At 57.8% G+C, this 56,729-nt stretch carries 59 protein-coding genes, 1 tRNA gene and 1 riboswitch; of the genes, 20 read left to right on the top strand and 40 right to left on the bottom strand.

The window, feature by feature from the left end; translation table 11 throughout:
- Positions 1-648: 648 nt before the first annotated feature.
- The 17 genes from IE102_RS17460 to IE102_RS17385 form a co-directional block, all read right to left on the bottom strand.
- On the bottom strand, positions 649-2,088 hold the full coding sequence (locus IE102_RS17460; protein WP_308429944.1) for an ATP-binding protein: 1,440 nt from the start codon (positions 2,086-2,088) through the stop codon (positions 649-651).
- A complete protein-coding gene (locus tag IE102_RS17455; RefSeq protein ID WP_189489161.1) occupies positions 2,081-2,764 on the bottom strand; it encodes a response regulator transcription factor in 684 nt (227 codons plus the stop codon). Before IE102_RS17455 ends, IE102_RS17460 begins: the two co-directional genes overlap by 8 nt.
- The gene (locus IE102_RS17450; RefSeq protein ID WP_189489159.1) at positions 2,765-3,121 is read right to left on the bottom strand and encodes a hypothetical protein; all 357 of its coding nucleotides are present in this window, start codon (positions 3,119-3,121) and stop codon (positions 2,765-2,767) included.
- A gap of 59 nt (positions 3,122-3,180) precedes the next feature.
- A complete protein-coding gene (locus IE102_RS17445; RefSeq protein WP_189489158.1) occupies positions 3,181-4,137 on the bottom strand; it encodes a DnaJ C-terminal domain-containing protein in 957 nt (318 codons plus the stop codon).
- Positions 4,138-4,240: 103 nt separating this feature from the next.
- Positions 4,241-7,975 carry a baseplate multidomain protein megatron gene (locus IE102_RS17440; RefSeq protein ID WP_189489156.1) on the bottom strand — a complete coding sequence of 1,245 codons (3,735 nt, stop codon included), beginning with the start codon at positions 7,973-7,975 and terminating at the stop codon, positions 4,241-4,243.
- A 143-nt stretch (positions 7,976-8,118) separates the two neighbouring features.
- Positions 8,119-8,544 carry an NlpC/P60 family protein gene (locus IE102_RS17435; RefSeq protein WP_189489154.1) on the bottom strand — a complete coding sequence of 142 codons (426 nt, stop codon included), beginning with the start codon at positions 8,542-8,544 and terminating at the stop codon, positions 8,119-8,121.
- Positions 8,541-9,212, bottom strand: coding sequence for a phage/gene transfer agent baseplate hub protein (locus IE102_RS17430; RefSeq protein WP_189489152.1), 672 nt, complete (start codon positions 9,210-9,212; stop codon positions 8,541-8,543). The genes IE102_RS17435 and IE102_RS17430 overlap by 4 nt, the downstream gene beginning before the upstream one ends.
- Before the next feature lie 3 nt (positions 9,213-9,215).
- On the bottom strand, positions 9,216-9,824 hold the full coding sequence (locus IE102_RS17425) for a DUF2460 domain-containing protein (RefSeq protein WP_189489150.1): 609 nt from the start codon (positions 9,822-9,824) through the stop codon (positions 9,216-9,218).
- A gap of 138 nt (positions 9,825-9,962) precedes the next feature.
- The gene (locus IE102_RS17420) at positions 9,963-10,295 is read right to left on the bottom strand and encodes a hypothetical protein (RefSeq protein WP_308429943.1); all 333 of its coding nucleotides are present in this window, start codon (positions 10,293-10,295) and stop codon (positions 9,963-9,965) included.
- Positions 10,271-10,450 (bottom strand): hypothetical protein, encoded by a 180-nt coding sequence (locus IE102_RS18045; protein WP_308429942.1) that lies wholly within the window; start codon positions 10,448-10,450, stop codon positions 10,271-10,273. Before IE102_RS18045 ends, IE102_RS17420 begins: the two co-directional genes overlap by 25 nt.
- On the bottom strand, positions 10,447-10,629 hold the full coding sequence (locus IE102_RS17415) for a phage tail assembly chaperone (protein WP_189489148.1): 183 nt from the start codon (positions 10,627-10,629) through the stop codon (positions 10,447-10,449). The genes IE102_RS18045 and IE102_RS17415 overlap by 4 nt, the downstream gene beginning before the upstream one ends.
- Positions 10,626-10,898: a GTA-gp10 family protein gene (locus IE102_RS17410; protein WP_189489146.1), complete on the bottom strand. Its 273-nt coding sequence runs from the start codon at positions 10,896-10,898 to the stop codon at positions 10,626-10,628. Before IE102_RS17410 ends, IE102_RS17415 begins: the two co-directional genes overlap by 4 nt.
- Positions 10,885-11,292 (bottom strand): phage major tail protein, TP901-1 family, encoded by a 408-nt coding sequence (locus tag IE102_RS17405; RefSeq protein ID WP_189489144.1) that lies wholly within the window; start codon positions 11,290-11,292, stop codon positions 10,885-10,887. The genes IE102_RS17410 and IE102_RS17405 overlap by 14 nt, the downstream gene beginning before the upstream one ends.
- Before the next feature lie 74 nt (positions 11,293-11,366).
- A complete protein-coding gene (locus IE102_RS17400; protein ID WP_189489142.1) occupies positions 11,367-11,777 on the bottom strand; it encodes a DUF3168 domain-containing protein in 411 nt (136 codons plus the stop codon).
- A gap of 2 nt (positions 11,778-11,779) precedes the next feature.
- Positions 11,780-12,109 carry a hypothetical protein gene (locus IE102_RS17395; protein WP_189489140.1) on the bottom strand — a complete coding sequence of 110 codons (330 nt, stop codon included), beginning with the start codon at positions 12,107-12,109 and terminating at the stop codon, positions 11,780-11,782.
- Positions 12,106-12,369 carry a head-tail connector protein gene (locus tag IE102_RS17390; protein ID WP_189489138.1) on the bottom strand — a complete coding sequence of 88 codons (264 nt, stop codon included), beginning with the start codon at positions 12,367-12,369 and terminating at the stop codon, positions 12,106-12,108. Before IE102_RS17390 ends, IE102_RS17395 begins: the two co-directional genes overlap by 4 nt.
- A 150-nt stretch (positions 12,370-12,519) precedes the next feature.
- Positions 12,520-13,737 (bottom strand): phage major capsid protein, encoded by a 1,218-nt coding sequence (locus IE102_RS17385; RefSeq protein WP_189489136.1) that lies wholly within the window; start codon positions 13,735-13,737, stop codon positions 12,520-12,522.
- Between the two features lie 303 nt (positions 13,738-14,040).
- On the opposite strand from IE102_RS17385, the gene IE102_RS17380 reads away from it, so the two are divergent.
- A complete protein-coding gene (locus IE102_RS17380) occupies positions 14,041-14,445 on the top strand; it encodes a hypothetical protein (RefSeq protein WP_189489134.1) in 405 nt (134 codons plus the stop codon).
- Here the strand turns inward: IE102_RS17380 and IE102_RS17375 are convergent.
- The 6 genes from IE102_RS17375 to IE102_RS17355 form a co-directional block, all read right to left on the bottom strand.
- Positions 14,399-14,836, bottom strand: a complete 438-nt coding sequence (locus IE102_RS17375) for an HK97 family phage prohead protease (RefSeq protein ID WP_189489132.1) — start codon at positions 14,834-14,836, stop codon at positions 14,399-14,401. The two genes, IE102_RS17380 and IE102_RS17375, sit on opposite strands and share 47 nt — an antisense overlap.
- A complete protein-coding gene (locus tag IE102_RS17370) occupies positions 14,833-15,063 on the bottom strand; it encodes a hypothetical protein (protein ID WP_189489130.1) in 231 nt (76 codons plus the stop codon). Before IE102_RS17370 ends, IE102_RS17375 begins: the two co-directional genes overlap by 4 nt.
- Entirely contained in the window at positions 15,056-16,228 is a 1,173-nt protein-coding gene (locus tag IE102_RS17365; protein ID WP_189489128.1) for a phage portal protein, read from the bottom strand. Before IE102_RS17365 ends, IE102_RS17370 begins: the two co-directional genes overlap by 8 nt.
- A gap of 117 nt (positions 16,229-16,345) precedes the next feature.
- Positions 16,346-17,632 (bottom strand): DNA-packaging protein, encoded by a 1,287-nt coding sequence (locus IE102_RS17360; RefSeq protein ID WP_229807856.1) that lies wholly within the window; start codon positions 17,630-17,632, stop codon positions 16,346-16,348.
- Positions 17,541-17,939 carry a hypothetical protein gene (locus IE102_RS17945; RefSeq protein ID WP_229807855.1) on the bottom strand — a complete coding sequence of 133 codons (399 nt, stop codon included), beginning with the start codon at positions 17,937-17,939 and terminating at the stop codon, positions 17,541-17,543. Before IE102_RS17945 ends, IE102_RS17360 begins: the two co-directional genes overlap by 92 nt.
- Positions 17,940-18,025: 86 nt before the next feature.
- Positions 18,026-18,508, bottom strand: a complete 483-nt coding sequence (locus IE102_RS17355; RefSeq protein WP_189489194.1) for a YcgN family cysteine cluster protein — start codon at positions 18,506-18,508, stop codon at positions 18,026-18,028.
- 74 nt (positions 18,509-18,582) lie between these two features.
- Here IE102_RS17355 and IE102_RS17350 point away from each other — a divergent pair, with 74 nt between their 5' ends.
- From IE102_RS17350 to IE102_RS17335, 4 genes are all read left to right on the top strand, one after another.
- Complete coding sequence (locus IE102_RS17350) at positions 18,583-20,415, top strand: ABC-F family ATP-binding cassette domain-containing protein (protein ID WP_189489126.1); 1,833 nt, start codon at positions 18,583-18,585, stop codon at positions 20,413-20,415.
- Between the two features lie 121 nt (positions 20,416-20,536).
- Positions 20,537-20,971, top strand: coding sequence for a DUF1493 family protein (locus tag IE102_RS17345; RefSeq protein WP_189489117.1), 435 nt, complete (start codon positions 20,537-20,539; stop codon positions 20,969-20,971).
- Positions 20,972-21,061: 90 nt separating this feature from the next.
- Positions 21,062-21,985 carry a hypothetical protein gene (locus IE102_RS17340; RefSeq protein WP_189489115.1) on the top strand — a complete coding sequence of 308 codons (924 nt, stop codon included), beginning with the start codon at positions 21,062-21,064 and terminating at the stop codon, positions 21,983-21,985.
- A gap of 47 nt (positions 21,986-22,032) precedes the next feature.
- A complete protein-coding gene (locus IE102_RS17335) occupies positions 22,033-23,118 on the top strand; it encodes a DUF2336 domain-containing protein (RefSeq protein WP_189489113.1) in 1,086 nt (361 codons plus the stop codon).
- A 96-nt stretch (positions 23,119-23,214) separates the two neighbouring features.
- Here the strand turns inward: IE102_RS17335 and IE102_RS17330 are convergent, their stop codons facing one another.
- Positions 23,215-24,234: an alpha/beta hydrolase gene (locus tag IE102_RS17330; protein WP_189489111.1), complete on the bottom strand. Its 1,020-nt coding sequence runs from the start codon at positions 24,232-24,234 to the stop codon at positions 23,215-23,217.
- 167 nt (positions 24,235-24,401) lie between these two features.
- On the opposite strand from IE102_RS17330, the gene IE102_RS17325 reads away from it, so the two are divergent.
- The 3 genes from IE102_RS17325 to IE102_RS17315 all read left to right on the top strand — a co-directional run bounded on the left by IE102_RS17325 (position 24,402) and on the right by IE102_RS17315 (position 27,295).
- The gene (locus IE102_RS17325) at positions 24,402-25,391 is read left to right on the top strand and encodes a glycoside hydrolase family 43 protein (RefSeq protein ID WP_189489109.1); all 990 of its coding nucleotides are present in this window, start codon (positions 24,402-24,404) and stop codon (positions 25,389-25,391) included.
- A gap of 252 nt (positions 25,392-25,643) precedes the next feature.
- Positions 25,644-25,856, top strand: coding sequence for a hypothetical protein (locus tag IE102_RS17320; protein ID WP_189489107.1), 213 nt, complete (start codon positions 25,644-25,646; stop codon positions 25,854-25,856).
- A 50-nt stretch (positions 25,857-25,906) separates the two neighbouring features.
- Positions 25,907-27,295: a hypothetical protein gene (locus IE102_RS17315; protein WP_189489105.1), complete on the top strand. Its 1,389-nt coding sequence runs from the start codon at positions 25,907-25,909 to the stop codon at positions 27,293-27,295.
- Here IE102_RS17315 and IE102_RS17310 read toward each other — a convergent pair.
- Positions 27,292-28,182, bottom strand: a complete 891-nt coding sequence (locus IE102_RS17310) for a dienelactone hydrolase family protein (protein ID WP_189489103.1) — start codon at positions 28,180-28,182, stop codon at positions 27,292-27,294. The genes IE102_RS17315 and IE102_RS17310 overlap by 4 nt on opposite strands.
- Positions 28,183-28,357: 175 nt before the next feature.
- Between IE102_RS17310 and IE102_RS17305 the strand changes: the two genes are divergently transcribed.
- Genes IE102_RS17305 through IE102_RS17300 form a run of 3 tightly spaced genes read left to right on the top strand, consistent with a single transcriptional unit; the run spans position 28,358 to position 30,083 of the window.
- Positions 28,358-29,605, top strand: coding sequence for an ImmA/IrrE family metallo-endopeptidase (locus IE102_RS17305; RefSeq protein ID WP_189489101.1), 1,248 nt, complete (start codon positions 28,358-28,360; stop codon positions 29,603-29,605).
- Positions 29,602-29,826, top strand: a complete 225-nt coding sequence (locus tag IE102_RS18125; RefSeq protein WP_373295620.1) for a DUF4411 family protein — start codon at positions 29,602-29,604, stop codon at positions 29,824-29,826. The genes IE102_RS17305 and IE102_RS18125 overlap by 4 nt, the downstream gene beginning before the upstream one ends.
- The gene (locus IE102_RS17300) at positions 29,721-30,083 is read left to right on the top strand and encodes a DUF4411 family protein (protein WP_308429946.1); all 363 of its coding nucleotides are present in this window, start codon (positions 29,721-29,723) and stop codon (positions 30,081-30,083) included. Before IE102_RS18125 ends, IE102_RS17300 begins: the two co-directional genes overlap by 106 nt.
- Positions 30,084-30,111: 28 nt before the next feature.
- Here the strand turns inward: IE102_RS17300 and IE102_RS17295 are convergent, their stop codons facing one another.
- From IE102_RS17295 to IE102_RS17280, 4 genes are all read right to left on the bottom strand, one after another.
- Positions 30,112-30,879 carry a ThuA domain-containing protein gene (locus tag IE102_RS17295; RefSeq protein WP_189489099.1) on the bottom strand — a complete coding sequence of 256 codons (768 nt, stop codon included), beginning with the start codon at positions 30,877-30,879 and terminating at the stop codon, positions 30,112-30,114.
- Positions 30,880-30,955: 76 nt separating this feature from the next.
- Positions 30,956-32,302 (bottom strand): hypothetical protein, encoded by a 1,347-nt coding sequence (locus tag IE102_RS17290; RefSeq protein ID WP_189489097.1) that lies wholly within the window; start codon positions 32,300-32,302, stop codon positions 30,956-30,958.
- 170 nt (positions 32,303-32,472) lie between these two features.
- Positions 32,473-32,886 carry a hypothetical protein gene (locus IE102_RS17285; RefSeq protein WP_189489095.1) on the bottom strand — a complete coding sequence of 138 codons (414 nt, stop codon included), beginning with the start codon at positions 32,884-32,886 and terminating at the stop codon, positions 32,473-32,475.
- A gap of 169 nt (positions 32,887-33,055) precedes the next feature.
- Positions 33,056-34,264: a glycosyl hydrolase 53 family protein gene (locus tag IE102_RS17280; RefSeq protein ID WP_229807854.1), complete on the bottom strand. Its 1,209-nt coding sequence runs from the start codon at positions 34,262-34,264 to the stop codon at positions 33,056-33,058.
- A gap of 126 nt (positions 34,265-34,390) precedes the next feature.
- Here IE102_RS17280 and IE102_RS17275 point away from each other — a divergent pair, with 126 nt between their 5' ends.
- Positions 34,391-34,573 carry a hypothetical protein gene (locus tag IE102_RS17275; protein WP_189489093.1) on the top strand — a complete coding sequence of 61 codons (183 nt, stop codon included), beginning with the start codon at positions 34,391-34,393 and terminating at the stop codon, positions 34,571-34,573.
- 77 nt (positions 34,574-34,650) lie between these two features.
- Here the strand turns inward: IE102_RS17275 and IE102_RS17270 are convergent, their stop codons facing one another.
- Positions 34,651-35,442: a SapC family protein gene (locus IE102_RS17270; protein ID WP_189489091.1), complete on the bottom strand. Its 792-nt coding sequence runs from the start codon at positions 35,440-35,442 to the stop codon at positions 34,651-34,653.
- 183 nt (positions 35,443-35,625) lie between these two features.
- A complete protein-coding gene (locus tag IE102_RS17265) occupies positions 35,626-37,680 on the bottom strand; it encodes a TonB-dependent receptor (RefSeq protein ID WP_189489089.1) in 2,055 nt (684 codons plus the stop codon).
- Between the two features lie 133 nt (positions 37,681-37,813).
- Here IE102_RS17265 and IE102_RS17260 point away from each other — a divergent pair, with 133 nt between their 5' ends.
- The 3 genes from IE102_RS17260 (at position 37,814) to IE102_RS17250 (ending at position 40,863) form a co-directional block, all read left to right on the top strand.
- The gene (locus tag IE102_RS17260) at positions 37,814-38,302 is read left to right on the top strand and encodes a transcriptional repressor (RefSeq protein WP_189489088.1); all 489 of its coding nucleotides are present in this window, start codon (positions 37,814-37,816) and stop codon (positions 38,300-38,302) included.
- A 123-nt stretch (positions 38,303-38,425) separates the two neighbouring features.
- Positions 38,426-39,628 carry a pentapeptide repeat-containing protein gene (locus IE102_RS17255; protein ID WP_189489087.1) on the top strand — a complete coding sequence of 401 codons (1,203 nt, stop codon included), beginning with the start codon at positions 38,426-38,428 and terminating at the stop codon, positions 39,626-39,628.
- A 49-nt stretch (positions 39,629-39,677) separates the two neighbouring features.
- A riboswitch (SAM-I-IV-variant riboswitch) is annotated at positions 39,678-39,785 on the top strand.
- A 46-nt stretch (positions 39,786-39,831) separates the two neighbouring features.
- Positions 39,832-40,863 carry a threonine aldolase family protein gene (locus IE102_RS17250; RefSeq protein ID WP_189489086.1) on the top strand — a complete coding sequence of 344 codons (1,032 nt, stop codon included), beginning with the start codon at positions 39,832-39,834 and terminating at the stop codon, positions 40,861-40,863.
- Positions 40,864-40,956: 93 nt separating this feature from the next.
- Here IE102_RS17250 and IE102_RS17245 read toward each other — a convergent pair whose 3' ends face one another.
- From IE102_RS17245 to IE102_RS17220, 6 genes are all read right to left on the bottom strand, one after another.
- Positions 40,957-42,042: a magnesium transporter CorA family protein gene (locus IE102_RS17245; protein ID WP_229807853.1), complete on the bottom strand. Its 1,086-nt coding sequence runs from the start codon at positions 42,040-42,042 to the stop codon at positions 40,957-40,959.
- A gap of 64 nt (positions 42,043-42,106) precedes the next feature.
- A complete protein-coding gene (locus IE102_RS17240; RefSeq protein WP_229807852.1) occupies positions 42,107-42,979 on the bottom strand; it encodes a CHAP domain-containing protein in 873 nt (290 codons plus the stop codon).
- A 261-nt stretch (positions 42,980-43,240) separates the two neighbouring features.
- Positions 43,241-44,341 carry an acyltransferase family protein gene (locus IE102_RS17235; RefSeq protein ID WP_189489084.1) on the bottom strand — a complete coding sequence of 367 codons (1,101 nt, stop codon included), beginning with the start codon at positions 44,339-44,341 and terminating at the stop codon, positions 43,241-43,243.
- Positions 44,342-44,447: 106 nt separating this feature from the next.
- A complete protein-coding gene (locus IE102_RS17230) occupies positions 44,448-44,834 on the bottom strand; it encodes a YdbL family probable chaperone protein (RefSeq protein ID WP_229807851.1) in 387 nt (128 codons plus the stop codon).
- Between the two features lie 28 nt (positions 44,835-44,862).
- On the bottom strand, positions 44,863-45,051 hold the full coding sequence (locus IE102_RS17225; RefSeq protein WP_189489082.1) for a YnbE family lipoprotein: 189 nt from the start codon (positions 45,049-45,051) through the stop codon (positions 44,863-44,865).
- A gap of 148 nt (positions 45,052-45,199) precedes the next feature.
- Complete coding sequence (locus IE102_RS17220; RefSeq protein WP_189489079.1) at positions 45,200-48,742, bottom strand: intermembrane phospholipid transport protein YdbH family protein; 3,543 nt, start codon at positions 48,740-48,742, stop codon at positions 45,200-45,202.
- A gap of 614 nt (positions 48,743-49,356) precedes the next feature.
- Between IE102_RS17220 and IE102_RS17215 the strand changes: the two genes are divergently transcribed.
- Together IE102_RS17215 and IE102_RS17210 are read left to right on the top strand one after the other, a co-directional pair.
- Positions 49,357-50,823, top strand: a complete 1,467-nt coding sequence (locus tag IE102_RS17215) for a M23 family metallopeptidase (RefSeq protein WP_229807850.1) — start codon at positions 49,357-49,359, stop codon at positions 50,821-50,823.
- A gap of 94 nt (positions 50,824-50,917) precedes the next feature.
- Positions 50,918-51,418, top strand: coding sequence for a hypothetical protein (locus IE102_RS17210; RefSeq protein ID WP_189489077.1), 501 nt, complete (start codon positions 50,918-50,920; stop codon positions 51,416-51,418).
- Positions 51,419-51,537: 119 nt separating this feature from the next.
- Here the strand turns inward: IE102_RS17210 and IE102_RS17205 are convergent, their stop codons facing one another.
- Entirely contained in the window at positions 51,538-52,554 is a 1,017-nt protein-coding gene (locus IE102_RS17205) for a 2'-deoxycytidine 5'-triphosphate deaminase (protein WP_189489075.1), read from the bottom strand.
- A gap of 122 nt (positions 52,555-52,676) precedes the next feature.
- Between IE102_RS17205 and apaG the strand changes: the two genes are divergently transcribed.
- Positions 52,677-53,087 carry a Co2+/Mg2+ efflux facilitator ApaG/CorD gene (gene apaG / locus IE102_RS17200; RefSeq protein WP_189489073.1) on the top strand — a complete coding sequence of 137 codons (411 nt, stop codon included), beginning with the start codon at positions 52,677-52,679 and terminating at the stop codon, positions 53,085-53,087.
- 184 nt (positions 53,088-53,271) lie between these two features.
- Here the strand turns inward: apaG and gcrA are convergent, their stop codons facing one another.
- On the bottom strand, positions 53,272-53,796 hold the full coding sequence (gene gcrA / locus IE102_RS17195) for a cell cycle sigma 70 cofactor GcrA (protein WP_189489063.1): 525 nt from the start codon (positions 53,794-53,796) through the stop codon (positions 53,272-53,274).
- A gap of 531 nt (positions 53,797-54,327) precedes the next feature.
- Between gcrA and IE102_RS17190 the strand changes: the two genes are divergently transcribed.
- Positions 54,328-55,035: a BglII/BstYI family type II restriction endonuclease gene (locus IE102_RS17190; protein ID WP_189489062.1), complete on the top strand. Its 708-nt coding sequence runs from the start codon at positions 54,328-54,330 to the stop codon at positions 55,033-55,035.
- Here IE102_RS17190 and IE102_RS17185 read toward each other — a convergent pair.
- Complete coding sequence (locus tag IE102_RS17185; protein WP_189489060.1) at positions 55,025-55,957, bottom strand: DNA-methyltransferase; 933 nt, start codon at positions 55,955-55,957, stop codon at positions 55,025-55,027. The genes IE102_RS17190 and IE102_RS17185 overlap by 11 nt on opposite strands.
- Positions 55,958-56,456: 499 nt before the next feature.
- On the opposite strand from IE102_RS17185, the gene IE102_RS17180 reads away from it, so the two are divergent.
- Positions 56,457-56,530: transfer RNA gene (locus IE102_RS17180), tRNA-Gly, on the top strand.
- Positions 56,531-56,729: the final 199 nt, after the last annotated feature.

Genomic DNA, 56,729 nt, shown 5'->3' with positions numbered 1-56,729 from the left:
GCTGTAAACTAATAAACAACCTAATTTACCGCTAAACTAAAGTGATCGCTAACATTAAGGGTCAAACCGGTTCATGTTAAAATTGGTATGCGCATCATGCGGTTCAGATTTGACCACTCCGGTTAAAGTGGCACCATTCACACAATATGGCCCCTATTGTCAGGACACTGAGTCACCCGTGCCTGAAGGCTTCATTGTTCAATGGGAAACCGAGGACTCAGTGCCTGTATATTACCCCGATGGGAATACAATCCGGCGACATATTTCTCCTGCCGGAGCTATTTCTGCACACCCGAAAGATGTAATCAGAGACCAGATACATAGCTTCGGAAATGACTATGGCTGCTGTGGCTCGGATGGCAATGACGGCAATAATCGTGCGTGCTCATGCGGCACTATAGTCGGTACGGAATGGAGTGACTGCTGGACGCAAGCTGAAGTCCGCTTCTTACCTGAGTCCGCTAGTATTATCCAAATCTCAGATTGATACGCCAATACTTTACCTCCCCAACTTGTTGGGGAGGGGGACCACACGAAATCGCACAGCGATGAGATGTGGTGGTGGGGGCCAACGGCGGAGCAATGCCCCCCTCCGTCTGCTCGCTGTGCTCACAGCCACCTCCCCCGGCACGCCGGGGGAGTATAAATCTACACGCGCGCCCCCGGCAGTTTCAGCGTCACCTTAAGCCCGCCGATCGTGGCGCGGTCAAACGTCAATTCCCCGCCATACGCCCGCACCAGTTCATCGACAATACTCAACCCCAAACCCGATCCCGGCGCGCTTTCATCCAGCCGCGCCCCGCGTTTCAGCACTTCGTCGTAGCGTTCCTCCGGCATACCGGGGCCATCGTCTTCGACCGTCACGGTCATAAACGGCACATCGGCCTCAGCCACCGCCGTCACGCGGATATTTTTGCGGCACCAGATGCAGGCGTTTTCAATCAGGTTGCCGATAATCTCCTGAAAATCCTGTTTTTCGCCGCGAAATGCCAGATCTTCCGGTGCGCGCCAGTCGATAACCACGTCCTTACTCCGAAACACCTGCTCCAAAGTGACCGCCAACTCGTCCAGAACCGGCTCAACCGGCGTCCGCTCACCCATGGTCTGAGACCGTGCCGCCGCCCGCGCCCGGCGCAGGTGGTGATCGACCTGACCGCGCATGGTCTCGGTCTGACGGCGGACGATATCGGGCAGATTTTCATCCGCGTCCTGCGACGAACTCAGCAGCACCGACAGTGGTGTTTTTAGCGCGTGGGCCAGATTGCCGACATGGGTGCGCTGACGCTCCAGCACTTCCTGATTGCTATCCAAAAACCCGTTGATCTGATTAGCCACCGGCATGATTTCGGTCGGATAACGGCCATCGAGGCGCACCTTGCGCCCTTCGCGCACATCATGGATTTCGCCGGTTAACTTAAACAGTGGCCGCAAGCCGATCCGCACCTGAAGGAAGATCGCCGCCAACGACCCCAGCGCCAGAATGACCATGGCGATAGCGATCAAAAACCCGAACCGGCGCACCCCGGCATCCATCATCGTGCGGTCTTCGGCCGCGACAAACACAAAGGCCCGCCCCTTGATAAGAGTATAGATGGCCGCCGCCCGCAGCGGTGCCCCTTGCGGCCCCGTCACATCATAAAACGAGGCCCGGCCCGGCGTCGCGCGAATATCGGCAAGCACATCAGCCGGCACAGGCACATCATCATTCCACAATGACCGTGAGCGCGACTGAACCGTCACCTCACCGTTTGCGCCCACTTCGCTGACCTGCCAGTACAGGCCGGAATAAACGCGCTGGGTGCGGGTATCGAAAAAGCTCGGCGGAACGATCTTACCGTCCATATCGAGGTCGGTATCGGAATAGAGATTATCGGCCAGTTGCCCGACATTTTGTTGAAAGCGCTCAAGCTGGGCCTGATGGAAAAAGCCGGTCAGGGTCACGGATGTGACCACCAGCGCCAGAATAAACCATACGCTGGCCAGCCGGATCAGATGCCCGACCAATGAACCGGGTTGCGAGCTTCTGTCCGCCCAAAACACCTTGCGCTTAAGCCATGACGCCAGCCATCCGGTGGGTTTCTCAGGCAAGATCAGACACTTCGTCGGCCAGCGGCTTCAAGCGATAGCCTAACCCCCGCACGGTCTCGATCCGGTCGGTGCCGATCTTTTTGCGCAGGCGACCCATGAACACTTCGATCGTGTTGGAATCTCGGTCGAAATCCTGATCATAGAGGTGCTCAACCAGTTCGGTGCGCGAAATCACCCGGTTCTGGTGCATCATCAAATAGTGCAGCAGACGGTACTCCAGCGAGGTCAGCCTCAGCGGCTCGCCATTGACCGACGCCCGCGCCGCCCGTGGGTCTAATCTCACGCCCCCACAGACCAGCAGCGGCTGGGCATGACCGGCGGCGCGGCGCACTAACGCCCGTAATCGCGCCAGCAATTCTTCGGTATGAAACGGCTTAGTCAGGTAATCATCGGCACCGGCATCAAAGCCCGACACCTTGTCCGACCAGGCGCCGCGCGCCGTCAGGATCAGTACCGGCGTGGTCTTGCCGTCGCGGCGCCATTTCTCCAGGACCGATACGCCGTCAATCTTGGGCAAGCCCAGATCGAGGATCACGCAGTCATAGGGTTCAGTATCGCCCAGAAAATGCGCTTCTTCGCCATCAGGGGCATGATCGACCACATAGCCCGCGTCCTGCAATGAGGTTTTAAGCTGACGTGACAGGTCGGGATCGTCTTCGGCCAGAAGTATGCGCATCTATCGTTCACCCACTATACGGCCGGAATTGGTATCGACCAGAAAATCCACACGGCCCCGTTCGGTCGCCACCCGCACCCAGAATATGGCACCCTTTTCAGGCCCGGCATCGAGCACACGCCCGCGAGACTGGGCGATGGCGATGGCGCGATTAAGGCGGTCATCGCGGCGCGGTTCATTATCCTTATTGTCGCTACGGCGCTCATCACGGGGTCGGTCACGATCCCGACGATCCGAGTTCTGAGCCAGCAACATCGGCGCACTCACGCTGACATCCAGCCGCAAAGCCTGCGCCTGCCCCACTGAGGGCAGACTCATCGCCAGAAGCGCACAGAAAATGGTAATTGCCTGTTTCATAGCGTCATTGATACCCCCGAACACCTGAACCTTAGCTGAACAATATACAGGGAGTAAGTTTATTTTCGTTTGAATGCGGTAACCGACGGCACATAGCCGCCGTCCTTGCGCCAGTCTTCGCAGAACTTAATCAGTTCATCATCCATGTCATCCGGCAGGGCCACGACGATATGGGCAAACAGGTCGCCGCGGTTTCCGGTTTTGGCATCAATCCCGCCCCGGCCTTTGAGCCGCAGCACGCCACCTGAATTGGTACCCTTAGCCAAAGTCACATTGACCGGCCCATCAGGGGTATTGGCCTGCACCTTACCGCCCAACACCGCATCGGGAATGGACACAAACAAATCCATATGCAGGTCAGAGCCCTCCATGCGGAAAATCTGATGCGGATTGACGCGGATTTCAACCAGCGCATCACCCGAAGGCCCGCGCCCCATGGGTGACGGCGCGCCCTGTCCTTTCAGGCGCAGGGTTGCCCCGTCCTTGGTGCCCTTGGGGATGTTGACATCGACCGTGCGGCCATCGGAAAACAGCACGCGGCGGGTATTGCCGATGATGGTGTCCATCAGATCGACATCGAGTTTGACCTTAAGATCAGCGCCTTTGCTGGGTTGCGGTTGACCGCCGCCAAACCCGCCAAAACCTGCGCCTGCACCGCCGCCACGGCTGCCACCGCCGAACATGTCAAAAATATCGTTGAGGTCAACGCCGTCAAAGCTGCCGCGCGCCCCACCCGGCCCATAAGCCCCCGCAGCGCCGCCGGTCCCCGGCCCGGCGCGGCGATAGATTTCGCGGCCGTCAGCATCAATTTCACCGCGGTCGAATTTCTTGCGCTTTTCCGGGTCTTTCAGGAAATCAAAGGCCCCACTGACGCGCTTAAAGCGCTCCTCGGCGACCTTGTTGCCAGGATTGCGGTCAGGGTGCAGTTCCTTAGCCAGCTTGCGAAATGCCTTCTGGATATCATCGGCACTGGCGTCACGCTTAACGCCCAATTCAGAATAAGGATCTGTGGCCACACCGCCTCCGGATACTGGAACATTTGAGCGCATTCCGAAAAGTGTGAAGCGGTTTTCGGACTCAAATGCGCGACAAAACTGGGGGTGTGCTAGGCGCTTTACCTCACAAGGTCAATCTAAGCGGCAAACCCCATCCATAGATTTGTGATTTTTGCGCGATGTCAAGATTGCTGTCCGTATCAAATCCGCTCGGATAATCGACATCGCGCCATGCCGCCGGATAGGTGAAATTTTCCACCCCCACCTCGATTTCACGCCGTAAATCATCGCCCTGATAGAAACTGACGCGGTATAATTCAACCTCTTCACACAGGGGCGGCTCGCCCTCCCAGCCGTCCCCGCCAAAGCGCGCACAGCGATGCCAGATGATCAGCCTATCCCCGCCCGATGTGCGCACCCGGCCATGTACCGGCGCGCGCGGACGAAGACTTAACCCCTGCCACGTCGCCGTGACATCAACGGCCCCCAAAGCTACCCCGCCAAAGCCTATCGCGCCCGCCCGCCACAGACGCGGCAGACCGATCTCATCAACGCTTATATCGGCGCGGATAATCTCATCGGGCAAGACGATAACTTCCGCCCCATTCGCAACACCAGCGTCCAAGGCCTTCAGCGTCCCAAACTGCCCGCGCATCAACCCGCTCAGGCGATAGGTACGAGCCGACAGCAGAGTGGCCGTACGGTACTGGATGATCTCCCATTCGCCGTTCATCGCCCGCACACTTAAGCGATTTCGTCCTGTCAAAAGCTCAGACTCCGACACACTGACGGGCGCATCGCCTTCCAGATAGATATCAAGAAACGCCCCGTCATGCAGGCAGTGCGCCCGTTGCGGGGACAGTGGCATCAGCGTGTAACCGACCCCGCCGGTCACCTGCACCCGCCCGCGCAAACGTAAACTGCCTGTATCCGCACCCGCATAGATATCCGCCCCCTGCCACGGTGCGGCGGACGGGATCAGCACCGGTGTCGCCCTGTGTTCAGCCGCAAACGGCGGTACATCTATCAGCCGCAAACCCGTGATGATCGGCTGGGTGATTGTGCCTCCGGTCGCCACATCCGGCTCAGCATCCGGCCATGTCCGCACCACAGGCGCATGCACAAGGGTCGCCGTCGGTTGCTCGCCCGCCTCTATAGCGGTGATGCGGTAGCTGCGCGTATCGCCCTCAAGCACAAGCCCATCTCCGACCTCCAGCCGCAATAGATCAAGCGGGTCGATATCCAACGTCACCGTATGGCGTACCCGCTGCATGGCCGACAACAGGTAGGCGGCATGATCCGCCGCCTGACCCGCCGTTAATGACAGCGGCAGTTCTACACTCACCCGATCCGCACCCGCCACCTCATCATGGCGCATTGTCACGGCCTGAAGCTGATAGTCGCGGTCCAGGTCATAGGCCCGCAAGGTCAGCAGCCCCGACACCTCGATCAGATCGCGCCGCGCCATGACCGGGTTACGATCCTGATAGGCCAGCTCAGTACGCAGCATATTGCGGTCCACTCCATGCCGCGAGGACAGCAGCGCCACCCCACTGCCGCGCTCGGCAATCTCCAGCCCCAGATAGGACAATACCGGCGACAGGGCCTCAAATGCCGACATCGGCTGCTCGATCACATAGCCGTCGATGCTGCCCTCCACCTCGGTCAGATCAAGGTCGGTGACGCCCGATTGCTGCGCAATATCAGCAATCAGATTGCGCACCTCACCGGCCCCGACACGACCATTCAGCCAGTGTCCGGTGCGCCAGTTTGCGGCATCGCCCCACAGATCGGCCTTCTGCGGGAAATACGGATATGGCCGTGCGTCCCAACACCACACCTCCATGCCTGCGATCATCGGGCCGCCGTAGACCGGACTGACCGGATTATTGGCGGCATCGCCATAATATGACGCCAACGCCATCAGATAGGCCCGTTGTGCCCGATCGTCACGTTCACCGGTCGAGAACGGCGGCACATGACTTTCCGAGCTTTTTGGATCAAGAAACAGGTTGGGCGCGTTCGGGCCCTTATCAATCGCGCCGCAGCCATATTCGATAAATCGCACTGGCTTGGACTGCGGCATCCACGCGGTGGGGGTTGCGGAACGGACGCCACCGACACGATCATGGTGCGCGTTCGACCACCAGCTTAAGACATCCTTGGGCCGGTAAACCCACGGCTCACCATAGGCCCCGTCAGTGATCGGCGTGCGCGTTTGTGTGGCCCTATCCGCGTCTGAGGCATAGTACCAGTCAAAGCCTTCTCCACCGCGCACACGACTTTTGAGGTAGGTCTGATCATAGATATCTGACGCCTCATCCCCATCCAGATGTTCACCGTCTCGCCAGTCGGTCAGGGGCGCATACCAGTCGATGCCGACAAAATCGATATTATCGTCCGCCCACAGAGGATCGAGGTGAAAGACGACGTCACCGCCCGCCTGATGACCGAAATATTCGCTCCAGTCGGCCCCGTAGGATATCTGCGTAACCGGGTCGACGATGCCGCGCACTTCCGCTGCCAAGGCACGCAAGTGACCGACCGCCGGATAGACACCCGCAGCACTGCGCAAGGTCGTCACCCCGCGCATTTCCGACCCCAGCACAATCGCATCAACCCCACCGGCCTGCACACCAAGATCAGCCACATGGCGCAAAAAGCGCTTAAAACCCCACACGCCGTCAAAAAACTGATCGACCTGCGCGGTGACTGCCGCCGTGCCATCCTCAACTGACGTGATCCGCCCGCGCCACGGAAACGCCGCCTGTCGCGCAGCTCCATAAGGATCGGGCAGGTCATTATCCGCCGGTACATCCATCAGCACAAACGGGATCAGCGTGACCTCATAACCTTCGGCTTTAAGCGCCTCAATCGCCGTCACCACCGTCTGATCCGACGGCGTGCCGCCATAGACCGGACGGCCGTCAATGGTACCAATCAGATAAGCGTCTTCACGCGATACTCCGTCTACGGACCATGTCATAGGCGTGGTGAGTTTCACCGCCTGCTCGACACCCGGCTTGATCTGGCACTCACCCACCCGCAGGTCATCGCCAAACCAGCTTATGACCAGATTGACCCGCTTGACGTTCGGCAAATGTGTCTTCAACTGCGCCAGCGACACCATAAAATCGGTGCGGCCATCCTGCGTATTCTGGGTCTCAAAGCGTGCACCGGTCAGGCCTTCACGCACAGCATTGGGCTGGGTCGCATAGATAAATTCCCCCGCCCCAGGGATCAGGCACACCCCGTCGATCAGGCTTTCCAGATCGTCATACTCACCCTTCGGACGGCGAAACACTTCCACAGAAATATTGGGCGGACGGTTGCCAAATTCGGTCAGCGTAAGATCTTCAACCACGATGTAGGCTAAGCCCCGATAGGCCGGCGCATGGCCCTCAATGGCCTCGATCACCGCATCGGGCATCTGGTCGTCGTCACCCAAATACAGGCGGTATACGTACTTCGCCTGATCCAGCAATTGGCCGTCGGCCCAGATACGCCCGATGCCGTCGATCGGCCCTTCGCACAGGCCCACCGCCATCGACAGGCTATAGGTAAAACTCTCGGTCTTGGGCGAGGATTTGCTGGCGCGGGTCGTTGAGCGGTTTTCTTTCAAGCCCGCCGCCCAGATGATCGTACCCGCCACCCGCGCCCGGCCAAAGACCTGTTTTACCGGCTCACCCTGCGCACTTGCGTTGAGGCGCACACCACTAAGGCGCGCCCCAACCGTGCGCGTTGGTGACAGAGAATTGACGATGGTTTTGTCGATGGCCGACCCGATCTGCGCGCCGATAAATCCGCCGACCGGCCCGCCCAGATAGGTGCCAACTGTGCTTAAAATAACCTGTGCCATTGGGAGTCCTTTCTCTCCTCCCCATGACATGGGGAGGTGGATTTTGTGGGCGAAGCTCACGAAAGACGGAGGGGTACAGAGGACGGCTCAGCACCCCTCCGCCTCGCAAGCTCGGCACCTCCCCACTGCGTAGGGAGGAGGTTTTATGGAAAACGAAACGCCGCCACCGCCTGCTTTTGCCAAAACGGCCTAAGCCAGGACGCCACCACCGCATGGCCCCAATAGGCATGGATGATCTGCGCACGGGGATCGCCAAAATCGTGCAGCAAAATCGCCGCATGTTTGGCCACAGCACCGGGCTTCATACGAAACACCACCACATCGCCCGCGCTAGCCTTAGTCAGAGGTATCGGCTCGAAATGCTGCGCCAAACCGTCGATCAGAATTTCACGTCCACCCACCTCAGCCCAGTCCGGGCTATAGGCAGGCAGGGCCATTGGCTCTTCGCAATACATCTCGCGCCACACCCCGCAGATCAGGCCCACGCAATCACAGCCGATGCCTTTCAGGCTGGCCTGATGCTGATAAGGAGTCCCGATCCAGGTTTTAGCCAGTTCGCAAGGGCTCACCGCCCGCTGCCCTGCCGACGTGACGCCCCATCCAGCGCATCGCCCGCACGCGGATACAAGGTCAGGAAATCCTCGCCCGGCAAGTCAGGAAAGCCTCTGAAATTGTGCGTATTCGCGTAAACCTCGCGGCAGGTGCGGTAGCGCTTATCGCACACACCTGATGGCGCGCTCAGGCCGCAACGGGTATCACCGAGGCCTGCGTCACACAGGTGCGTGAACCTGCGCCCAATGACGCGATTAAGTTTCGCCGCGGGGCCTTCGACATGAGCCACAAACGATGCTCCGTCGCCTACCCCGCCGCGCGCTTCAATCCGGCCGAGCGTGCCGGACGACATCAGCACAAACTGATCTGGTGATGTCCAGTCAATCACATATTCGCGGATCGCCGTTTCGTCATAAAGTCCGACCTCGATATCCGCAGGCGTGATGCGGCCATCGCTCAAAATGCCCGACACCGCGCCGGAGCCTTCCGTACCCAGTGTCTGCTGCGCCGCCCCTTTGGTCAGGCCGGTGGCGGCGATGCACAGCACACCCTGAAACGTCAAATCCGCGTCATGATCGGTGAACCCAAGCACCACGCCATCGCGCCGCGTGATCAGCCAGACATGGCATAGCTTCGCCGCCCCGGCTTCCAGCGCCGAGGTCATCAATACGGGTAAGTTGCGCATATTTTATCCCCTGATCTCGATCAACGCCACCGCCGCCACGCGACCGGCCTCAAAGCTTTCCAGCGTCATTTCGATGCGATCGGAATTAAAGCGCACCGGCACATCGAACTCGAACCCCGCCGAAATAGTAGTCCCCACTGCTGGGGCCGCGCTGAACGTCACGACGCCGGTCGAATGATCGACCGAGACGATGGACTCAGTGCCGTTCACCGCCACCATCACCGTGCCCTCTACGGGTTTGGTAATCGGGCGCACAACGGCACCATAGGCCTTGGTCAGTTGAAAGACGGTGCGCACCCCATCGCCGGTGCCAATCACCTGATCGGTGGACGATGGCGCGGCGTTGAGCGCGCCGCTTTTGAAGTCGGCAAAGTCCTTGAACCGAAAGCCATACAGCCGACCTTCGCGCGCTTCATAAAAGGTCAGCAGTTCCGCCGCATCGGTCAGTGACCGCACCCCCGCCCCGATCAGATAGTGCCTGCGGCCTTGCGCCCACGGGCTGATGCGGCGCTCATGTCCTGACGCCAGAGACGTAATTTCCGTCTTGCGCTCAATCGACACCCCCGACCCAAAGGCCAGCCGCGCCGGAAAACGAATATTGTGAAAAGTCATTATAAGCCCTTCTCCTCCCTACGCAGTGGGGAGGTGGATTTTGCGTTAGCAAAAGACGGAGGGGGATTGCGCTGACGAAGGCACCCCTCCATCGCTTCGCAGGCTCAGCGCCACCTCCCCACTGCGTAGGGAGGAAAGTTACCGCAACCCCAATCTGGCGGCGCGATTAAGCGTGCTGGCGATCTGGGCTTCTGAGCGGATTAGCCCTTCTCCGCCACCACTGACATTGAGCGTGATATTGACCTGCTGGCCGCCAGCCCCTGTCTCAATCGAGCCAGACGTGGCTGGTCGAAACAGCTCAGGCCCACGTTCCCCGACAAGGTAAGCCCCGCCGCGTGTCACCGGCCCACCATCCGCCCGAGCACCGGAAAAGATGCCGCCGATCCCCGACAACACATCGCCTAAGCCGCCGCCAGATGACCGCGCTGCCGCGTTAACCGCATTGATCACCGCACTCGCCAATTCGGCCATGGAAATGCCCGTCCCAGCGACCGCGCCAGAGATTCCCCGGCTTTTGAGAAGGCCTGATCAATCGCATCAGCACTTTCCTGAGCGGGGCCTTCCAACCCTTTCAGCGCGACAGCGGCGGCATTGACCTGCTGCGTAAAATTATCGAAACCATTCATTTCTTATTATCCGGAAATAATGACATCAGGGTGTGCAGATCATCACGCGGAAGATTTGGCGCGGCGGGCGGCGTAATCAGCGCCAGCCATTCACTCAGCGATAGCGCCCAGAAATCCGCAGGCTTTAGCCCGATATCCACGACCGCCTGCCGCAAACGCCCCGCCCAGTCTTCGTTCATCGCAAAGCTCCAAAAGCAGCCACAACGGCGTCGAGCGCTTCCTGAAACCCGATATCGAGGGAGGCGATATCTTCCAAACTTAGCGCCGTCAGCACCACCGACAGATCAGCCGCGCTTAAACTTTTCAGCCGCGCCCCCAACGCCTCCAGCCCCGTCACACCAAAATGATGCTCCAGCATGGCCAGCGCCCGCAGGGTGACGCACAACCGCACCTCACGCCCGCCGAGCGTTGCTATGACCTCACCGCGAGTGGGATTAAATGGCGACAAAACTGATCTCTCCCGCCGAGGCCAGTGTCATGGCAAAGGTCGCTTCGCCATCATGATCACCAGCGTAATCCAGCGACGCGATCAGGAACGCCCCCTCGAACCGGCCAAAATCCGGTACGATCAGTTGCCACGTCTTTTGGCTTTGCGCGAAGAATGCCTCGCGCATCAGAGCATCGGACGCCGCATCGCGGAACACGCCCGAACCCGACACAGACAGGGCCTTAACACCCGCACCGGACAGCAGCTCACGCCATCCGCCGGCGCTCTCGGAATCGGTCACATCGACCGTGCGGGCATTGAGCGAAATGGTGCGCGCCCGCAATCCGGCGACCGTTACAAACGCTGCGCCATCGGCAATTTTCAGCAACATATCGCGGCCTTTTTGCAGGGCCATGTGGTTGTCCTTTCTGTTTTTCTCCTCCCCATTCCATGGGGAGGTGGCAGCAAAGCTGACGGAGGGGTATCTTGTTAAGCCACCGCCTCCGTCACCGCCCGTACGCGCACCACGCCGTAAATTGTGCGCTGATCGGTGCCGCGAAACACGTCGACATAACTGACCCTAAGGTTCGCCAGCCGGTTGCCCTCCAGCGTCAGTTGGGCCTGATCAAGTATGACCCGCAGTTCCGCCGCCACAGCCTTGGCTTCTTCGGTGCCGTAAAAGCGCGACACGCAAGATAGCGTCACGATCTGCTCGGTAATCTCATCGCCGTTTCCAGCCAGAGGCCGGGCCTCAACCCGGTCAAGCGTGACATAGGGGTGAATGATTTCTTCGGGCAGTTCGTCATAGACGCGGACGGTATTGCCCAGCCACAGTTTCAAACTATCCTGAGCGCGCAGGTGGGTAATCAGCGCCTGTTGCAGCGCGTTAAGCGGATTCATGATCAAACGGTTCTTTCGATGCGGAGACGAAAATTCTGATCCGCCCTCTCATCAATCGATCGGATAATCCAATAGGCGCCCTTGAGATGAAGCTCATCGTTTGGCGCCATTCCGGCCCGTGTACGGACGAATAAGGTAGCGGTCTGCACAACATAACCGCGGCCATCGGTGCCGGTGACAAAGGCGGGGGTATCCGGCTGAAAATCGCCCCAGATCGTGCCGGTCAGGGTGCGGGTTTTCAGCCGCCCGCCTTGCGCCGTCTCGGTCGAAGTGACGCTATAACAGCGCGCCGGGGTTTGCAGATCGCGCGCCTTGAGGGGGGATAGAGTCATAACCGCACCTGACGATACGGTGATATCCAGGGCTCAACAGAATCAAGCGTCATCTCCCCGCGGGACTGGTAGCCCTCAGCCACCAGATTAAGCACGGCCAGCCGTAACGGTGCCGGTGACGCCTCATCGAGCACAAGCCCAAGCGCCGCATTGAGCCGCGCACTTGCTGCCGCGATCAGGGTGGCAATCAGCGCGTCCTCTTCATCGTGAGACACACGCAGGAACAGCTTCGCCTCTATGAGCGAAACAGGATCGGACATGGTGGGATTCCTTCTTCTCCTCCCTACGCAGTGGGGAGGTGGATCGGCGCTTTAGCGACGAGACGGAGGGGTATTTTAATGGCTACGCAGTACCCCTCCACCATCTACGCTTACGCTTGATGGTCCCCTCCCCATAAATGGGGCGGAGAATTAGCTCACCGCAAATTTCATGACTTTGATCGCATCAAAATTCTGCACGCCACCACCTACACGCTTGGTCGTATAAAACAGCACATAGGGCTTGGCCGAATAGGGATCACGCAGCACAGACAAACCCGCGCGGTCAACGATCAGATAGCCCTTGGCAAAGTCACCAAACGCGATCGACAGGGAGTTCGCCGCAATATCCGGCACGGTCTCGATCTCCTGCACCGGATAGCCGAGCAGCAGCGGTAATTGCCCGGCCTGCGTCGCCGGATGCCAGATGTAATTACCATCAGCATCCTTGAACTTACGGATGCGGGCGGCGGTGCGGCGGTTCATCACAAAGTGCGCATTGGCGCGATACTGCGACTTGGGCGCATAGATCAGATCAATCAGCGCATCGACCGGCGAAGACGCGGCAAAAGCGCCCGCTGCCCCAGACGCGATATGACCGATCTGCCCCCAGGTCGCGGACGCATCGGCGGCTGTGGTATAGTTCAGGAACCCCTTGGGCTTATTGACCCCGTCGCCGTTTACGAAGGCGGCCGTTTCCTGTGCCGCGAAACTGTCCTCAATCTCGGACGCCAGCCACTCATCAAGGTTGATAAACGCATCATCCAGCAGCGCCTGCGTCGCCGCCGGGGCCGCATAAAGTTCCGCCGCCGGAAATTCCAGCAGGTTCAGGGTTGACGGATCGGTCTCCGGACGCGCCGCCGTTTCGGTCACCCAGTTGGCGACGACACCGACGGTCGAGATCGGTTTCTTGAACGTCGCCGACCCGACAGTTCGCACCGTGGCGAGCGAGCGCATGGGCGAGACCTGCGCCAGACGGCGTTCGATAAAGCGTTCGGTCTCAACCGGCGCCATGGCGCCAGACCCCGAAGCCGTTGACAAACCGGCCTTAAGCTCCAGCGTGACACGACCGGATTTCAGATAGCCATCCCAGGCCGATTTGGCCTCAGTGACGCCGGTTTCGCGGGCGTCACCCGCCTCAACGGCCGGACGGGATTTGAGGCTGAGCAGCCGGTTCAGGCGGGCTTCGGCGGCTTGCAAACCGCCTTCGATGCGCTCAAGTTTGTCGTCGATCAGCCCGTCACCGCGCTTGGTCTCGATGGCGGATAGCCGCGCATCATTTGTGGCCTTGAACGCCTCAAACGCGCTTAAGACCTCGTGCAACGCGGCCCGCACTTCGGGCGAGGCCGTGGCTTGTTTAACTTCTTTCATTCATGTCTCCTTAAATGTCTCCTCCCTATCGCTCTGCGATGGGGAGGTGGATTTTTGGCAGCTTGCTGACAAAAAGACGGAGGGGGACGGCACTGTCGCTACCCCCACCACCGCATTTCATCGCTGTGCGATTTCATGCGGTCCCCCTCCCCGGTATGCCGGGGAGGTAAAGTAAAATTATGCCGGTTGCCCCCTCCTTCACGGCCCGCCCAAAGGCGGCCGCGCCACCTCCCCCGCTTCGCAAGGGAGGAGGAAATTCAAACAACTTGATTTTGTGGATCAAACCATCATCATGCTGTTGCCATGTCTGACTTCACACCTCTTGAAACCGCCGTCCTTGACAACATTTGCGCTGATTACGGCGACTTTGGTGAAACGTTACGGGCCCTGCTCGCGTCAGCAAAAGTCAGAGAGCGTGATAAAACCGGGCATGGATTTTACACGACGATAGCTGTCAACAAGACACTGCCAGCGATAGCCCCTGAACTGACCCGAATAGATGGGCCGGATGCACACATGCTGGGCATGGGCGAAGGCATGATCATGGGCTTCATACTGTGGTGGGAAAAAGGTTACCCCCAAAGCCTTGAGGGCTTTCAATATGGTGATGCCAAAGGTGATACGGTCGATCTGAAATCATATGATCTTTCGGCATTACGCTTCAGCCATATTGAACCGCTTCCGAAGGGTGAAACGGAACCATCTTAAATCGCGCACTCGGCAGCATCGGAAAGGTCACAAACGACACCTCCCATAGCTCAACCTCGGTCAGGACGCGCAGCCGCCGCGTCTCATCCGGTCTCGATTTGACCGTGCGAAAGCCGATGGAGAGGCCATCCAGCGCCCCGGCCCGGATCAGGCTTTGCACCAGGCGGCTTTCGGGTGTGAGATCAAACACCTGACCGCGCACAAATAATCCGGTGGCGTCCTCAGACACCTCATCCCAGACACCGACCGGCGTGGCGGAACCATGCTGATAGAGCATTTTCACGCCCTCAGACCCTGTGCGGATCAGCGATGCTTTGAACGCCCCCGGCACCACCACATCGTCATTCAGATCGCGCTCAAAAAACCGAGACGCATAGCCTTCGATGATCATAGATGCCCCCGATCCAGCTTGGTTTCGATACGCTCCAGCGATGCCCGCGTGGCCAGCGACTGTTCCTCCAGCCGCGCCAGCCGCTCGGTTAATCCAGCCTGTTGTTCCAGCCGTTTTTCGGTAGCCTCAATCCGCGCCGACATCCGCCCGACCCACAGCAGAACGAACGCCGTGTGAACTATGACCGTGACCACAACGGTGATAGGCACGCCGAATACCTCAGTCATGGCAGTCTTCCCGCTTCACATCCGCCAGCCCCGCCAGTTGACGCCGCTCGGCCTCGCTCAGGAAACTCGCGCCTTCCAGCCGCGCCCACAAAGCATCGCGCTCCGCCGTCAAGGCAGGCAGGCCCTCAAGGTCGCAAACGAGGCGCGCGCCCCCAAATTTCGGCTCAAGCCACGCACTCAGCGACCGCGTCGTTTTCTCGACCAGCGGCAAAATGGTGTGCCGCCAGAACGCGCCATTGGCCTCACGATAGTTGGCGTAAGAATTATCGCCCGGTATCCCCAAAAGTTGCGCAGGCACCCCGAACGACAGCGCAATATCGCGCGCCGCTGCGTGCTTGCCGTCGATAAAATCCATATCGGCCGGCGTCAGCGACATCGGCTTCCAGTCAAGCCCACCTTCGAGCAGCAGCGGCCGTCCGGCATTATTGACGCCGGCATGGGCCTCAGCCAGTTCGCTTTTCAGCCGCGCAAACTGATCTTCGGTCAGGCGCTCAGAGCCCTTGGCGCCGTAGACCAGCGCCCCCGAAGGCCGCGCCGAATTATCGAGCAGCGCCTTATTCCAGGCGCCCGACGCATTATGGACATCGATCGAAAAGGCGGCGGCCTCCAGCGGCGAAAACCCGTACCAGTCATCAAGCGGATGATAGAGCTTAAGGTGCAATACCTTGAGCCAGCCCGCCTCATCGCGGCCAATGGCGATCTTCTGGCCGCCGACGCTGTACTGGTAAGCTTCGGGCCAGCCCTTACCGTTCGGGACGACCTGCATCCGGTCGGGCCGCAGGTTCCACAGCTCAAACGGCAGACTGTCGATTAATGCCGCTTCAACATATGCATTGCCCGCGGTTTGCAGCGATCCGTAAATCGCCTCGCGCAAGTCAGCCCCGCCTTGCTCGCCATTGGGGCGTTCAATCAGGCGGCACAAAGGATGATCCGTCACCCGCTGACCGTCATGCTCAACCCGAAGCGGCACGGAAGCAGCCGCCTCAATGATCATGCGCACACACCGATAGGCGACGGCATTTTTCATGAAGCCTTCGGACGCCAGCGACGCATAATCGCGCGGCGTCCACTGGGCCTTGCCCATCTGCGACACGGCGATCAGGCTGCGCGCTTCGCTTTGTTTGGTCTCCACCCGTCCGAACAGGCGGTTTAGAAATTTTGACATTTAATCCACTTTTTAAGAACCTCCCCTGATGCAGGGGAGGAGGGAGGCCCGACAGGGCCGGAAGGTGGGGTTAAATTGCAGCCCAAAGACTTGGGGGCACGCCCCCAAACCCCTGAACTAAAGTCGGCTAAGCCTCGGCTCGGCCCGTCCGGTGATCAGCAGCGCCGTCAGCGCCCACACCAGCGCATCGGCCCGGTCGGGTGATCTGGCCGAACCGCCCTCACCACGCCCTAACGCCATCATCTCTTCCTCTAGCTTAAGGAACCGGCCCGCCCCGCAATGCGTCACCCGCCCCTGCTCATAAAGGGCGGCCACCGGCTCGGCGCGGGCGCGTTTACCGACCCGCGCATGGACGATTTCGATCGCCACATCGCACCCCGCCGTCGCTAAAATGCTGCGCACCATTTCGCCGCCCTGATTACCTTCGGCGACCACCCGGTCAGCGCCATGTTTCGCCACCATTTCAACCACCTGATTGGCCCAGCCCAGAGGCGACGGCTTTTCAACCGTCGCGTCCTGGAGCACATAACCGCGCCCGTCTCGGCGCCCCGCAACCACGATCCCGCAGGCATCGCCGTGATCGCTGACCGGCGGATCGACCGCCACCACCACGCTGTCAAACTGCGGCGGCTGGGCACCATAGCAGCGGGCAATATCCTCAGCCCGCCACAGAGCATGATCGTCGCTATCGACAATCGCCCCTTCCAGCTCCTGCGCCGCCAACCGAGTGCCGCCATAAATCGCCAAAAGCCCCGACAGAAAATCCTCAGACAGTCCGGCCTTATTCTCAGCCGTGGCGGAACGCGCCACCTCAACCCCGACCTCTGCCATCAGGGTTTTCAGCGCCCGGATCGGCTTGGGCGTCGTGGTCACGCATAATCGCGGCGCATCTCCCAGCCGCAAGCCCATCCGCAGCATGGCCAGCGTCTCCGCCGGTTGACGCCACGCGCAGAACTCATCGGCCCAGGCATGGTGGAACTGCGGCCCGCGCAACCGCTCAGGCTCCTCCGCCGAAAAGGTGTAGGCGATGGCGCCATTGGGCCATTTCACCCGCCGCCGTGACGGCTCAAAGACGGGGCGCATATCGTCCGCAGCGATGGCCATGAGGCCTGACGGCCCTTCGATCATCACCTCGCGCACATCGTGCAGGGTCGGCCCGATCAGGGCCAGCCGCGCCCGCCTGCTCGCACAGGCCGACAGCCATTCCGCCCCGGCCCGCGTCTTGCCCGCCCCGCGCCCGCCTAAGAACAGCCAGGTTTTCCAGTCGCCCTCCGGCGCCAGTTGCACGGGACGGGCCCAGAAAGCCCAGGTCTTATGGAGGTGTTTGAACTGCTCTATCGTCAGGCTGTCCAGCCACGCCTGCCTCGCCTGCGGCGTCAGCAAGGCGATCGAGTTTGCGTTCAAAAAAGCTGCGCCAGTCGGCAAGGGTATTGCCGCCATCTGGCCCGTTATCTGAGTCATATTCGGGGTCATTCATGTCCGTGTCTCCGCACGACGCTTCAGTGCGCGTGGCCAGATCGTGGAACTGCTCCACGCACTTGCCCACCGTCATCAGCGCCTTGGCGTGTTTTTCGAGGTCTGCCGGTTCCGTGGATCGCTTAAGCTTTTCCGCATCCGCCACCATCCGATCTGCCAGAATGAGCAGCCGGTTGATGTGGTCGCGCTTAAGCGTCTTGATTTCTTTGGGAGGCAGGGCCGGTGTCGTTTCCATGCACCGAATATGACACACCCCCAACCGCCGGGGATTAGAACGGGGATAGCTTTAGAACGCCCCCTGCAACAGGGGGAGTTCTGAGGCTACCCCTTCGGTTCCCAGTCCGAGCGATCCTCAGCCCATTCCATGGCCATAAAATCAATCGCGTCCTCGATGTCGGCAAAGGCGGTTTCCGACACAGTCTGGCCGCGGATTGACACCCCCGCCTTATGGGTGCTGTCTGGGTCACCGGTGATCAGCGGATGCCAGCGCGGCAGATCCTTGCCCTCATGCAGCCGCCGGTACGCGCACGATTTTGGCATCCATTCCAGCGCCTCAATATTGTGCGGTGTCAGCTTGATGCAGTCGGGTACATATTTCTTGCGGTTTGGATAGTCGGTACAGGTGCAAGCGTCGGGATTAAACAGCTTGCAGTGCACCCGCGTTGGGATCACCTCACCGGTGTCTTCATCCTCAAACCGCACCAGACAGCACAGGCCACAACCATCGCACAGGCTTTCCCACTCCGTTCGGTTCATCTCCGACAGGGTCTTGGTTTCCCAGAAAGGTTTGGCGGCGGCGGTCATGGCCGCCTTATCCGCCCGCATCGCGTCAAAATCAAGCCCTTGCCGTTTGCGGTGCGGGATAGTACAGGCTGGCCATGGCCAAAACACCCAGCACCAAAGCCCCTCTGCTCGCCCTCAAAGACATCCGCCTGATGGATGGCTCCCACCCGTTGTTTGACGGGGTTGACATAGCCTTGGAGCGCAATGTCCGCGCCTGTCTGGTCGGGAAAAACGGCGCGGGCAAGTCCACGCTCATGCGCCTGATGGCCGGGCTGATCGACACCGATTCCGGTGAGCGCATCGTCATGAACGGCATGAAGTACGCCTTCGTGCTTCAGGAGCCGGAGCCGGTCGGTGAGACCCTGCTCGACTGGCTGACCTCGGCCGGCGCGGAACATTATACCGCCGAAGCCGAACTCTATGCCTTCGGTCTTGATCCGCAAAAACAGACTTCGGGGCTTTCGGGCGGTGAAAAGCGCCGCGCCGCGCTCGCCAAGGCCTTTGCCGAAGAACCCGATCTGATCTTCCTCGATGAGCCGACCAACCACCTCGATATTTTTGCCATTGAGACACTCGAAGACCGTATCCGGTCGTTCCGTGGTGCCGTGTTGGTCGTAAGCCACGACCGTACATTCTTAGAGCGCGTCACTCAGCGTTGTTACTGGCTCTATAACCGCAAGGTGCGCCAGTTGGATGCCGGTTATTCGTCGTTTGAGGCCTGGTCCGATCAGGTCATGAAGGACGACGAAGAATCCCTCAGCCGCCTGCAAAAGGCGATCGAGCGCGAAACCAAGACCTTTTATTCGTCGATCACCGCCCGTCGGACTCGCAACGAAGGCCGTGCCGCAAGGTTGAATGCCATGCGCGCTGATGCCTCTGCGCGTTTGCTGCAACGCTCCAAGACCATGGAAATGTCGATCGATTCCGGCGGCACGTCGGGTAAGCTGGTCGCCGAACTCAAAGGCGTGTCAAAATCCTTTGGCGACAAGGTGCTGCTCAACGATTTTTCGACCCGCATCATGCGCGGCGACCGTCTGGCTATCGTCGGCCCCAATGGCGCTGGCAAATCGACCCTGATCAAGCTGTTGCTGGGTCAGGAACCGGCCAACAGCGGCGAAATCAAACTCGGCACCGCGTTAGAGGTCGCCTATCTCGATCAGGGCCGAGACGCGCTCAAGGGCGATGAAACCCTGTGGGACATGCTGGCCAATTCGGGTTCGGATCAGATTTTGGTGCAGGGTCAGCCCAAGCACGTCGCCGCCTACGCCAAGGATTTCCTGTTCCGCGACAATCAGTTGCGTCAGCCGGTCAAGTCCCTGTCGGGGGGGGAGCGCAACCGCCTGCAACTGGCGCGCGCCCTTGCCAAATCGACCAATCTGCTGGTGCTCGATGAGCCGACCAACGATCTGGATATGGACACGCTCGATCTGCTTGAGGACATGCTGGCCGACTTTGACGGCACGCTGATCCTGGTGTCCCACGACCGGGATTTCATTGACCGGCTGGCGACCTCGACCTTAGCGCTCAACGGGCGCGGCGGCGCGGTTGAAACCCCCGGTGGCTGGCAGGATTTCCTGCGTCAAAACCCGGATTTCTTTAGTGAGATCAGCTCAAAATCGCGCGAAAAAACCACGGGTAAGACGTTTACGCCAGCTCCGGCATCAGCCCCTGCTGCGCCCAAAATCGCCGCCAAAAAACTAAGCTACAAGGACCAAAAGCGCCTTGAGGACTTAACCGCCTTCATGCCGAAATGGGAAGCCGAGATCAAAGCGCTGGAGGCCGTGTTGGCCGACCCTGATCTCTATGCCAAGAACCCGAAAAAGTTTGACGCCACCATGGTCACGCTCGACCGCCTGAAAAGCGATCTTGAGGCTGGCGAAATGGAATGGCTGGGCCTGGAGGAAATGCGCGAAGGTTTGAAGGGGTAATTACCTCACCTCCCCATTTAATGGGGAGGTGGAATTGCCCGCGAAACCACGTCAGGTTTGTTAAATCTGGTAAAATTGTCTATGATTGGCCTCATGCATTTATCCGCGTGCGTGAACATATATGGACACTGAAATCGGCGCACTTGAAGGCTTCATAAAAGAATTTTGTGCGATTAAAAAACTTCCGTCGCAAACCGATGATCTTTTCGAGTCGCTGGAGATTTACGGTGATGATGCCGACGAATTCATAGTGGATTTCGGGCAGCGCTTTGGTGTCGACGTGTCTGAATACCGGTGGTATTTCCACACAGGTGAAGAGATAAGCTTCAACCCCGGTGCATGGTTTTTCAAGCCGCCAAATAAACGGGTGAGCTACATTCCCATCAGCTTTCAAACGCTACAGGCAGCTATCGCGAAAAGGATGTGGCCCATTGCCTATCCTCCGCACGAATTGCCAAAGGTCAGATGGGATATCCGCATTACCCAAGCGATCACTTTGATCCTAATCGCCATACCTATAGTGGGTTTTGTAATCGCAGCTACAACGTCGCCATAAATTCGGGCTATAGATTATAAGTTAGGCGGATATTAAACTTGACGGCGTAGGGTCATCGCGTTGCAACCTGTTTTTTGTGATCGCGGTGTGATGGTAAAGGCTCTGTTTCGTCTGAGTGTGTGCGGGATTTTGGTGAGTGTGCTGCCTGTGGCGGCCGCGCCTGACCCCATGCTTAACTGGCCCGGAAAACCATCAGATACGGCCCCAAAAGCCGGACAGTATGGTGTACCGCCGTCCCCTTATGGCGAAGTCGGTGGTTTTTTCAAAAAAGACCTGAACTGGGCCGGAAAATCACAAAACCAAACGGCCCCGAAAGCCCAGCCCGCAACCGCGCAAAACATACCCCCTGTGGCCCCCTCCGACATCTTATCCCCGGTTGCAGCATCGTCTGAGCGCCCCGCGCCCTATGTGCCGGAACCGGCTGCCGCCTATATCTACCGTCCGCGCAGCGTCGCCGTCGCGCCCCAAACCACACCGGTAATGACCGTGGCGTCTGTTAACGCCCCCGCCCTGCCCGCGCCGCCACCACGCCTGACGCCAGAGGCCCTGCGCGAACTGGAAGCCGCCGGGGCGGTACGTCATACATCTGCGCCCGCGACCAAACCGGCACCCGCCAAGCCCGTAGCAAAAGCGGTTCCGCCGCCGGTGACCATGGCGCCAATCCCCAACCCTAAGCCTGCCGCTCCTAAGCCAGCGCCGGTTCAGGCCGCTGCCGCCGCAAAGCCTGAAACGAAAGTGGCCCTTAATCCGGTTGCCCCCCCGTCTGGCCCGTCAGCGGCCGAACAGACTCTGACGGTCGCGCCCGATCCTGACGCCTACCACATCCCCCCCACCAGCAAATATTACCGCGGCCCGGCGGTTGCGGCGGGCGAAACCGACAGCGCCACCACCGATCAAAGTGCGCGTTATTATTCGCTGCACCGCGACTACGGTCTTGTGCCCGATAGTCTGTCCAACACCTCTGCGGCTGGTGACAACCTGCCGACGGCCCAAACTGCTGATACCAAACCGTAAAAACTACCGCGTTCCGAAATAGAATATTTCAATCACATGGTCTGCACATGTCATCTGCCTTATTATCTCTGATCGACCTCGCCAAGGAGCCGTCGAGCGGCAAACGCCGTGAGCTCCTGCGCGAAGTCACCAACCTGTTTCTGGCCCATCCTGACGCCATTTCCGACACGGAAATGCAGCTTTACGATATGGTCATGAGCCAGCTCACCGATGAGATGGAGGCCGTGGTCCGCGCCGAAATCGCCCATAAAATGTCAGGGGCCGCTGCTGCCCCGCAAGGGCTGTTGCGCCAACTGATGGTCGATCATATCGATGTGGCCGAACCGATCCTGATGCGCTCAAACGCTCTGTCGGAAAGCGACCTTTTGCACGTCGTCAACACCCAGGGACAGGAGCACTTACGCGCCGTGTCGCGCCGGGAAACCGTCACCGAAAACGTCTCCGGCGTTATTGTGCGACGTGGTGATGACACTACCCTGAACGTGCTTTTGAAAAACGACGGCGCGCGCCTGTCGCGGGAATCGACCGAAGCGGTGGTCGCCCGCGCTCAGGCCAATCCGGAACTGCACGCCGCCGTCATTGGGCGGACCGACCTGCCCGCCGACCTGATGAATGAGATGTATTTCGTGGTCGAAGCCCGCCTGCGTGAGCGCATCCTCGAAGAAAATGCCAAGCTCGATCCGGCCTTGCTGGATGAGGCCATGAGCAAGGGCCGAAACAGCGTCGCCATCGCTCACGGCTCTTACCCTGCGGATTTTGAAGCCATTTCGGCTGAGGTCGAGGCCCTGCGCAAGAACGAAAAACTGACCCCGCCGCTGCTGGCGCGCTATATGCGTGACCCGAATCCGACCTGGTTCCTGGTCGCCCTGTCGCAACTGGCCGATCTTGATTTTCTGACCGCCAAGCATCTGGTGGAAAAGCGCGAAATAGACGCCCTGGCAATTGCGTGTAAGGCTGCCGATCTGGAAAAATCGCTGTTCCTGACCTATGCCATGATCATGCTTAACCATCAGGAAAACGCCATGGCCAAGGCGCAGGAATATGGCCGGCTTTATGCCGACCTGCCGCGCGAAACGGCCTTGCGCACCATCCGCTTCTGGCGCCTGCGCCGGGCGGAGGGGCATGCGGCGTAGCTCGCAGAAAAGTTTTGGCACGATGTGCCAAATACGTTTTCTGCGGGTCAGGTTCGGTGAAAATTTTCTTGGGGCGGCCCTGCGAAAATTTTCGCTTTATTTGTCTGAATCGAAAGTCAGATTCTTGTCAAAAAACGGCAGGACATGGTTCTGGAAGCGGTCAGCGACGCCGCTGACGTGGTCGCCGTCATAAAGCTGATAGCTGTTTTCAATACCGTAATCGCTGAGGATTTTGTGCAGGGCTTCGGTATCGGTTTTCAGCCCGTCGCGATCCCCGACATCCAGGGCAATCGCCTTATATTTTCGCAAGCTCGGCACATATTGATGCACCATCGCGTTGGGCGCATTGGCCGCCCAGCGCGCCAGCACATCGGGCTGCACCACACCGTCTTTGGTCGGCAGATCGGCATAGAACGGTGGTGTCTTTGGGTTAGGTGACCAGGCCGACGCGGTGGCCAAAGTCGCCCGCTCCATGAAGCCCAGCGTCTTAGACTCCTCCGGGCTTTTCAGCGCTTCAAGCTTGGCGGCGGTCTCTGGCGGTGGAGCCCCGCGCGCCGACATGCAGCACGGGCTCATGGCATAAAGCGCGCCGAACACCTCCGGGTGCTTCATGCCGATACGCATGGTGCCGTAACCGCCCATCGAATGACCGGCCAGACCCCGGCTCTCACGTTTGGCGATGGTGCGGTAGTTTTTGTCGATATAGGCGACCACATCGCGGGCAATAAAGCTTTCCCAGTCGCCGGTCGTGACCGAGTTGGAATACATCGAGCCATTATGCACGGTCTGCGAATTGGGCAGGACGATGATCATGTCCTTCACACCCGCCGCAAAGGCTGCCTCGATTGTGGCGGGTGATTTGATCTCGCGCGTCCAGATCTCGTTATTGATCGAATAGCCGTGCAGGGCATAGATGACCGGATAGCGTTTTTGCGGGTTGGCGGCATAGTCGGCCGGAAGATAGACAATCACGCTGCGATCCGCCGAATTACCCTCCAGATTGCCCTCAAGCGATGTGCCGTGGACCGTAATCTTTTCTACGGTCACGGCCTGAGCATAGACTGCCGGCGCACAGGCAATAGCGGCCGCCACCATCAGGTGAGCGAAAATCTTCATCAGCGTCTTCCCGTTTTTATAAGTGTTATTTGACCGCTATTTACTCAGACTATTGCACATCTGTCAAAGCCCGCCATACTAAGCGATAGTCGAAAAGTGTAAGCGGTTTTCGACAACGATATCGCGACAAAACAATCTAATAAAAAACAAATCCAGGGATACTAAGAATGCTCAAAACCACGTCACTCATCATGGCGGGCCTTATGCTGGCCATGACCGCCACAGCCGAGCCCCGTACGCCGGGGTCCAACCCGCTGTTTACCGATATGTTCACCGCTGATCCGGCCCCGTTGGTGGTGGGGGATACGGTCTATCTCTACACCGGCCATGACGAAGCGCGCGGCGAAGAAATGTTCACCATGAAGGACTGGCGCGTCTTTTCCTCCAAAGACCTTCTGACCTGGACCGCTCACGGCCCGATCATGAAAGCCACCGATTTCAAGTGGGCGGCCAAAGACGCCTGGGCGGCGCAAACCATTGAGAAAGACGGCAAGTTCTATTTCTATGCGGCGGTCGAACACGACAAAACCCATCCCGGCAAAGCGATCGGCGTGGCGGTCTCCGACAGCCCGACCGGCCCGTTTGTCGATGCCCGCGGCACAGCCCTGATCAACAATCAAATGACCCCGCAGGGCCCGCACACCTGGGACGATATCGACCCGACCGTGTTCATAGATGACGACGGCACGGCCTGGCTAATCTGGGGCAATTTCAACTGCTATTACGCCAAGCTGAAACCCAATATGATCGAGCTGGACGGGCCGATTAAGCAGTTCGACCTGCCCCATTTCGAGGAAGGCCCGTGGATCACTAAGCGCGGCGATATCTATTACCTGACCTATGCCTCACGCGATAAGTCAAAGGATAAGGACGAGACCATATCCTACGCCACCGCCCCGTCGATCACCGGCCCATGGACGTTTCAGGGTGTGCTGACCGGGTCGGCTAAGAACAGCTTTACCATCCATCCGGGCATCATCACCTTCAAAGGTAAGGACTATTTCTTTTACCATGATGCGTCCCTGACTATCGGTGACCAGACCGGCGCCATCGGCAGACGCGCCGTGCGGGCCGAGCATCTGTACTACAACCCCGATGGCACCCTGCAACCGGTCGAGCAAACCGATGCCGGACTGTCCGTCCCGCGCAAACAATAGCCGTGACTATTCTCAGAGTTTAGAAATAATCGCACACACTTTTTTGTGCATATCCATTCCATAGTTTGTGATCACATCCCCATTGTGACTGTGGATAAGTTTAGGTATATGTTAACTAGGTTTAAAGGGATTGGGGCACCCGCAGGTCTCCTCAGCCAAGGTCTCACCGGGGGTTCGAGACTGACGGCATTAAGGAAACCGCCCGCCACAATTCCCTTTGCTTACTGGATAAATCGCCGCAAGGACTGTTGGATGCTCAGCATCGATGACATTTCAGAAACTTATGGAACGCAGTTTGCGGCGTCCCTGACCCTGTGCGCGTCGGTTATCGACGTGTCTGAAAATAACCTGACGGCCAGTGACGACCTTTGGTCGTACCGCGCCGGAACTTTACGGCCCGCCCACCGGAATCTTCCCGGCGGGCGGCGACCCGCAAGGCCCGCAGGCTTAACCGCCGGACGTTGAAGCTTATCCCTTCGGCGTTCGGTCATCAGACCGGAGTCGGAGGAAAGCAAATGGCTGGACATCCCCAGATCCGCACCAGATATATCACGGCCGTAGGCAGCGGCCTCGTCACCACGGCGCACCGCTTTGCGCGTGACGATAATCCGCACATCGTCGCGGTGAACGGCTTTTATCATCTCAAAGACCTTATCTTCACAACAGCCGATATCGCCGCCCTGCGCCACTGGATCGAAGGCGAGGACTGGGCGGCGTTTGAGGCGTCGCACCTTACGCCCTCCCGCCAGCCGGAAGTCAGATTTGCGGGCCTCAAAATGGATGGCCGCAGCCTTGACGAGATCATTACCCTGATGTCGCCCTATAAACTGAGGATGCAGCGACTGAAGGCGCTGGGGTGCAATCTGGGGTACGACCGCGGCCCTGAGCCTGCCCGCAATGACGATCATCCGCCGAACGCCGCGCCAATGGACCCGTTCGGCGACCGGATCGCCCATAACCGCATCTTAGGCTGGGGGCTGGCAACGGCCAAAAACTACCAGGTCTATCTGAGGCGTAAGACGGCGGGGCTGCGGCAGGCCAAGGCCAGAATCCATGGCCTCTGGCTGATCAGCGCGGTTCTCAGCGTCATCGCCGTCGGTCTGGTCAATCTGTGCAGCCACCTGTGGAAGCCCGCCCATCTATGGCTGCCGCTGGTGGCCATGGCGGGGGTTCTGATCTTTATCGGCACCTTTACCGGCCTGATGATTCACACCACCTATAAGGAGGCCCTGCGGCAGCAAACCGAACTTAAAAATACGGCCACTGGCATCATCCGCGAACTGCACCTTAAGATGGACGCGTTTCTTAAGGCCCGCAAAGCTGATATGGAAAAGCTTTATAAGGCCTGCATCGACGAGTGCGAGCACGCCCGCGACGATAGCTGGGCAGAACAGACGCCCGCCCACTGGCCGCTGCGGCGTAAGCGCTGGGCTGAAATGGCTGAATACATCAACCACCGCCGCCGGGTCGAGGATATCTACCTCGATACCGTCAGCGAGTTTATCCCGATTGGCTATGCGGGACTGACCGCAAAGGCGATCTATAAGGCGCACTTCATCCGTTTCTGGCTGAGACGCGATGCCATCGGCCACGGTATTCAGGCGGGCGGTGTTGCGCTGATCCTCAGTGCGACGACCTTATCTACACTGACCGCCACAGATGGCCTGCCCCGCATGCTGCTGCCGTTGATGGTGACGGCCCTGCTCGCCCTCACCTTTATCTACGCGACCTTGAAAACGCGCCATCTGGAGGGCCTGGTGCGGACACCCGAAGGCACCGACATCATGATGAGCAACCTGAGTGTGGTTACACCTGACGATGATCCGAACCCTACCAGCCCGCTACCGGAACATCTACGCCTCGACGCTATCCGTCAGATGCGCGATGACGACCGGAGACGCTAGGCAGTCTTCAGCGTCCGCGCAAACAAAGCCATGGTCCGCTCCCATGCCAGCTTAGCGGCATCGGGCTTAAAGCGCGGGGTGGTGTCGTTGTTGAAGCCATGTTCGGCGTTTTCATAGGTATAGGCCGCGTAGCGCACCCCGGCGGCTTTGAGCGCGGCTTCGTAGTCCGGCCATGAGGCATTGACGCGTGTGTCGTTGCCGCCCATGTGCACCAGCAGTTCGGCCTTGATATTGGGCACATCGCTAAGCGGCGCGGGTGATCCGTAAAACGGCACGGCGGCCTTGAGCGTGGGGATGCGTGTGGCCAAAAGATTGGCAATTGCCCCGCCGTAGCAGAACCCGACCACGCCGACATGGCCGGTACTGCCCGAAAGGTTGCGGGCATAGTCAGCGGCGGCCACAAAGTCGTTGCGGGTTTTGGGCTGATCCAGTTTCTGGAACAGGGCGCGGGCGTCATCTTCATTGCCGGGATAGCCGCCCAGCGTCGTCAGGGCGTCGGGCGCCAGAGCGATATAGCCATCAAGGGCGACCCGGCGCGCAATGTCTTCGATATGCGGATTAAGCCCGCGGTTTTCATGGACGACCACCACGACGGGCAGCTTGGTTTTTACCGCAGCGGGTTTGACCAGATAGGCCTTGATAGTGCCATTGCCATCGGGCGAAGCGATATCGACGCGGGTGGTGATCAGGCGGCTATCATCGGCGGCGGTTTGGGCGCGGGCAAAGTTGGGCGCCAGGGCGGTCAAGGTCGCCACCGCACCGGCAGCCCCTGCGGTATATTTCGCCGCACTTTCTAAAAAACCCCGACGGCTGATAACGCCATGCACATACTGGTCAAAAAGCTGGAGCACTTCGCGCTTGAACGGCGGTGTGGCTTCATCGGTCATTCCGGCCTCTCCTGTGTGTTTGCACGTGAGGTTACGGGGTTTTGACGGGCGTGGCTATGGGCGCTGTAAGAGGAATTAAATTTATGTAGAATGTGCTCATGCCATTTTTATGCGCTAATAGGATGGTAACCATCTCCTTTTACCACTAACTTCACCTTTACAGGTGGCAAATAATATGACTCGAATTGACGGCCTAAATCCTGAAATCTTTGTATGGGCGAGAGAGCAAGCGGGCCTTGAACTGGCTGAGGCTGCTAAGCGCATTGGATTTCAGAGCTCGGTCAAAAACTCCGCCGAAGACAAGCTCATTCAAATTGAGAGTGGCTTTGCAGCCCCAACTCGTGTTCAACTTGAAAAATTCGCTGAAGTATATCGCCGGCCTCTTGTTACATTTTATCTGAAACAACCTCCACAAATTTCGCTTAAAGGTGAAGATTTTCGAGGCCCTATAAGCACGCTTTCATATCGGGAAAATGCAAATCTGAACGCACTACTGCGCGACATACGCGCGCGCCAAGAACTGGTAAAAGACGTCCTTGATTATGAAGAAGAGCAACAAAAAATTAGCCTTGTTGGTTCCTGTAAAATAGAGCAAGGTGTTGATTATTTTGTCTCTAAGATATCAGAATATCTTGGCTTTGATCATCTTGACCGTTCTCTACGAAAAGGTGGCCCCGACCAACTATTTAAATCCCTACGAGCCTCTTGTGAGGTGAAAGGGATATTTGTGGTTCTTGCTGGAGACCTAGGATCACATCACAGTGCAATAAGCGTTAGTGTATTCCGTGGGTTCGTAATTTCTAACGATACAGCCCCATTTATCGTTATAAATGACCAAGATGCAAAAGCGGCTCGACCTTTTAGTCTGCTTCACGAACTCGCTCACCTCTGCATGGGGCAAACGGGTATTAGCGCTGAGACCTCACTAAATAGCCTATCAGGACGCACTGAAATTATAGAGCGTTTTTGTGATGATGTGGCCAGTCGTTTTCTTCTGCCTGAACATGCACTATCCGCCCCCCCGGTTAATGCGCGTAACGACGTTGCCGCTCTAAAAAATATAATCTCCGGCATAGCTGAACTTTGGGCTGTGAGCGAGCCTATGGTTGCTTACAGATATTGGCGTAAATCATGGATAGAAGACGCTACAGCCAAGGAGCTTTTTAAGCTTTATCGTGATCGTTGGGCAAGTAACAGGGCGGAGCAGCGTGAGCGCAATCGTAATACTGAGGGTGGGCCTAGTTTTTACACAATCAAACAAAGTAAACTGGGCAATGCTTTAATCTCACTAATCCAGAGAAATCTATATGATAATCTGATTAGCCCTTCCCGCGCTGCAAAAGTTCTCGGCGTCAATGTGGGCAGTGTTGAACCTCTTATTCGCCACTACGAAAGCAGTCTCTTCGATAGGAGACGCGCTTGATATATTTGCTAGATGCAAACGTGCTTATGACTGCGCATGATAATTACTATCCTCTTGATACCGTACCACAGTTTTGGGATTGGCTTATAGCGACAGGGCGTGAAGGTCATAAAAAATACCACACGAAATATATGGTGAAGTCACCACCAGCACTAATGAATTGGGCGCTTGGGCAAAACAAAAACATGTCCGCGAGGCTCTCGAATTGGTTGAGAGCGTAGACTTAAACGCGTTGCAACAGGTTTTCGACCAAGGCTATGGTACATATCTCACAGATGCTGATTATGAGAAAATGGGTAAAGACCCGTTTTTAATCGCATATGCTCTTTCCAAAGGTTACACTGTAATTACTAAAGAGACGCCTAAACCTTCGGCACAAAAAGGAAATAGGAAAGTGCCGGATGTTTGCAACTCTGTCGGTGTCACTTGGGCGCGAGATTTTCCAATATTTAAGGCGCTTGGTTTTAAAATTACTTAGATAAGCAAGTAAAGATAAGAACCCTTAACTACCCCCGCCCAAGTCCCGTAGCGGTCCAGTAGAGGCCGCCCAGCAGGTGGCTGAGATACTGCGGGTCGCGGTACATTTCGACATTATGACCCAGCGTCGTCACAAACACGCGCGCACCTTCATAGCTGTGATACCAGGCGATCGGGTGGTCCTTACCCATGCCTTTGACGACCTGACCGGGCCAGATTTTGGTCGGATCATAACTGGTCTCATCGACGTTCAGCACCGGCGTAATCTTCACATTATGCGGGTTGGTGGTGGTGTAGAACTCATCGCTCCAGATCCAGCGCTGCGGCAATCCAAAGGTCGCGGGAAAGCTTTTGTCGACCACCGTCACCACGCCGGTTTGCAGCATGGGATGAACGCCAACGGTGCGCCCGACCAGTTTTTCATACCACGGCCAGCTCCCGGCCGGCAGGGCAATGGCGGCGCGGTGGACGATCATCACATGGCCACCGGCGCGCAAATAGGCCTCGAACTTCGCACGATGATCGGCGGATAAATCCTCGGTCGGGGTGTTGAGCAGCATGATGGCCGCATAGGGCTTAAGGTCCTGATCTAACCCGTAAGCATTGTGGCTCCAGACCATCTCAAAGGCATGGAGTTTCGCCATGCGCTCCAGGCTTTCGCGCGCGACCGGGACATATTCGTAGTGGTATTTGCTGGGCATACCGATCACCAGCACCTTAAACTGCGTGTCTGCCCACACAGCTTTTGGCACCATAATCGCCGCCGCCATGCCTGCTAAAATCGCCCTGCGCTGCATCGCTATCCCCTCAAAGGTTTCCTGCTTTTTATTACCGCAGTGTTCCCTTGATTTGATCGTTTGTCACGCGCGATATTTAAATCCCACGCAGGCGCACCAGATGGGCCTCAGCCGTGGCGGCGAGGCTGTGTAGGCCGTGTTCGATAAAAATTTCCTTGGCCGCATCAAGGGCGTAGGCGGCCTGCGCGCGCTCCAGCATAAATCCGGTGATGTCGCCGCGCGTCACATAAAGCTTGCCCAGATTGGTCTGAAGGATCGCCCAGTCGATGGGATCTTCGAGCGGGCGGGTAGCCTGAAGCTGCTCCTTAAACGCCCGTTCGGCGTCATCCAGCGCCTTAAGGTCGCCGGTGGCTTCGGCACGCTGCGCCAGACACGAAGCCCGCAAGCTCATCAGCCGCGCCCGAATCCCTAAGCCCTTTTGCAAAGGTCGCTTGAGCGCCAGATCATAGACGGCCAGCGCCTTGTCAAAAATGTAGTCGGCGCCGGTCAGGGTCGCCAGCACTTCCAAGCCCCGCGACAGGGCCATCTTATGGCACACCCAATCGAGCGGGCTGTGTTCATAGACCATCAATTCGTCTTCGGCACTGAGCAGGGCAATGCCAATCGATACGGCTTCGGCATTGCCTTCGATCTGGCCCTGATGGATGTGGGCTTCGGCCAGACGGGTGACGATGGCGGCAAAGGTGACGGGCTCATAGGCCGGATCAAGGCGGGCGCGCACGGCCTCAAGGTCCTTGATGACCGCACCCAACAAGCTGGAATCCTGACGGTCGATACCGACCGCCATCAAAAGGTCGGCCCGCTCCAGACGCGCCTGTGCGGCCCAGATCTTGTCGCGGTTGGTCTTGGTCAGGCGGACCTGTTTGTCGAACTTTTCCACGGCGCGATCGATGTGGGCCATGGCGTTTAGGGCGGCGTCCAGTTCGCCCACCCCTTCGCGCAGGGCCAGACGCGCCCCCAGCATCCCTTCGACCAGCGACAGGCGCGCATTCAGCACCGGATCGGCCGGGCTGATGCCCGCCACCGCGACGCGCCCTTCGGCCAGCAGGCCTTCGGCGGAGGTCAAAAGCTCTGCGGTTTCAAACAGGTCGGCCCCGGTCAGGCAGGTCAGGGCCTGCTCCAGAACGGCCTGTACAGCCTGGGCGATGGTCTTGGCGTCTTTGCCGGCGGATTCAGCGGCGGCAGCAGCTTTGCGCATCGCCAGAGGATCGCCGGTTCTGCGAGCATATTCGCGCCAGATGACGGCAGATTCGATGTGGGGATCAAAGCGATTCCTGGTCGAGACGCGGCCAGCCTCAATATCAAGGCTGCGGCCCTGAGAGATCAGCAGTTCAAGGTTTAATAACTCGTACAAACTGGAGTCCGATTCAAAACGGCCCTGATTGCCGAAAATACGTCTTAGTTCGCGACCAAATTCAAACATCGATATCCCCGCAGGCCGTCAGGACACGGATTACGTCTCATAAGGGGACGCCGTGCCAAGCCTCACGCTGGGAATTGCAAACCCCGCGCCGCCCGCCGGTTATACGGATGGGTGACCGTGGATTAAGTGTACGTGCTTGGGGGAAAATGTGGAGCGGTTTTTAGGTCTATTTATAATTTCCAGCAGAGACTAAGCCAAGTTTGTCCAGCCTCATACGAAGGAGCTTCTTGTTCGAACTCTTCACTGAAGCGGCCACGTTTCAGAAACACGTCTAAGACTTTTTGCGCGTCGGGTTTGATCCGATCAGGCCAGCCACTGTCTATCAACTCCTGATCTGTAAGATCACCCGGCGTCGAGTCACATGCCTTATTCATGAGTTGGCATAATTCATTCAGACGACACCACTCTTCTTCGGTCATAGCCGAGTTTTGCCAAGGTTCGTCATCGTTCATATGGTCATAGAACGCATTGAAATATTCGGCAGCACCCCATGAGCCTATGCCTAAAGTCAAAGAATGTACTTCTTCAATTATGCGGTTACGATGTCTTTGGTCAATTAATCGCTCGGAGATACTTTCAATCATTTTGCCCCCCTCCGTCACGCCTGCGGCGCGCCACCTCCCCCGGTACACCGGGGGAGTATAAGTTATCATTAATCCCCCAACCACGCTAAAGCCGCGCAGCGTTAGCGCCCTATAATATTGGGGGAGGTGTTTGAAGCCGCAGGTTTCAAACACTGTGGTGGATAGGGCTCTACGCCGCCCCATAATCCTTAGACATCTGGCGATAAATGTCGAGCAGGTTGTTGGCGTCATAGCGGCCGCCGTGGCTGCGCGGACGCTGTGGCACGGTGGCGGGCGCTGACGGCGTTGACCCCGGCGCTTCGGCAGCATTGAGGCCCTGTGAGATCAGGTTCGGGCGCGGGCCTTCGCCAGCGTTATGGCCGCCTTTGTCGAACACGGCCTCCTGATGGCGGGTCGGCTCCCAGATATAGGCGCCCCAGCCATTGGGGTGCGCATGGACGATGTCATTGACATAGCGTTTGCGGCTTGAGTACTCCGCTACGAAAAACCCGTGGTCAGGATAGCGTTTGGCGTACTCTGCAAAGGTGCGTTCCCAGTCGCCTTCGGCCGCTTGCTGGTAGCAGGAAAATCCCGTGGCATCAAAGCGTACGCCGCGCTGAATGAGATTATCCATCCAGTTTTGCACGATCGGCCAGTGGCGGCCCAGATGATTATGGACGGCGGTTTTGGCAGTTGGCGTGGCATCAGCACAGGCCGCCAGACCGGCCTTGAGGAACTGCGCGAACACATCAAACCCGCCTGCGCCTTCGACCTTCATGTGGTTGCTGTCAGTGATGGGATTGCCGGTCGGTATGGTCAGCGGCACCCGCCCAAATGGCCACAGCGTGCCAAAGGTGGTCTCATTGCCGATCAGGATCAGGTCGGGCGTAACCCCGGCGGCGGTCATCGCGGTCAGGCTGTCGTGGGTGTGGCGATAGACGGCGTCGATCAGGCCGGTGGTGTCCAGTTTTGCCCAGGCGGCGGGGATGTTCTGATGCTCAGGATCGGCCCAGGTGTCGCTGTAGTGAAAGGTCAGGGAATAGTGCATTCCGGCGGCCTTAATGCGCTGGGCAAAGGCGATGGTTTGCTCAATCCCGTACCATTTTTTATCCGGGTAACGCTTGGAATAGCCGTTTTCAGGGTTCACAAACAGCCGCAGCTTGATGGCGTTAAACCCGGCAGATTTCAGGATCTCCAGCGGGTCTTTTTGGACGCCGTCTACGAAATATGTGGCCCCTTCGGCTTCGTCCTGCGGTATCCATGACACGTCCGCACCGATCAGGAACGGCCACGGGCGTTTGGTGGCAGCATGGGCGGGTAATGCGCTCATTGTGGCCAGCCCTGCGCCTAAGCCCAAAGCGCGCGTCATCTGGCGGCGGTTGATGCCTGAATTGCCCATGCGGTCCTCCTGAGATCAAATATGATTATTTTTGAGCAATGGTGACGCGTTTGACAACACTTGGCAAGGGGGCGATTTAATGCATCGGGATTTGAATTTTACGGGAATTACTGATACTGCGGCACCATGCAAACAGAATCCCAAACCTACGAAATCAAGTTTTACCCGCGCGGCCCGAAAAATACCGAGTGGAAAATATGGCCTACCGGCGGCGGCGTGGCTGCGGCCACCGGCGTTGCGGGCAGCTTTACCCTGGCCGAGCGTGATGCCAAAAAAGCGCTGGAGCGCCTGACGGGTAAGGGCGTTTAGACGCGCTTATCCCCCCAGACACAAAAAAGCCTCCGAAGTTACCTTCGGAGGCTTTTCTTATAGCATAACCAAACCCGTTAAGAGTTCAGGTTGGCCGGGGTATTACCGCGCTCGATGGTCAGGGCAATCAGCTTGTCCCAAGCCAGCAGCGAGATCAGGTGCGCATAGATGTGCGTCAGGGCGCCGTTGTCGCGCAGGGCCACCAGCTTATCAGCGGGCAGCGCATTGAGCTTTTCTTCATCGACGCCGAAATATTCAGCGATCTTTTGCGGCTCACCCGGTGTGCCATCCGGATTTTGCGGACGGTAAACGGTTTCGCGCGGCGACAGCAGGTCATAGTCCTTCAGCAGGTTGACGAAGGATTCCGTGCGACGGCGCTCAGTTTCAAAGTCCGTGCAGAACTTCATGGCGTTTTCAACGAACGGTGACGCGGCCCCGTTCTCAAAGAACGGTACGTCGGGATTGTTGGTGGTGACCATGGAGGCGCCGGTGTCAACGCACAGGATCATGCGCTCCTGACCTTCGTCATTGGCGAACACGAACGGGTAACGGCGGGCAAACGCCGGCAGATATGCGTCCGAACGGAACACGCCCGCGTCGGACACGAACACGTTCTGGCCTTGGGTCAGGCCCATAGCGGCGACCGGCATGCGGCTTTCGCCGATGAAGACGATCGGATAGCTCAGAGCGGCGGCCGGAAATTCGGCCACGGTCAGCGGCACGACATTGGTTTCGGCTACGAACGCGTGGGGGGTCGTTGAGGCGCTGATGCCGAGGTTGGCATGAAGCTCAGGGCTCAGGGGCTCAGGGGTTTTGTAAAACAGGACGCTTCCGGTCAGTTGGGCATCTGCTAATGGAGTTTGTTCCATAGTGGCTCTTTATCTGGGCTTAAGGTAAAAACAGTAGGAAATCGCTTCTAGCGCATGGCACGGCTGTGGGCAAGCCGGGTAACAGCCAAGTTGAGTGCCGTGGCGCGAAAACCCCAAAAGGCACCTGCCAATCACAGAGGCCCTGTCTTCTCCTCCCCCGTAAACAGGGGAGAAGGAAGATGATTAGAACCGGTAGCTCAACCCTGCGCGCAGATTACGGCCCGGCTGAACCAGGATATCCTTATTGAACGACGCATGTTCGCGCGCCTCTTCGTCAAGGACATTGCGCACTTCGGCAAACACAGACACGCCCTCAAAGCGCGCCACCTTATAGGCGGCAAACAGATTAACCAGCGTATAGGCATCGGTCGGCAGTTCCTGTGCCGTCAGACGATCCTGCTCACCGGCGTAGCGGGCCTCAACGTGGGCCGTCCAACGCGGATCGGTGTAAGAGACCTTGCCCGTCACGCTATAGGGCGGGATGCGCGCCACCGGCCCCAGATCGCTGTCGCCATGCACATAATCATAGGTCGCATCAAAGCGGACGGTCTTATCGCCGTGCGCCCACAGATTGATGCCACCTTCCAGCTCAAGACCGTAAAAATCGGCATCGGTCTGCACATACTGATAAACCGGCAGTTCGTCCTGTTCGGCACCCGTCGGGCGCAGGTCGATGAAGTTATCGAACTTTGAGGTATAGACATGGGCATCAAAGGTGAAGTCGGAATGTTCATCCATCAACCAATGACCGGTCAGTTCAAGGCTATACCCCACTTCGGTATCGAAATCAGCATTGCCGATTTCATAAGAGCCTGTACCCGCATGAGGGCCATTGGCCAGCAGTTCGACATCGGACGGCGCGCGTTCCGACCGCGTCAGGCTGGCGCCAAAGAAGCTGTGATCGGAGGGTTTATAGAACGCGCCCAGTGACGCCGAGGTGTTGGTGAAATCACGATTAAAGCCCGCGGAGCTGATCTTTTTCTGATCGAGACGTAAGCCCCCTTCGACGCCCCAGTTGCCCTTATCGAGGCGGCCCTGAGAGAACACGCCCAGTTCTTTGGTGGTGCTGGACGGGACAAAGGCCTCAGCGCCAATGGCTTCAAAATCGCGGGTCAGGCCGTTGATGCCGATGACGCCGGACACTTCGCCCATGCCCTGCCGGACCAGATTGGCGCGGAACTCCTTACCGTCCGACAGGAAGCGGGTGCCGATCTCATCGCCTTCCAGTTCGGTATGCTCATAGTCGGTATATCCCGCCGCAAATTGCAGGCTGTTGAACGGGCCGGAGTCGATATTCAGGTGTGAGCGGAAATCATAGCGGGTTTGTTTCAGGTCGATGCGAACGGGGCCTTCTTCCTCGTGTTCGTCTTCCGGTTCGCCCTCTTCGTGTTCATGGCTGTGGCCGGGGACGCCGTACAAAGAATTGGTCTGTTTGGCGCTGAAACCGATAAAGCCGAAATCGCCGACATAGCTCAGACCCGCGCCGTAAGATTCCAGATCGGTAGCCGAGTTGACTTGCGTGTCACCGGTATCGGGTTCTTCACCCTCAGAGTCGGTCAGACGGCGCGATTCCGGCCCGACCGGGGTTTTATAGTCCTCAGTCTTGCGCTTAAGGCCATCCAGCGTCAGCACCCACGGCCCGTTACCGGCCTTGAGGTTGAACGCGCCCTGATAGCCCTCATCCACTGACGACGCCTGCGCCGTGACACGGCCATCCAAGCCATCCTTGGCCGGTGCCCCGGCAATACGGTCATCGATGATGTTGACGATGCCGCCGATGGCATTGCCGCCATAGGTCAGGGCCGACGGCCCACGCAGAACCTCGATGCGCTGCGCTTCCAGAGGATCGGTCGCCGAGGCATGGTCCGGCGACACGGCTGAGGCATCGACCTGCCCCATGCCGTTATTGAGCACCAGCACGCGAAAGCCATCCAGCCCGCGAATGATCGGCCGCGACGCCCCTGGCGCAAAACCGGAGGAGCGCACGCCCGGCAGATCAGACAGCATGTCGCCTAAGCCCCGCGCGGGCATTTCATCGATCTGCGCCTGTTTCAGCACATCGACATTGGACATGAGGGCGTCTTTGGAGACCGCATAGGCCGAGCCCGTCACGACAACTTCTTTAATAGGCTCATCGGCACTTTGTGCCTGAACCTGTGATTGGGCTTGGGCCATGCCCGATAGGGCAATAAGTGAAATACCTGCGCCTAAAGCGATTTTGAAAGACGATCCGGTCATGATAATGCCCCGTTACTAAATAACATTAACGTCCGTGTTATTTAATAACATAACCACTGTCAAGCCGTACCGTCAAGATTCATGCTGCATCTGCACAATTGCGCGACTCCCTTAGAATGACTACATTACGATTATGACTCAGCACGCCTGCGACCACGACCATAGCCACGACACCACCACCATCAATGTCGATGCCCGCCTGAAAGCCGCCGAAGCCTTGTGCGTGGCCTCCGGTGAGCGCCTGACCGCACCGCGCCTGCGCACCTATGAGCTGATCCTGGGCAATAACGGGCCGATGAAGGCCTATGATGTCATCGACCGCTTTCACCCGGAAGGTGCCGCCAAGCCGCCGACCGTATACCGCGCCTTAAGCTTCCTTGAGCAGATGGGCCTTATACACCGGATCGAGAGCCTCAATGCCTTTGTGGCCTGCGCCACACCCGCCAATGTCGATCACCACCACACGCACACGGCGGCCTTTCTGTTGTGCGATTGCTGCGGCCAGAGCGAGGAGATCGCGACCTTAAGCCTGGCCGATATTGAACATCAGGCCCAGCATCTGGGCTTTGAGGTCAAACACATCACGGTCGAGGCCAAGGGCCGTTGCAAGACCTGCCGTTAGGCGTAAGTTTCCCTGTGGCGTAAAGTTTCGCTTGAGAAGATTTTTTCTTAGTGCCTATATCTGGTACGGAAGCTGTGATCACTTAGGTCATGGCCAGCCGCTCACCTCTCTAAGAAGGCCTCCATGCCCTCGGCCGTTACCCTGCAAACCCTTGATGCGGCGGCGCTTCGCCATACGCTGGATCTGCACCAGCGCTATAAAGCCTGTCAGGCCGGTGGTCAGGTGGCTAACCTCAGCTATATCGACCTGACCGGCATGAACCTCGAAGGGGTTGACCTGTCCGATGCCATTCTGACCGGGGCCTGTCTTTATGACGCCGTGCTGCGCGATGTGAATTTTATGCGCGCCAATCTGTATGGGGCTGACCTGCGCAATGCCGATCTGCGCTTTGCCAATCTGGACCGCTCCGACCTGCGTGGGGCCTGTTTGCGCGGGGCCAATCTGACCGGGGCCAGCCTGATCCGCTGCGATCTGCGCGAAGGTCAGATTGCGTTCAAGGATGATAAGGCAGGCCTGCGCCTGATGAAGCATCAGGTGCGCCCCGGTGAACTTGACTATGCTATCTTAAGCGGTGCTGATCTGACCGGCGCGCGCATGAATGGGGCGCTGGCGGTTTCTACTGATTTCCGCGATGCCAATTTGTCAGGGGCGGTATTGTCCCATGCCAAGCTGCGTAAGGCATCGCTCGACGGCGCTAATCTGTCCGGGGCTAATCTGTCGGCGGCAGATCTAACCGGCGCGTCCTTGAGAAACGCCGTCATGTCAGGCGCCAATACCGCCGGATACAATATCTCCGAGGCCGACTTAAGTGGTGTTTTGACTACCCCGGTTGCGGTCTATATCGATAATGAACCGCTGGATGCCCTGATCAGCGAGCACGAATTATGGTGCGTAACCAGTGGCGCGCAAGGCTCCACCACCCGCTTTGCCGGACTCGACTTCCGTGCAGTCGCTGATATGAAAAAGCGCAACCTGACCGCCGTCGATGCGCAAGGGGCGGTGTTTTACGGTCTGGATATGACCGGTGCCCAGCTTCAGGGGGCGAACCTTTCCGGTGCCGACCTGCGCCGCTGCGACTTAAGCCATGCCGACCTGCGTGGGGCGCGGCTGATGCGGACGCGGATGCAACATTGCAACCTGACCGCCGCCAAATTGGGACCGCTGATGCTGGGGGTCGATAAGATGCTGCGCACCGACCTTACCGGAGCCAACCTCAGTCATGCCGACCTAAGCTGCGCCGATTTCACGCGCGCCAAGATGATGGAAACCGTGCTCGATTATGTCCGTGACGACGGCTGTAATTTCTCCCTAGCTGAACGGGAGTAATGACTGAACGAGAGTAGTTGCATCCGCATCTAAAACAGTGCTAAGGCACTGCCTGCATCAAGAGTTGGGCCGACGCCTGACACCAACCTGCTCATCCGGCAAGGTGGTGCCCTCGACCTGGGGGGATGTGGCCTGACCGGCAATTAACGGAGTCACAGCCACACGTCGTTTCGCTCTTTTAATATTAAGAAAGGGCGCTTAACATGGCCAATATTCCGCAACAATTCGCCAGCGACAACTATGCCGGCATCTGCCCCGAAGCCTGGGCTGCCCTGCAAGCCGCCAATGACGGGTCGTCCGTGGCCTATGGCAATGACGACTGGACGATCCGCGCCGCCGATGGCCTGCGCGCCCTGTTTGAGTCTGACGCCCAGGTCTTTTTCGCCTTTAACGGCACGGCGGCCAATTCGCTGGCGCTGGCGTCCCTGTGCCAGTCCTACCACAGCGTCATCTGCTCCTCGTCAGCCCACGTTGAAACCGATGAATGTGGCGCCCCGGAGTTTTTCTCCAACGGCTCAAAACTGTTGGTCGCCCCTACTCCGGACGGCAAGCTGACACCACAGGCGATCCGGGATCTGGCCATCAGCCGCTCCGACATCCACTTCCCCAAGCCGCGCGTGGTGACGGTCACCCAGCCAACCGAAACCGGCCTTGTCTACACGCCTGACGAATTGAAGGCCATATCGGCGACCTGCCGCGAACTGGGGCTGAAACTGCACATGGATGGGGCGCGCTTTGCCCATGCCTGCGCGACGCTTGACTGCGCGCCGGCTGATATCACCTGGCGGGCCGGGGTCGATGTCCTGTGCTTTGGCGGCACCAAGAATGGTATGGCGGTAGGGGAAGCGGTCCTGTTTTTTGACACGGCCCTGTCGGAGGATTTTGGCTACCGCTGCAAGCAGGCCGGACAACTGGCCTCCAAGATGCGCTTTCTGGCCGCCCCGTGGGTCGGGATGCTGGAGAGCGGCGCGTGGCTTAAAAACGCGCAGCATGGCAATGCCTGCGCAAAGCGGCTGGCGGCACAGATTGAGCCGCTAACTGGCGTCGGACTGATGTTCCCGGTCGAGGCCAATGCGGTGTTTCTGCGCGCGCCGGAGGCTGTGTTGCAAGGCCTGCGCGATCGCGGTTGGCTGTTCTACACCTTCATCGGCGGGGGCGCGCGGTTCATGTTCGCGTGGGACGCCAAGGTGGAGCGCATCGACGAGCTGGCCGCCGATATTCGGTCTTTAGTTTAGGGTTGAATGATTTTTGACGAAATCATTCAACTCAAGCCGCCATTGAGGCGGCGGCCAAGGTGGCGGAGCCACCGCCCGGCGAGGGACTAAAAATCATAACCAGCCCTTATACTTAAACCATATCATCGGCAGCACCGCCGACAGTACCATTGCCCCAATCGCCAGCGGATAGGCCACGGCCACATGCAGTTCCGGCATGTGCTCGAAGTTCATGCCATAGATGCTGGCGATCAGGGTCGGCGGCAGAAAGGCCGCTGACGCCACCGATACGATCTTGATGATCGAGTTCTGTTCGATGTTAATCAGGCCCATGGCCGCTTCCTGCAGATAGGTGATATTGCCGGTCACATAGCCGGCATGGTCGGTCAGGGACTGGGCGTCTTCGTGCAGGGAGCGCAGACGGGCGCGAAACACTTCAAGCTCAGTCGCATCGCCGCTGACCTGATCATCGCTCAGCAACAACCCATAGGAAAACAGGCGCTGAAACGACAAAAGACTATCCCTCAGCTTGGCGATATCATTCTGATGCCGCCCCATCTGGCGCAGCAGCTTATCCAGCCCGCGATTAGCCTTGGTGGCAAAAATCTGCGTCGAGATATCATCAACACCGGCAGAGACCTTTTCAACCAGATCGGCGGTGCGGTCGATCAGCACATCCAGCAGATTGGTCAGGGTCATGGCCGCACTGTCGCACAAGGCCGGGGATCGGCTGATCTTATCGGAGAAAATGCGAAACGACTGCGGGTCGATATAGCGCACCGTCACCAGACGTTCGCGCAGCAGGGCAAAGGTTACCGGCCCGCTTTGCAGGTGCGGCTGGCCGCCAAAATAAGCGACCTGAGCGGTCATGAACACCGCCCCGTCTTCGGTATAGAGCCGCGAAGAGGTCTCGATCTCGTTCATGTCCTCACGGGTCGGAATGCCGACACCGAGCGCACCTTCGACAAACAGTTCTTCATCGCGCGTGGGGTTGTGCAGATCAAGCCAGGTCATGGCGTCATCAATATCGCACCAGGCCGAGCCCGCCCCCTGCTGCGGCTCCAGGGCGATCATCTCCTCGACCTCGCGGCCATGATCGATGGCGGCGCGCCGGTCTTCGGCGGGCACATCCCCAAAGGATTTGATGACCGCCAGATGTCCGTCTTCGGAATCGTGGACGCGGCTATAGATTTTCAGCATGACTTTACCTCAACGGCGTGAGGTAAACATGATTTGCGCACAATTTGGAGAGTTGGTTACCGCTTTAAGCGGCTTTTTTCGCGTCAGCCTTGGCGGACTTTACAGACGCAACCTTTTTGTCGGTCTTTGTTTTATCGGCTTTTGTGTCAGACGCCGGTTTAGCCGTGCTCTTGTCCGCCAGTTTTTTGGACGCCGATTTGGTGTCGGCCTTCTTGGCGTCAGATTTCTTGGACGCGGTTTCGGACTTCACCACCGCCTTGGTTTTCATCGCGGCAGGTTTATCGGATTTTTTGACCGGAATGGTCGGCGCGTCGATCAGATTAGCGGCCAGAAGTTTGGCTTCAATGGCGCGGGTGTCGACCTTTTCGATCGCTTTCTTTTCGGCGACCTTGGCGTCATTGGCCTTGATGACCGCATAGGGCACCGGCGCAGTGTTGGCCTCAGCCTTATCGCCCGTAAAGGTCTCGGCAATCGAAGCCGTCAGGCTCTGGCCGATGTTCTGGCCTTTTTGGGCGGCCGCATAGATAAAGCCATAGGTCGGATAGACCGAGGTGCCCAGATCGTTGATCGGCCCGTACCATACCTTAACCTTGGACCAGTCGCCCTTATCCGAAACATCAACCACGGTGACGTCTTTTTCGACCTGACCTCTGCGGCCATTGATCGGTGACCAGTTGGCGTGGGTGATCTGAATGATGCGGTCGGTGACCACCTGTGAGACGACGGCGACGTGGCCGACCCGCATCTTACCCGTGGGCTGGAACACCAGAACGGCGCCCGCCTGCGGAGCCTGTCCTTTGTCGTATTTGCCGGAAGCTTTTTCCCACCAGGTCCAGGCATCGCCGAAAATCTGCATGCCGGTGATCGAGCGGGCGAAGGTGACGCATTGCCAGTAGGGCGATTTCTCAGCCGCCTGAGCCATCGGGGCGGCAGCCATTACGCCTGCGCACACCATAGCCAAACCGGCCTTAATTACTCGCGATACCTTAAATGCCTGCAACGCCTCACTCCACGGTAGTTAATCCAGTCGCGCATCTGATCCAAAAACCGCACTACACTTTTTGGGACGCGCTTTAACACTCTGTGTCTTTGATACATCACATAAAATATTTTACAAATACTTTATGACTATCAAATGGGGAAAAGGTTAATTTTTATGAATAAACCCTTAACCGGACACCGCTCTAAGCCATAAAGCTTACTTCGACGTGCCTTGCAGGCGATAGTTGAGGCGATAACGCACCCCGTCACCGATGTGGCGCACGACGTTACGCATCGGATTTTCGACCACATGGTGGGCCAGCATGGCGATGGGGATAATGGCCACAAATCCGCCCAGCCACCACATCAGCGGCAATGACTCTTCGCTGCCCAAAATCATGCCCGCGGCCTTGGTAAACACCCACTTCCACGGCACATAGACCATGTACATGGCAAAGCTGACATTGCCGAGATAGACCAGAACACGGTTCGACATAATCCCTTTACCGTCTGCCGTGGCCAGCCCGCCGACCGATAGGATCAGCCCGCCAAGCGCCAGCACAACCAGCGCATCCGAGGTCATCAGCGCGGCTGCGCCCAAAATCACCGCCAGAGATACCGCTACGCCGCCAAGGGCCACGGCTTTGGATTCTACTGCTCCTGCCCGCCACGCCAGATACACGGCACAGCCCAGCGCAAAACACGGCACGATCCGCAAAGCACCCCACATAAAGGTCGCACTGGTCAGACGGAACCCGGCCAAGGCTTCAAACGCCCAGTAAAGGATAGTCAGAAACGCTGCCGCCAAGGCCACCGCGACGACGGGCCTTGATCTCAAGCCCCAGGTCACACTGGCAAAGACCGGAAACAAAAGGTAAGCGAACCATTCCGCCGAAATCGACCATGACGGGTGATTCCATGACGCTTCGGGGGCCAGCCCCCACGCATGGACCATGAAAATCTGTGCCGGCAGCGACGCCCACGACGCCACATGGCTGTCGAGCGTCAGCCCATTGACCGCCGCCGCCATCACCAGCGCCAGGGTGAACAGAAGGGTTGCGATATGCAGCGGATAGATGCGCGCCAGCCGGTTGACGATGAATTGCCCATACTGAAACTTACCCGTCCCAAAGCTTTCCAGATAGACATGGCACAGGATAAAGCCCGACAGGATGAAGAACAGATCGACCCCCAGATAGCCGCGCGCAATGATCCACAACGGGGCGGCGCCTTGCAGCAGCGGCCAGTAGCTGAACAGGATAACCCAGACGGCAGCAAAAAAGCGCAGGCTGGTCAGTGGTTTGAGATAATCGGACACGGCATTCTACCTGTTTCGTTTAGATGCCCGTTTTAACCCAAACCCATGAAAAAACCCTGAAGCGGTTAAGCTTCAGGGTTAAATCATCGGATTTCTCAGCAAAAAATTACTTCTGCTTCCAGGCGCCAGAAGCGTCTTTGTAATACTCACCGGCCTTGAGTTTCGGCATAATGACGCTGGAGAAGGTCGCCGCCCCCGCGGCAGCCACCGGCACATTGTTCTTGGCAGCGGCTTCGGCATAGACCTTGGCGCGACCAGCATTGATTTCCTCAACCGCGGCCTTGGTGGCCGCATCACCGGATTTGACAAAACCGAGATAACCGTCGGATTGCTCACCCACGACACCGGCGGCCTTGGCGGCATCAACGGTGGCCTTAGCCGCGGCCTGAGCGAAAGCGGCAGACGGCGACGCCATATTGATGGCCACACCCGCGGCCATCATACCTGTGGCGGCCATCATCGCCGCCGTAACGGAAAACACTGTTTTTTTCATGATAGGTCTCACTTTGAAGGGCGCGAAATTAGAAGAGGTTAGGGTTTTGCTGAACCAGAGCCTTGGCGTCTTCGTCAAGGCTGATGCGGACATCGTGGTCGAGCTTGGCATAGATCGAAATCGGGGCGACCTCGACCCGAACGGTCGGGACGCAGGCGGCAAACACCGGCGCGATCAGCACCAGTAATGCGAGAGGCTTAAGGCCTTTGTGGGTCATGACGAATACTCCGTTTCAAAGGCTCTCGGCCTTATCATGAATGTCTTATATGATTTGCAGTCTGAACCCAAGCTGAACAAATGTGCTCAAGGAGCGCAGCGTTAGCACAAAATAAAAATGCTCAAGGAGCGTACGGGGCCGCGACGCCTTACTTCAACCCCGCCTTTTGCGCCTCAAACGCCATCAGGTCATCCAGCACCTGATCGAGGTTGAGCGTCATATCGAGATTAAGATCAACCCCGGTATCTGACGGCAGGTTTATCGGCTTATCAAACAGACGTCCGCGCAGCACATCCGCATAGCTTACGCGCGCTTCCTGTTTTTTGGGCGGATCATAGCGGCCCTTGATCTTGAAGTTAAAGCCCAGGCGGCCGTTTTCAAGGCTGTTGATCGTGGCTGACATATCGCTGTAGGCCATGTTTTCCAGCGCCTGATAGGCCATGCCTTCGACGACTTTTGAGGCATCGGCGGGCGAAGGGGCCACTTCCTGCGGCGCGTCGGTCGTCACGCCACCCGATGAGGCCACGCCCTGCAACGCGGCGCGCTGGATCGACAGACGCCCCGGCCCGTCGCCTTTTAGTTCGCCTTGCGCAAAGTGGACACGGTTGCCGTTGATTTCAAACGGCATGCGGCCCGTGACCGTGCCTTCGAACTTCATATCGCGGCCCAGATCGGTGGCGGCGATAATCTTACCGAAATCAAGCTCGCTGAAGGTCAGTGCGCCCTTGATCGGCACATTTTCCGCCAGTGGCACATCCATGGGCTCAAGACCGAACTGCCCCCCCGGCGACATGGCGGTGGCGGCCGCAAGCGAAAGGTGATCGCCCAGGAACTGCACCGAGGTATTGATGTCGGTCAGCGGCACGGCAGTCGTCAGTGAGGCCACACTGATGATCTGACCTGGCGGCGTCATCAGGGGCGACAGGCTGGTGAATTCGACGTCGCCGCGCAAATCCTGCGCCTTACCCAGAGGTCCTTCAAAATCGATGTCGTTCAGGCGCAGACGGCCCTGACTGGTAGGCGTTCCCGTGCGCGACCAGTCAAAGCGGCCATCAAAGGTGGCCGAGCCCGTCACATTCTTGGTAGCGACCGTCGCCACCTGCGGGGTCAGGTCAATCGGTTGCAGGCCATCCGGCGCAAACACCATGTCGCCGGTGCTGATCAGGGCATAGCCGTCATCGCTGCGGGCATCCTGCACGATGTCGATGCGCGCCAGATCACCGGGGGCGCGTTCGCGCACCACCGGATTAAGCGGCTTTACCCCCAGCCGTCCGGTCATGCGGACGGCGTCCTGATCGAGCTTACCGGCCAGCGTCACCGGATTAAAGCGGGTCTTAGCCGCCGTATCATGGGCCTCGGCCGCCGCGACGGTTATGCGGAACCCGGCGCCATTGGCCGCGCCCGATTTGGTCGAAAAGGCATTGAAACGGCCCTTGGCATTGGTCACGCGCGCTTCATAATCCGGCGCGTTCAATTTCAGCTCATCAAAGGCCCCGGCCGACTGCCACTGACCGTTTTCCAGGGTGAGGATCGGCGCTTCGGTAGCGCAGATGCTGGCCGTCAGCCCTTCCAGCCGCCCGCCGATATCCGCGCGCGCCGCGCTAAACGGCATACAGTCATCCAGCACAAAGTGGGTGCGCCCGCCCGCAACCGTAAAGCGGCCAGTCGCCTTGGTTTCGGCTGAGGTCACCGGGGCGAAGTTGAATTTGGCATCCGCCGCCAGTTTGCCGCTCAGCTCGCCACTGGCCCCAAAGCCCATATCGCTGAGGAAGGCATTCACTTCGGGCAAATCTTCGCCCTCAAGTTTTACCCCAAAAGCGGCGCGATCCGCACTGGCTATCAGAGGCCGCGCCCCGTCCGGCGTCAGGGTCAGTTTACCGCCCGACGCCGGGGTCACGGTAATCGGCGTTTTGGTGCGGACATCAAAGGCAGCCGGCTTACCCGCCGCCCCGTCCAGCTTGATCGAAATGTCATTGGCCTCAAGGCTAAAGGCCTGCGCGGCGGCCTGTAGCGCCAGAACGGCATCAGACTTAATTGGGGCCACCGGCACCGGCGGGGGATCGGTGTTGACCGGGTCAGGATAGACCACGGCCTGAAGATCCTTACGGCGCATCTGCGCCATCTCATCAAGCCCTTTGTAGCTGCCGTGACGGCTGTTGAGGCTGGTCTTGATCGCGGCGGTCCAGGCCGACGCGTCATTTTCAGCCGCGCCATTAAGTCCGGTTTCAGCCCTGGCATTGCCGCTCACCGTCATATTGACCCGGTCGAGCGACAGGTCAGCCGCCACCATGCGCCCGGCATAGGCGCTACCCTTAAAGCTGATGTCGGATTCGGTCCCCGCCATATGCAGGGCCACCTTTTCAAGGTCGGCGCGAGCATTACTGACTTCAATCCCGTCCTGACGGTAAAGGCCGATGCGCGCCTGCAGCGGCCCGTCGATCCAGACATGGGCACCACCCTGATCAGGGTTCTCAGCCGTGGGGGTTTTGGACGAATGGGCGAAACTGAGATTTAGACTTGAGGCATCCAGATAGACATCGCGCCCGAACATCGCCCCTTGCGTGACCGACTGTGCCCGCCCCTGAAAGCGCGACTGGCCCTCAAGGCGGGTTTCATCGCGCTCAAAACTCAAAGCCGCCAGAATGGAGGCATCGGCGGTTACGCCTTTTAAGGCAGTGTCACCGGTGTTCAGCTCATCCGCCGCCACCTTCATGTGCGTTTCTAACGGGCCTGAAAACTCCGCCAGCGGTGAGGCCTTGAGGTTAGCCGCCTGCTCTAGCTGGCGATACGGCAGGTTGGAGGTCAGTTCAAGCCGCACACCTTTGAGGCGGGTCACGGCTCCCGCCTTATCCGGCTTCATCTCCCAGGCATCGGCGACAAATTTGCCTTCGACCTTAAGGCCGTCACCGACCGAGCGGGCCTTGATAAAGCCGTCGCTTAAAGTGCCCTCCCCCAGCGGCCCGCTCAGACGGGTCGAGGGGATGTTGAGATTAAGCGCCTGCAACCGTCCGGCCTGCATCTGGACGCGGCCGGTGGCATTGATGGTGCCGTAGTCGGTCTTAAGCCGCACCACCGCATTTTCAATCAGGACTTCGCCGGGAGCCTCGCCCTTATTGGACGGCGACGACAATATGCTCTGGATCAGCGGATCGAGCGAACCAAAGTCCAGCCCCTTAGCGGTCAGCGCCAGAGCGATTTCCGGCTTGGTCAGGTGGATGCGCTTAAAGCGCGCCATCGGCTTACCCTGACCGGCAAACAGGTTCAGGTCGTAATCAATGCGGAAATCATTGAGGATCACATCCGGCGATGTCGCCTTGCCCAACCGGATCGAGCCTTCGGCATGATCAAGCCCCAGACGCCCGATCTTAAGCTCGGAATCTATCTGCTGCGACCGCAGCCACCCTTGCGCGATTTCGCGGGCGATTTCCTTGCGGGCCACGACGGCGGCCACGCCAATGGCCGCGACCCCGCACAAGGTAAGCCCGATGATTTGCCCGGCCTTACCGGCCCCCGACTTAGGCGGGCGACCATTGCCGCCACCCTTTTTGGCTTTTTTGGCCGGACGTCCCTTTTCGCCGCCACCGGCCTTGGCATCGCCGCTGACCACGCGCGAAAACGTACCCAGCGTCGACGTGCGCACCGGGAACATCAATTCATCGTTTTGATCAGCGGTCGGATCAGTGGGCGTCAAGAGGCGGGCTCAAACTAAAAGGGAAACAATGGCGGTCGAAAAATGTGAAGACGACGCAAAAAATAATTTGATCATCATCCATAGGTCATTATGGCACATATATTGGTAAAAATTATGGACACATCACCGCATTTCGCACAAGAGGCGCGAATTCCCCCCAAACCCTTGCAGGAAATGATCGCCATTGGCGAATTCTTTGCCGTTTCGTTATAAATTTTAAATGCTTAAAGCATCACTTATCAACAGATCGGTGCTCAGCGCCCAAAGCCCCTGCACTATGCGTATACCCTTTTTTAACAAAATTTAAGGGCGATCTTAATCTTAATCGGCTAAAAAGCGCCCTTCGTTGTTGCCTTCGCGACTGCGGTATGCTTGATCTTAACCCAAGTTTTCGGGCCTCACTTTGGCCCTATTTCGGCGTAAACAGGATGGCACGGAAATTGTAGCTGAGTTTTCAAGCTTCACGACTCAGGCTTTTTCGCTCATAAAGAGCGTCTGTAATGAGACAGATCCGTAATATCCGCACGACTATAACCTTTAAGACTGCCGGGCCCTTATGGGTTCATCTGTAAGTTTTAGTATCGTTTGTCTTTTTTAGTGTTTGACGGGGACTGATGGCTCAACTCGATCCACGCCGACAGCCAGTACGCTTAACGCCCATGGTCTTTGCGACCGTGGCGGCCCTCACGGTGGGCACCTTGATCTGGCGCGTTTTTCAGCCGACACCGGGCATATTGCCGGGTATGGCCCTTGATCCGGGCGCCGTTATGGCGCTGGAAACCGAAGCCTATGCGGTAGCGTCTGCACGACCCGGTTTTGACCAGCCGGAGCAGGTCGCCATTCTGGTTCGCTCAGGTGAGACCCTCTCCCAAGCTATTGCCCGCACCGGCGTAGCCCCGGCTGACGCTCAGGCCGCCGTTAATCTGTTGTCGCAAGCCTTTGATGTCGTCAATGTCCGCGCCGGCATGTCCATTCAGGCGGCCATCGCCAAACCGGCCCTCGGCTCTGGCCAACCCGCTCAGCTTTTGGGCCTGACGACCCGCACCGGCCCTGCCAAACAACTGACCCTGACCACCAGCCATGACGGCGCCATGCGCCTGCGGGTGCTGGAAGAAAACGTGCGTGATGAACGCCGCGTGGCCATTGGCACCATCGACGGCTCACTGTTTACCTCGGCCGCAGCGCTTGGGGCGACACCGGCGGTCACCAATAATGTCATGAAGCTGTTCGCCCATAAGCTCGATTTCGAGCGCGACATCAAGGCGGGAGACACCTTTAAGCTTATCTTCGACCGTAAGGTGACCGAAAGCGGTCGCACAGTTGAGACCGGTAAGCTTTTGTACGCTGAAATCGAAGCCAAGGGCGGCATCAACCGCTTCTACAGCTTTCAGCGCGCGGGTGAAAAAGACGCCCAGTATTTCGATGAAACGGGCAAGAACATCCGCGGTTTCCTGCTGGCCACGCCAGTTGATGGCGCGCGAACCTCTTCGGGCTTTGGCGTACGCCGCCACCCGGTTCTGGGCTTCATGAAGATGCATACCGGCGTTGACTTTGCTGCCGGTTCCGGCACGCCGATTGTTGCCGCCGGTGACGGTGTGGTTCAGGATGCCAAGTGGTGGGGCGGTTATGGCCGCTGGGTGCGTGTGCGCCACACCGGCGACTGGCAAACCGGCTACGCCCACATGTCGCGCATCGCCGTGCAACCGGGTCAGCGCGTCAAGCAGGGTCAGATCATCGGTTATGTCGGCTCAACCGGCCGCTCAACCGGCCCGCACCTGCACTTCGAAGTCTGGTACAAGAACCGCCCGATTAACCCCAAGGACGCCAAGGTTCCGCAAGGCACTATCCTGGGCGGCAAAGAGCTTCAGGCCTTCATGGCCCGCAAGCGTGAAATCGACACCATGATCGCCATGGCCGACATAAAGCGCGGCGACGAAAAGCAGGCTCTGGCCATGAACAGCCCGGCAAAGTCCGCGCCTGTGGCCGCAGCCCCTACGCCGGTCACTCTGGTCAGCCATGAGCGCATCAAAACCTATGCCGCGCTGAAACCGGCCCTGTCATCGACCCGCGGGATGAATTAAGCCGCGAAATCGTTTTAACGTAATAGGATTTTTAGTTCCTTTGGTTTTAGTCTAAGGCATCATATGTCTGGCTATTAACCAAGGGAGCTGCGCGGTGTTTAATTTCTCCGAGAAAATCAGCGAATTAAAATCCTCGATCCTCTACATCGTGTTTTTGGCGGGCAGTTTGCTGATCGGGCTGACCTGGTTGAGCATCGGCCTTTATAACGCGCTCAAGCTGTGGATCGGTACGCCGTGGAGTTCGTTTGTTCTGGCCCTGATCATGCTGGTGCCGGTGATCATACATCTGCTGGTCAAGGCCTTTTCGCCTGATCGCCCCACTAAAGCCAACACCTTGAGCAGTCAAGCCCGCCCCGCCGTCGATCCGTCCGGCGCATTACTATCCCAGATTATGGGCGCGGTCGCCGGTCAATCTACCATAGTGGTGACCGTCGTCACCTTGCTGGCCAGCTTTATCGCGGTGCGCTTTCCGTCGTTTCTGGGCATGTTCGCTCAGGTGGTCACAGCCTTTATCGACGACATGAAACTGCGCCCCACGGCTGCGGCCACACCCCGCAAACCCCGCCGCAAAACAGCCGCTGACACAGAAGAATAAAGGCCCCCAATTCGAGGAAAAGCCTGAATTTTGGATGCAGTATTAGGCATTAAAACGGGGCTGTATATGAATACAGCCCCGTTTTAATAACGACATAATGCGCCAAAAGGCAGAGCTTTTTACCAGGGTTTGAAGTGTTTGGAGAGTTTGAGCCCCTGCCCCTGATAGTGAGAGCCACGCTGTCCGTAAAGCTCCACCGGACGCGCGATCAGCGGCTCATAGACCAGCCGCGCCACGGTCTGCTCATCTTCCAGCAGGAACGGCGTTTCGTGGCAGCGCACCTCCAGCACCCCGCGGGAGCCAGCAGCCTGCGCCTCTTCGGTGCCAAAGCCCGGATCGAAGAAACCGGCATAGTGGACGCGGAATTCGCCGACACTGGGATCGATCGGCAGCATTTCGGCGGCTTCCATGACCGGGATCACGACGGCGGTTTTGGACGCCAATATGTAGAACTCACCCGGATCGAGCAAAAGCTGGCCCTTATTCTGGTACAAGGGCTCCCAGAAATCGCGCGGATCATGGCCATCGACATTATCAAGGTCGATCACCCCGGCGTGCCTGCGGGCGCGGTAGCCAACGAGGTCTCCGGTCAGATCGACACCACAGTCGGAAGTATAAAGCTTGGGCACCGTCCCGCGCTTGACCCGAAGCTGGTTCAGGCGGGTGCCGGTGCGGGCCAAAACGGAGAAAGTTTGCGGCGCGATTTCGACATAGATCGGCCCGCTATAGCCTTCGCGCACGTCATCAAAGGCATCGGAATAGTCCGACAGCAGGCGCACAAACACATCGCAGCGGCCGGTCGAGGATTTCGGATTGGCGCGCGCACTCAGGCCCTGCGGCAGGTTCAGGCTTTCCTGTAGCTCGGCGATGTAGACGCAACCGGCTTCAAACACCGCCCCCTTAGACAGATCCATCTCATGCATGACGACATCGCTGAGGCGCTCCATGACCGTGCGCTTACGCGGCAGGTAGGATGCCCGCACCCGCCAGGCGCGCGTGCCCAGACGCAGGTCGATGCTGGCGGGCTGAATCTGGTCGCCATCAAGGGCTGAGGCGCTCAGGACAACACCCTGATCCACCAGTTCCGACAGGGTTTGCAGGGGCAGGATGCCGTGGGCGGCAGGCGTAAGCGTCATGGGTGTCTCAACTTTATGGGGGGCTTGTTTACGACATTTTTGGGGACACGCAAACCGAAGTTTAAAGCCAAATCCGCAATGACGGGCTTTAAATCATCCCCGAAGCTGTTTAGATTAAGGCCATGATCTATGAAGCCGTCAGTCAGGGCATACGCATCAGCGTCGAGGTGGAATATATCCCGCCCGAAGACGACCTTCCCGCCACGTCGCGGCGACCGCGCGCCTATGTCTGGGCCTATCACATCATCATCGACAATGAACGCGGCGACCGGGTTCAGCTTAAGACCCGGCACTGGACGATCATGGACGGGCTGGGCCGGATTGAAATCGTCGAAGGCGACGGCGTGGTCGGTCAACAGCCGATACTGGAACCGCAGGAAAGCTATAGCTACTCCTCCGGCTGTCCGCTGCCGACGCCGTCAGGGTCGATGAGCGGCTATTACATGTTCGAGGACGAGAACGGCAAACCGCTCAAGGTCACCATCCCGACCTTCTCGCTCGACCTGCCCGAAGCCCGCCGTATCCTTAACTAAACTGCATCCTGAATTAAAAAACCCCACTGTTACCAGCGGGGCTTTGAATCTCAATCATACCCTGACTGAGATCGTGAGATTTGACCGGGCGGCCGGTGCCGTCCAGTGATAGCCGACAAGCGCCGCAGGTACACTAAGTACCTGCCAGCGCAGACTGCGTATCAATAGGCCAAAGACCGCGATCTCAGAGGTAGCGGCGGAGTGAGCGGGACAAATCCACCCCGTCCTTTTTCTTCTTTTGCTGCGGCTGGTAGGCCACGCGTGAATGCTCGACGCAGTAAGGAATACCGTCATCGGCTCTGCGGCCGCAGAAGGTGAATTCATCGGATGACGGATCACCGATCGGCCACTTGCACATCTTGGCGCCGAGGGTCAGCACGGTGGCTGTGCCAGGGCCTTCCACCAGCGGAACGATCGGCAGGGTTGGCGCCTGACGGACGGCAACGACCGGTTCAACGCGGCGGACAGGCGTTGCCTGCGCCTGCGGACGGGCGGCTTCTGGGGCCGCTGCCCGTGGCGGCTTGGCGGGCTTATAGAGCGGACGGGCCGGTTGCGACGGTGCGGCACGGCCCGACAGGCCCAGGCGATGCACCTTGCCGATCACGGCATTACGGGTGACGCCGCCCAGTTGTTTGGCGATCTGGCTGGCGGAATGACCTTCCTGCCAGAGCTTCTTGAGTGTTTCCACGCGTTCGTCTGTCCAGCTCATATTCTAGCCTCCCATTCCCCGTGCAACAGGGGATACCAACCACAAGATATAGACCCCGACCATAGGAAGTTCTTCCCGGCCATCTACATATCGTAAACAAATCGTTAAAAACCGCAATATTTAGTGGCGATAAGCCACAGCTCTGTCCACATGATTCTATATGTGGTGTTCGCCTGTGGATAATGCTTAACAAGATGTTAATTCCCGCAGCAGGTGATCTTTCACCCTGCGCAACAATTTGCTAACGCCCCGATTCCCTAAATGAGCGTCATCGCGTCGTGGCGTCCGCTTAAGTGCAAACCTGCGGATAGTCCGTTTTAGGGCTTTGAGTCTGACGGCGATTACGCATCGCCTTGAGGCATTGTCGATCAGTGGTGCGTCACCTGCATAGCACAAGAAATGTTTCAGGTGCTCGTTCGAAATCTAACCCTTGAATCTTGAGCGCTCCGGCGGACTCATGCCACCCTGCTATCCAATTTTATAATTGAGGTAGGGCGATGTTAGAGATCCTAACGTCGATGAAGCGGTTCAATGAGATGTCTTCGTACATTAGTGCTTTTTGACAAAGGCAATATCAGCAGCTCAGAAAGCTGGCGATCTGTTTATGAGGGCTATTCGCGATCAATTCAGCGTATAGATTTCCCTGAAGGCAGTGGCGCCCTGACGCTTCGACGGAAACGACGCCTCAACAGCGGACAATTTGAACGCAATGGCGTGAAGTATCTGCAAAGTCGGTTTCTGAAAAATATGAGAGACGATGAAGGATGGCAACCTGAAGGAGTTGTAGAGCTTGCTCGCGACCGTCATCAGCCACCCTTAAAATTGTATCCTGAAGGCATAGATTTCATCGAACCGATAGCTTCGGACTTCGGTGGATTCGATCTATACCTGAGATCAGACGATGGTTTTCGGGTCGCAATCGAATGGGAGACTGGCAATATCTCATCTTCCCATCGGAGCATGAACAAGCTTTCAATTTCAATCAAGGCTGGCCTTGTGGATGCAGGCGTACTGATTGTTCCCAGTCGTGCGTTTTATGAGCACTTGACCGATCGAGTAGGTAATATCGGTGAGTTGTCAGGCTATCTCGAAATGTGGGCGGGATTAGGAGCCAGTATCCCTCGCGGAATGCTGGCGATATCTGTCGTTGAGCACGACTCTTTGACCGATGACCTGACTGTTCCCTATCTTCCAAGGGGAGATGATGGGCGAGCAAAGGAGGGACGGGCTAAGCTATAGCCGCCACGCCCGTATCAGTATTGCAGGCGCACTCGTCGTCCACTTCTCCATTAACTCGATAGGCACTAGGTAGCGGGATTCCAGATTTCTTGCGGTGCAAAAGATCCGCTTTGGTGAATAATACATTCTTGTTTTTATGAATGTCTTCCAAATGAATTTTGTCGCCGTCAAGATCCTTAAACCTTGCGATGATTGTCTGGCAGTCCAATTCCGAGCCAACCCATCGTCTGCCATTGAGTTCTGCGGCGATATAGGTTGTGCCCGAGCCGCCGAAAGGATCAAACACCAAGTCGCCGGGATCTGATGCCATGTTAACAATTCTATCCATTAGCTTGAGAGACAAGGCGTTCGCGTCGCGTTTCTTGTATTTCGCGTGACGGACTGGAGGGATATCTGTCCAGACATCAGATAAGTTTACCCCGAGTGGGTTCATCTTGTCTTTGTAGCCGCCGTAATCCCTTAGCTCTCCCCCGCAATGCCTGCAACAAGGTGTTGGGATACGGTCTGGATGAAAGCTTGAGGGCTTACTTCCCTTTACATAATATAGAAGACTGTAGTGAGAAGGATACAGCCTTCCCCTTATTGGCAAGGAGTACTTGATGTCGACCGAAATCCAATGTCGAAATGTCATATGCGAATTCAGATGCGCAGCAAGGTGAACGTTCCACTTGGGAATATTCCATACGAATAGCGAACCGCCTGGTTTTAACACGCGTACCATTTCGTTGAGCCATCGATGGCACCATGAAACATAGGCTTCGTCGCTTAGGTTATCATTTATACCCGAGCTATAATCTTTACCTAGATTAAACGGTGGGTCCGCAAACGCCAAGTCCACGGTCTCGTCAGACATACCACGCATGACCTCTAAACAATCGCCTTCGTGAATTTGTCCAAGGGCTGTTTGAAAAACTGGTTTCATTTTGTGAATCTACAGAGGCTTTTTGTCAGGGGCAATCGTTATGCCGAACTAAATTCATAGCGCCTCGAATGCCTATACCCCTATGAGGCGTATCTAAATCCCACGCCATGTGTCTCATTTGGGTTAACGCCGTATTTTGGGGACGTTACGGTCTCAGGGTTGTAAACCTTATGAGACATTTAAATGACCTTAGTTGCCTATAACTCAACTAAAAAGCCGCTTTTAGTTTATGTTGATGAAGAAGGACATACGAAGTGGCTACGGTTGAACGATCTCAGGGCACTTTCGCAACGCACCTTATGGCCTTACCGAAGCACCGCCTCACGGATAGAGAGATTAGCAAGGTTATGGGCTGGAGCGAGAAACAAGTCGCATAAATTCGTCGTCGCTATGTTGACGATGCCGCTATCGTTGTGGCACTAGGCAAGGGTCTGGCGAACATAGCTGTAAATCAATGTGCAAACTGAGGTGGCAGCAAATGCGGCAAACCCTTACAGATGCGGGTGTAGCTCAATGGTAGAGCAGCAGCTTCCCAAGCTGACAACGAGGGTTCGATTCCCTTCACCCGCTCCAATCACGCAATTCCCGACAATTTATCGTTCAAGATCAATGAGAAGGCTCTAAGCCCCTCTTTTTTTGACGGTTATTGTGCCACCAGATTGTGCCACCCAGACAGTTTCTCATCGTTCGCAAACCCTTATCCTAAAAGGGTTGGATGAGGTGCCCCTAGAATTGTAGACGCTTTGCTCGTTATAAAACGGAAGCAAGGAGA

This window comes from Asticcacaulis endophyticus, assembly GCF_014652575.1.
Taxonomy (GTDB): Bacteria; Pseudomonadota; Alphaproteobacteria; order Caulobacterales; family Caulobacteraceae; genus Asticcacaulis; species Asticcacaulis endophyticus.
This window is presented reverse-complemented; position numbering and strand designations above follow the sequence as displayed.

Coding starts and splice junctions, on each gene's coding strand:
- IE102_RS17455 (WP_189489161.1), bottom strand. CDS start 2,764: ATGCGCATACTTCTGGCCGAAGACGATCCCGACCTGTCACGTCAGCTT.
- IE102_RS17450 (WP_189489159.1), bottom strand. CDS start 3,121: ATGAAACAGGCAATTACCATTTTCTGTGCGCTTCTGGCGATGAGTCTG.
- IE102_RS17440 (WP_189489156.1), bottom strand. CDS start 7,975: ATGGCACAGGTTATTTTAAGCACAGTTGGCACCTATCTGGGCGGGCCG.
- IE102_RS17430 (WP_189489152.1), bottom strand. CDS start 9,212: ATGCGCAACTTACCCGTATTGATGACCTCGGCGCTGGAAGCCGGGGCG.
- IE102_RS17425 (WP_189489150.1), bottom strand. CDS start 9,824: ATGACTTTTCACAATATTCGTTTTCCGGCGCGGCTGGCCTTTGGGTCG.
- IE102_RS17420 (WP_308429943.1), bottom strand. CDS start 10,295: ATGGCCGAATTGGCGAGTGCGGTGATCAATGCGGTTAACGCGGCAGCG.
- IE102_RS18045 (WP_308429942.1), bottom strand. CDS start 10,450: ATGAATGGTTTCGATAATTTTACGCAGCAGGTCAATGCCGCCGCTGTC.
- IE102_RS17415 (WP_189489148.1), bottom strand. CDS start 10,629: ATGAACGAAGACTGGGCGGGGCGTTTGCGGCAGGCGGTCGTGGATATC.
- IE102_RS17405 (WP_189489144.1), bottom strand. CDS start 11,292: ATGGCCCTGCAAAAAGGCCGCGATATGTTGCTGAAAATTGCCGATGGC.
- IE102_RS17400 (WP_189489142.1), bottom strand. CDS start 11,777: ATGAATCCGCTTAACGCGCTGCAACAGGCGCTGATTACCCACCTGCGC.
- IE102_RS17395 (WP_189489140.1), bottom strand. CDS start 12,109: ATGACTCTATCCCCCCTCAAGGCGCGCGATCTGCAAACCCCGGCGCGC.
- IE102_RS17390 (WP_189489138.1), bottom strand. CDS start 12,369: ATGTCCGATCCTGTTTCGCTCATAGAGGCGAAGCTGTTCCTGCGTGTG.
- IE102_RS17385 (WP_189489136.1), bottom strand. CDS start 13,737: ATGAAAGAAGTTAAACAAGCCACGGCCTCGCCCGAAGTGCGGGCCGCG.
- IE102_RS17380 (WP_189489134.1), top strand. CDS start 14,041: ATGTCTGACTTCACACCTCTTGAAACCGCCGTCCTTGACAACATTTGC.
- IE102_RS17375 (WP_189489132.1), bottom strand. CDS start 14,836: ATGATCATCGAAGGCTATGCGTCTCGGTTTTTTGAGCGCGATCTGAAT.
- IE102_RS17370 (WP_189489130.1), bottom strand. CDS start 15,063: ATGACTGAGGTATTCGGCGTGCCTATCACCGTTGTGGTCACGGTCATA.
- IE102_RS17365 (WP_189489128.1), bottom strand. CDS start 16,228: ATGTCAAAATTTCTAAACCGCCTGTTCGGACGGGTGGAGACCAAACAA.
- IE102_RS17945 (WP_229807855.1), bottom strand. CDS start 17,939: ATGGAAACGACACCGGCCCTGCCTCCCAAAGAAATCAAGACGCTTAAG.
- IE102_RS17355 (WP_189489194.1), bottom strand. CDS start 18,508: ATGACCGCCGCCGCCAAACCTTTCTGGGAAACCAAGACCCTGTCGGAG.
- IE102_RS17350 (WP_189489126.1), top strand. CDS start 18,583: ATGGCCAAAACACCCAGCACCAAAGCCCCTCTGCTCGCCCTCAAAGAC.
- IE102_RS17345 (WP_189489117.1), top strand. CDS start 20,537: ATGGACACTGAAATCGGCGCACTTGAAGGCTTCATAAAAGAATTTTGT.
- IE102_RS17340 (WP_189489115.1), top strand. CDS start 21,062: ATGGTAAAGGCTCTGTTTCGTCTGAGTGTGTGCGGGATTTTGGTGAGT.
- IE102_RS17335 (WP_189489113.1), top strand. CDS start 22,033: ATGTCATCTGCCTTATTATCTCTGATCGACCTCGCCAAGGAGCCGTCG.
- IE102_RS17330 (WP_189489111.1), bottom strand. CDS start 24,234: ATGAAGATTTTCGCTCACCTGATGGTGGCGGCCGCTATTGCCTGTGCG.
- IE102_RS17325 (WP_189489109.1), top strand. CDS start 24,402: ATGCTCAAAACCACGTCACTCATCATGGCGGGCCTTATGCTGGCCATG.
- IE102_RS17320 (WP_189489107.1), top strand. CDS start 25,644: ATGCTCAGCATCGATGACATTTCAGAAACTTATGGAACGCAGTTTGCG.
- IE102_RS17315 (WP_189489105.1), top strand. CDS start 25,907: ATGGCTGGACATCCCCAGATCCGCACCAGATATATCACGGCCGTAGGC.
- IE102_RS17310 (WP_189489103.1), bottom strand. CDS start 28,182: ATGACCGATGAAGCCACACCGCCGTTCAAGCGCGAAGTGCTCCAGCTT.
- IE102_RS17305 (WP_189489101.1), top strand. CDS start 28,358: ATGACTCGAATTGACGGCCTAAATCCTGAAATCTTTGTATGGGCGAGA.
- IE102_RS17295 (WP_189489099.1), bottom strand. CDS start 30,879: ATGCAGCGCAGGGCGATTTTAGCAGGCATGGCGGCGGCGATTATGGTG.
- IE102_RS17290 (WP_189489097.1), bottom strand. CDS start 32,302: ATGTTTGAATTTGGTCGCGAACTAAGACGTATTTTCGGCAATCAGGGC.
- IE102_RS17285 (WP_189489095.1), bottom strand. CDS start 32,886: ATGATTGAAAGTATCTCCGAGCGATTAATTGACCAAAGACATCGTAAC.
- IE102_RS17280 (WP_229807854.1), bottom strand. CDS start 34,264: ATGGGCAATTCAGGCATCAACCGCCGCCAGATGACGCGCGCTTTGGGC.
- IE102_RS17275 (WP_189489093.1), top strand. CDS start 34,391: ATGCAAACAGAATCCCAAACCTACGAAATCAAGTTTTACCCGCGCGGC.
- IE102_RS17270 (WP_189489091.1), bottom strand. CDS start 35,442: ATGGAACAAACTCCATTAGCAGATGCCCAACTGACCGGAAGCGTCCTG.
- IE102_RS17265 (WP_189489089.1), bottom strand. CDS start 37,680: ATGACCGGATCGTCTTTCAAAATCGCTTTAGGCGCAGGTATTTCACTT.
- IE102_RS17260 (WP_189489088.1), top strand. CDS start 37,814: ATGACTCAGCACGCCTGCGACCACGACCATAGCCACGACACCACCACC.
- IE102_RS17255 (WP_189489087.1), top strand. CDS start 38,426: ATGCCCTCGGCCGTTACCCTGCAAACCCTTGATGCGGCGGCGCTTCGC.
- IE102_RS17250 (WP_189489086.1), top strand. CDS start 39,832: ATGGCCAATATTCCGCAACAATTCGCCAGCGACAACTATGCCGGCATC.
- IE102_RS17245 (WP_229807853.1), bottom strand. CDS start 42,042: ATGCTGAAAATCTATAGCCGCGTCCACGATTCCGAAGACGGACATCTG.
- IE102_RS17240 (WP_229807852.1), bottom strand. CDS start 42,979: ATGGCTGCCGCCCCGATGGCTCAGGCGGCTGAGAAATCGCCCTACTGG.
- IE102_RS17230 (WP_229807851.1), bottom strand. CDS start 44,834: ATGAAAAAAACAGTGTTTTCCGTTACGGCGGCGATGATGGCCGCCACA.
- IE102_RS17225 (WP_189489082.1), bottom strand. CDS start 45,051: ATGACCCACAAAGGCCTTAAGCCTCTCGCATTACTGGTGCTGATCGCG.
- IE102_RS17215 (WP_229807850.1), top strand. CDS start 49,357: ATGGCTCAACTCGATCCACGCCGACAGCCAGTACGCTTAACGCCCATG.
- IE102_RS17205 (WP_189489075.1), bottom strand. CDS start 52,554: ATGACGCTTACGCCTGCCGCCCACGGCATCCTGCCCCTGCAAACCCTG.
- apaG (WP_189489073.1), top strand. CDS start 52,677: ATGATCTATGAAGCCGTCAGTCAGGGCATACGCATCAGCGTCGAGGTG.
- gcrA (WP_189489063.1), bottom strand. CDS start 53,796: ATGAGCTGGACAGACGAACGCGTGGAAACACTCAAGAAGCTCTGGCAG.
- IE102_RS17190 (WP_189489062.1), top strand. CDS start 54,328: ATGAGATGTCTTCGTACATTAGTGCTTTTTGACAAAGGCAATATCAGC.
- IE102_RS17185 (WP_189489060.1), bottom strand. CDS start 55,957: ATGAAACCAGTTTTTCAAACAGCCCTTGGACAAATTCACGAAGGCGAT.